This is a genomic window from Kitasatospora sp. NPDC057692, from assembly GCF_042799475.1.
GTDB lineage: Bacteria > Actinomycetota > Actinomycetes > Streptomycetales > Streptomycetaceae > Kitasatospora.
The window spans coordinates 53910-100449 of the sequence record NZ_JBHVIV010000024.1 but is presented as its reverse complement, the minus strand read 5'-3'; the positions used below and the strand labels follow the sequence as shown (position 1 = coordinate 100449).

Annotated in this window: 37 protein-coding genes; 21 read left to right on the top strand and 16 right to left on the bottom strand. The window is 75.0% G+C overall.

Going from position 1 to position 46540, the window contains the following annotated elements; all coding sequences use genetic code 11:
• Positions 1-503: 503 nt before the first annotated feature.
• The gene (locus ACFVFS_RS16240) at positions 504-953 is read left to right on the top strand and encodes a PTS glucose transporter subunit IIA (RefSeq protein WP_380624500.1); all 450 of its coding nucleotides are present in this window, start codon (positions 504-506) and stop codon (positions 951-953) included.
• Between the two features lie 101 nt (positions 954-1054).
• Complete coding sequence (gene ptsP, locus ACFVFS_RS16235; protein WP_380624498.1) at positions 1055-2725, top strand: phosphoenolpyruvate--protein phosphotransferase; 1671 nt, start codon at positions 1055-1057, stop codon at positions 2723-2725.
• Between the two features lie 114 nt (positions 2726-2839).
• On the opposite strand, the gene ACFVFS_RS16230 is transcribed toward ptsP, so the two are convergent.
• From ACFVFS_RS16230 to ACFVFS_RS16220, 3 genes are all read right to left on the bottom strand, one after another.
• Positions 2840-4864: an acetoacetate--CoA ligase gene (locus ACFVFS_RS16230; protein ID WP_380624496.1), complete on the bottom strand. Its 2025-nt coding sequence runs from the start codon at positions 4862-4864 to the stop codon at positions 2840-2842.
• 152 nt (positions 4865-5016) lie between these two features.
• On the bottom strand, positions 5017-5568 hold the full coding sequence (locus ACFVFS_RS16225) for an NUDIX domain-containing protein (protein ID WP_380624494.1): 552 nt from the start codon (positions 5566-5568) through the stop codon (positions 5017-5019).
• A gap of 60 nt (positions 5569-5628) precedes the next feature.
• Positions 5629-6555, bottom strand: a complete 927-nt coding sequence (locus ACFVFS_RS16220) for an NUDIX domain-containing protein (protein WP_380624492.1) — start codon at positions 6553-6555, stop codon at positions 5629-5631.
• Positions 6556-6713: 158 nt separating this feature from the next.
• Here ACFVFS_RS16220 and mmuM point away from each other — a divergent pair, with 158 nt between their 5' ends.
• From mmuM to ACFVFS_RS16185, 7 genes are all read left to right on the top strand, one after another.
• Positions 6714-7655 (top strand): homocysteine S-methyltransferase, encoded by a 942-nt coding sequence (gene mmuM / locus ACFVFS_RS16215; RefSeq protein WP_380624490.1) that lies wholly within the window; start codon positions 6714-6716, stop codon positions 7653-7655.
• A gap of 160 nt (positions 7656-7815) precedes the next feature.
• Positions 7816-8580 carry an IclR family transcriptional regulator gene (locus tag ACFVFS_RS16210; RefSeq protein ID WP_380624488.1) on the top strand — a complete coding sequence of 255 codons (765 nt, stop codon included), beginning with the start codon at positions 7816-7818 and terminating at the stop codon, positions 8578-8580.
• A 323-nt stretch (positions 8581-8903) separates the two neighbouring features.
• Complete coding sequence (locus ACFVFS_RS16205; protein WP_380624486.1) at positions 8904-9623, top strand: MIP/aquaporin family protein; 720 nt, start codon at positions 8904-8906, stop codon at positions 9621-9623.
• A 90-nt stretch (positions 9624-9713) separates the two neighbouring features.
• Positions 9714-11234 carry a glycerol kinase GlpK gene (gene glpK, locus ACFVFS_RS16200; RefSeq protein WP_380624484.1) on the top strand — a complete coding sequence of 507 codons (1521 nt, stop codon included), beginning with the start codon at positions 9714-9716 and terminating at the stop codon, positions 11232-11234.
• A gap of 145 nt (positions 11235-11379) precedes the next feature.
• A complete protein-coding gene (locus ACFVFS_RS16195) occupies positions 11380-12975 on the top strand; it encodes an FAD-dependent oxidoreductase (RefSeq protein WP_380624482.1) in 1596 nt (531 codons plus the stop codon).
• 292 nt (positions 12976-13267) lie between these two features.
• Positions 13268-17287 carry a DNRLRE domain-containing protein gene (locus ACFVFS_RS16190; RefSeq protein ID WP_380624480.1) on the top strand — a complete coding sequence of 1340 codons (4020 nt, stop codon included), beginning with the start codon at positions 13268-13270 and terminating at the stop codon, positions 17285-17287.
• The gene (locus ACFVFS_RS16185) at positions 17287-17763 is read left to right on the top strand and encodes a hypothetical protein (protein ID WP_380624478.1); all 477 of its coding nucleotides are present in this window, start codon (positions 17287-17289) and stop codon (positions 17761-17763) included. The genes ACFVFS_RS16190 and ACFVFS_RS16185 overlap by 1 nt, the downstream gene beginning before the upstream one ends.
• Before the next feature lie 75 nt (positions 17764-17838).
• Here the strand turns inward: ACFVFS_RS16185 and ACFVFS_RS16180 are convergent, their stop codons facing one another.
• Together ACFVFS_RS16180 and ACFVFS_RS16175 are read right to left on the bottom strand one after the other, a co-directional pair.
• Entirely contained in the window at positions 17839-19239 is a 1401-nt protein-coding gene (locus ACFVFS_RS16180) for a gluconate:H+ symporter (RefSeq protein WP_380624476.1), read from the bottom strand.
• A complete protein-coding gene (locus ACFVFS_RS16175) occupies positions 19236-19790 on the bottom strand; it encodes a gluconokinase (protein WP_380624474.1) in 555 nt (184 codons plus the stop codon). The genes ACFVFS_RS16180 and ACFVFS_RS16175 overlap by 4 nt, the downstream gene beginning before the upstream one ends.
• A 162-nt stretch (positions 19791-19952) precedes the next feature.
• Here ACFVFS_RS16175 and ACFVFS_RS16170 point away from each other — a divergent pair, with 162 nt between their 5' ends.
• Positions 19953-20648, top strand: coding sequence for a FadR/GntR family transcriptional regulator (locus ACFVFS_RS16170; RefSeq protein WP_380624472.1), 696 nt, complete (start codon positions 19953-19955; stop codon positions 20646-20648).
• Positions 20649-20828: 180 nt separating this feature from the next.
• Positions 20829-21290 (top strand): hypothetical protein, encoded by a 462-nt coding sequence (locus tag ACFVFS_RS16165; protein WP_380624470.1) that lies wholly within the window; start codon positions 20829-20831, stop codon positions 21288-21290.
• Here the strand turns inward: ACFVFS_RS16165 and ACFVFS_RS16160 are convergent.
• The 4 genes from ACFVFS_RS16160 to ACFVFS_RS16145 all read right to left on the bottom strand — a co-directional run bounded on the left by ACFVFS_RS16160 (position 21266) and on the right by ACFVFS_RS16145 (position 29240).
• Positions 21266-22030, bottom strand: a complete 765-nt coding sequence (locus ACFVFS_RS16160) for a metallophosphoesterase (RefSeq protein ID WP_380624512.1) — start codon at positions 22028-22030, stop codon at positions 21266-21268. The two genes, ACFVFS_RS16165 and ACFVFS_RS16160, sit on opposite strands and share 25 nt — an antisense overlap.
• 25 nt (positions 22031-22055) lie before the next feature.
• The gene (locus ACFVFS_RS16155) at positions 22056-26618 is read right to left on the bottom strand and encodes a hypothetical protein (protein WP_380624468.1); all 4563 of its coding nucleotides are present in this window, start codon (positions 26616-26618) and stop codon (positions 22056-22058) included.
• 121 nt (positions 26619-26739) lie between these two features.
• On the bottom strand, positions 26740-27615 hold the full coding sequence (locus ACFVFS_RS16150) for a hypothetical protein (protein ID WP_380624466.1): 876 nt from the start codon (positions 27613-27615) through the stop codon (positions 26740-26742).
• A gap of 89 nt (positions 27616-27704) precedes the next feature.
• On the bottom strand, positions 27705-29240 hold the full coding sequence (locus tag ACFVFS_RS16145; RefSeq protein WP_380624510.1) for a hypothetical protein: 1536 nt from the start codon (positions 29238-29240) through the stop codon (positions 27705-27707).
• 168 nt (positions 29241-29408) lie between these two features.
• On the opposite strand from ACFVFS_RS16145, the gene ACFVFS_RS16140 reads away from it, so the two are divergent.
• From ACFVFS_RS16140 to ACFVFS_RS16125, 4 genes are all read left to right on the top strand, one after another.
• Complete coding sequence (locus tag ACFVFS_RS16140) at positions 29409-29645, top strand: hypothetical protein (protein WP_380624464.1); 237 nt, start codon at positions 29409-29411, stop codon at positions 29643-29645.
• Between the two features lie 84 nt (positions 29646-29729).
• Positions 29730-30506, top strand: a complete 777-nt coding sequence (locus ACFVFS_RS16135) for a LamB/YcsF family protein (RefSeq protein ID WP_380624462.1) — start codon at positions 29730-29732, stop codon at positions 30504-30506.
• Positions 30503-31144, top strand: coding sequence for a 5-oxoprolinase subunit PxpB (pxpB, locus tag ACFVFS_RS16130; RefSeq protein ID WP_380624460.1), 642 nt, complete (start codon positions 30503-30505; stop codon positions 31142-31144). The genes ACFVFS_RS16135 and pxpB overlap by 4 nt, the downstream gene beginning before the upstream one ends.
• A gap of 744 nt (positions 31145-31888) precedes the next feature.
• Complete coding sequence (locus ACFVFS_RS16125) at positions 31889-32767, top strand: biotin-dependent carboxyltransferase family protein (RefSeq protein WP_380624458.1); 879 nt, start codon at positions 31889-31891, stop codon at positions 32765-32767.
• Between the two features lie 270 nt (positions 32768-33037).
• Here the strand turns inward: ACFVFS_RS16125 and ACFVFS_RS16120 are convergent, their stop codons facing one another.
• Positions 33038-33961 carry an aminoglycoside phosphotransferase family protein gene (locus tag ACFVFS_RS16120; protein WP_380624456.1) on the bottom strand — a complete coding sequence of 308 codons (924 nt, stop codon included), beginning with the start codon at positions 33959-33961 and terminating at the stop codon, positions 33038-33040.
• Positions 33962-34007: 46 nt separating this feature from the next.
• A complete protein-coding gene (locus ACFVFS_RS16115; protein ID WP_380624454.1) occupies positions 34008-34769 on the bottom strand; it encodes an alpha/beta fold hydrolase in 762 nt (253 codons plus the stop codon).
• A 129-nt stretch (positions 34770-34898) separates the two neighbouring features.
• Between ACFVFS_RS16115 and ACFVFS_RS16110 the strand changes: the two genes are divergently transcribed.
• Positions 34899-35432, top strand: a complete 534-nt coding sequence (locus tag ACFVFS_RS16110) for a PadR family transcriptional regulator (RefSeq protein ID WP_376094874.1) — start codon at positions 34899-34901, stop codon at positions 35430-35432.
• A 98-nt stretch (positions 35433-35530) separates the two neighbouring features.
• On the opposite strand, the gene ACFVFS_RS16105 is transcribed toward ACFVFS_RS16110, so the two are convergent.
• The gene (locus ACFVFS_RS16105; RefSeq protein WP_380624452.1) at positions 35531-35968 is read right to left on the bottom strand and encodes a DUF4396 domain-containing protein; all 438 of its coding nucleotides are present in this window, start codon (positions 35966-35968) and stop codon (positions 35531-35533) included.
• 21 nt (positions 35969-35989) lie between these two features.
• Between ACFVFS_RS16105 and ACFVFS_RS16100 the strand changes: the two genes are divergently transcribed.
• The 3 genes from ACFVFS_RS16100 to ACFVFS_RS16090 all read left to right on the top strand — a co-directional run bounded on the left by ACFVFS_RS16100 (position 35990) and on the right by ACFVFS_RS16090 (position 38102).
• Positions 35990-36301, top strand: coding sequence for a hypothetical protein (locus ACFVFS_RS16100; protein WP_380624450.1), 312 nt, complete (start codon positions 35990-35992; stop codon positions 36299-36301).
• A complete protein-coding gene (locus tag ACFVFS_RS16095) occupies positions 36294-37001 on the top strand; it encodes a class I SAM-dependent methyltransferase (protein ID WP_380624448.1) in 708 nt (235 codons plus the stop codon). Before ACFVFS_RS16100 ends, ACFVFS_RS16095 begins: the two co-directional genes overlap by 8 nt.
• A 255-nt stretch (positions 37002-37256) precedes the next feature.
• Positions 37257-38102 (top strand): undecaprenyl-diphosphate phosphatase, encoded by an 846-nt coding sequence (locus ACFVFS_RS16090; protein WP_380624508.1) that lies wholly within the window; start codon positions 37257-37259, stop codon positions 38100-38102.
• Between the two features lie 106 nt (positions 38103-38208).
• Here the strand turns inward: ACFVFS_RS16090 and ACFVFS_RS16085 are convergent, their stop codons facing one another.
• On the bottom strand, positions 38209-39729 hold the full coding sequence (locus ACFVFS_RS16085) for a HEAT repeat domain-containing protein (protein ID WP_380624446.1): 1521 nt from the start codon (positions 39727-39729) through the stop codon (positions 38209-38211).
• A gap of 287 nt (positions 39730-40016) precedes the next feature.
• On the opposite strand from ACFVFS_RS16085, the gene ACFVFS_RS16080 reads away from it, so the two are divergent.
• Positions 40017-40367: a PAS domain-containing protein gene (locus ACFVFS_RS16080; RefSeq protein WP_380624444.1), complete on the top strand. Its 351-nt coding sequence runs from the start codon at positions 40017-40019 to the stop codon at positions 40365-40367.
• 39 nt (positions 40368-40406) lie between these two features.
• Here ACFVFS_RS16080 and ACFVFS_RS16075 read toward each other — a convergent pair whose 3' ends face one another.
• On the bottom strand, positions 40407-41891 hold the full coding sequence (locus tag ACFVFS_RS16075) for a hypothetical protein (protein WP_380624442.1): 1485 nt from the start codon (positions 41889-41891) through the stop codon (positions 40407-40409).
• Between the two features lie 480 nt (positions 41892-42371).
• On the opposite strand from ACFVFS_RS16075, the gene ACFVFS_RS16070 reads away from it, so the two are divergent.
• Entirely contained in the window at positions 42372-43601 is a 1230-nt protein-coding gene (locus ACFVFS_RS16070; RefSeq protein ID WP_380624440.1) for a phosphotransferase, read from the top strand.
• A 24-nt stretch (positions 43602-43625) separates the two neighbouring features.
• On the opposite strand, the gene ACFVFS_RS16065 is transcribed toward ACFVFS_RS16070, so the two are convergent.
• The gene (locus tag ACFVFS_RS16065; protein ID WP_380624439.1) at positions 43626-44870 is read right to left on the bottom strand and encodes an acyl-CoA dehydrogenase family protein; all 1245 of its coding nucleotides are present in this window, start codon (positions 44868-44870) and stop codon (positions 43626-43628) included.
• Between the two features lie 411 nt (positions 44871-45281).
• Entirely contained in the window at positions 45282-45776 is a 495-nt protein-coding gene (locus tag ACFVFS_RS16060) for a hypothetical protein (RefSeq protein WP_344329109.1), read from the bottom strand.
• Between the last annotated feature and the right edge of the window lie 764 nt (positions 45777-46540).

Genomic DNA, 46540 nt, shown 5'->3' with positions numbered 1-46540 from the left:
CGTTGACTTTTGGCACGCTGTTGAGTTCTCAAGGAACGGACGCTTCCATCAGGCGGCTTTCACACCGGCCCTCCGGGCGCTTCGTTCTTTCGTGTTTCGAGCTTACCAGATCCGTTTCCCGGCGCTTAACCGGTGCTTTTCGCATCCGAAATCTGGTGTTAACCGCCGACTCGCGGCGACTCGACCAACCATAGCGGGTCCCCGGCCGGAGCGCGAATCGAGCCACGCCGGGGGTCACCCGCCCGGACGCGTGATTTGTTGCTCTCGCGAGCATATACAGCAATGGTCCCGATTCGCCAAGATGCCTGTAGAGTGCGGCGCATCGGCCAAGAGGACTAGACCACTAGCGGTCGGCGAGATGACCGGCCGGTGCGGGTGGGCGGCACGATCGACTACCCGGGAATGTCGACAGATGTCCGAAGTTGACATGATTTAGGCTTCAGTCGATCGTCCTGCCGCGTTCGCGGCCGCTCGTCTGTACTGCGCACTTGGGAGGCTCAACCATGACCACTGTGACGTCGCCGCTGACCGGCAAGGTCGTCGGGCTCGCCGGCGTGCCGGACCCCGTGTTCTCGGGTGCGATGGTCGGCCCCGGCACCGCGATCGACCCGGTGCGCGAGCAGACCGAGGCCGTTGCCCCGGTGGACGGCGTGGTCGTGTCCATGCACCCGCACGCGTTCGTCGTCGTCGACGCGGACGGCCACGGTGTCCTGACCCACCTGGGCATCGACACCGTCCAGCTGAACGGCGAGGGCTTCGAGCTGCTCGTCAGCAAGGGCGACACCGTGACCCGCGGCCAGGCCGTCATCAAGTGGGACCCGGCCGCCGTCGAGGCCGCCGGCAAGTCGCCGATCTCGCCGATCGTCGCGCTGGAGGCCTCGGCCGAGGCGCTGGCCGGGGTGCTGGAGAGCGGGGAGGTCGCCGTCGGCGACGCCCTGTTCAACTGGAGCTGACCTCTCCCCTACTTACCCGACACATCCGCCCCGCCGTTCCGGTCGGGGCGGCCCGGCAATCAGCGGTACCCGGCGGGGCCGCCTCTCTCACGGAGACAGACATGGAGAAGACGCTGCGCGGCGTGGGTGTCAGCCACGGGGTCGCGATCGGCCAGGTGCGGCACATGGGGACCGCGGTGCTGGAGCCCCCGGCCACCCAGATCCCGACCGAGGAGGCTCCGCGCGAGCAGGCCCGCGCCCAGGCGGCCGTCGAGGCGGTGGCCGCGGACCTGATCGCCCGCGGCAACCTGGCCGGCGGCGAGGCCCAGGCCGTGCTGGAGGCCCAGGCGCTGATGGCGCAGGACCCGGAGCTGATGGCCGACGTCACCCGCCGGATCGCGGTCGGCAGCAGCGCCGAGCGCGGCGTCTACGACGCCTTCGCCGCCTACCGGGCGCTGCTCGCCTCCGCCGGGGAGTACCTGGCGGGCCGGGTGGCCGACCTGGACGACGTGCGCAACCGCATCGTCGCCCGGCTGCTGGGCGTGCCGATGCCGGGTGTGCCCGACAGCGACGAGCCGTACGTGCTGTTCGCCCGGGACCTCGCGCCGGCCGACACCGCGCTGCTCGACCCGACACTGGTGCTCGGCTTCGTGACCGAGGAGGGCGGGCCGACCAGCCACAGCGCCATCCTGGCGCGGGCCATGGGCGTGCCGGCCGTGGTCGCCCTGCCGGGGGCGACCGATGTCGCCGAGGGCACGGTCGTCGCCGTGGACGGCAGCTCCGGTGATGTGCTGGTCGAGCCGAGCGAGGAGAAGAAGGAGGAGCTGCGCCGGATCGCCGCCGAGCGCAAGGCGGCGCTCGCCGCCTCCTCCGGCCCGGGTGCCACCTCGGACGGCCACAAGGTGCCGCTGCTCGCCAACGTCGGCGGTCCGGGTGACCTGCCGGCCGCGCTGGCGGCGGGCGCCGAGGGCGTCGGGCTGTTCCGCACCGAGTTCCTCTTCCTCGACGACTCGGCGAAGGCGCCCAGCGAGGAGAAGCAGGTCGAGGCGTACCGCAAGGTGCTGGAGGCCTTCCCGGAGAACCGGGTCGTCGTCCGGGTGCTCGACGCGGGCGCGGACAAGCCGCTGGACTTCCTGACCCCGGCCGACGAGCCGAACCCGGCGCTGGGTGTGCGCGGTCTGCGCACTCTGCTGGAGCACCCGGACGTGCTGCGGACCCAGCTGCGGGCGCTGGCGACCGCCGCCGATGGCCTGCCGGTGCACCTTGAGGTGATGGCCCCGATGGTGGCCGACCGCAAGGACGCCAAGGACTTCGCCGAGGCGTGTCGTGAGGCCGGTCTGAGCGCCAAGTTCGGTGCGATGGTGGAGATTCCGTCGGCCGCGCTGCGGGCGCGCTCGATCCTCCAGGAGGTCGAGTTCCTGTCGCTGGGCACCAACGACCTCGCGCAGTACACCTTCGCCGCCGACCGGCAGGTCGGTGCGCTGGCCCGGCTGCAGGACCCGTGGCAGCCGGCGCTGCTCGACCTGATCGCGTTCTCGGCCGAGGCCGCGCAGGCCGAGGGCAAGAGCTGCGGCGTCTGCGGTGAGGCCGCGGCGGACCCGCTGCTGGCCGTGGTGCTGACCGGTCTCGGTGTCACCAGCCTGTCGATGGGCGCGGCGTCGATCCCCTACGTGCGGTCCGCGCTGGCCAAGTACACGCTGGCGCAGTGCCGCCGGGCCGCCGAGGCCGCGCGGGCGGCGGACAGCGCCGAGGAGGCGCGGGCCGCGGCGCAGCAGGTGCTGTCGGGCGAGTAGCCGGGCCGGCCGCCGGGCAACCGTCGGAGAACACCAGGAGGGGCCCTTCCACTGTGGCTGTGGAAGGGCCCCTCCGGTGTGTCCGGGCGGAGGGCCGCGGTTACTTCGCGGCGGTTACTTCGCGGCGGCGCGGTCGCGGCGGAGCTGCTCGAACCAGCGGAGGTGGTCGAGGTTGTCGACGGAGCCGGGGTTGACGGCCTGGTCGAGCGGGGTGCCGGAGAGCAGGCGCTTCACCGGGACCTCGATGCGCTTGCCGGTCAGGGTGTGCGGCAGGCCGCGGACGGCGATGACCTCGTCGGGGACGTGGCGCGGGGAGAGCTCGGTGCGCAGCGAGCTGCGGATGCGGCCGATCAGGTCGGCGTCGAGCTCGGCGCCGGGGGCGAGGACGACGAAGAGCGGCATCCAGTAGCCGCCGTCGGGCTCCTCCAGGCCGATGACCAGGGATTCGGCGATCTCGGGGAGGCGTTCGACGACCTCGTAGATGTCCGAGGAGCCCATCCGGACGCCCTGGCGGTTGAGGGTGGAGTCGGAGCGGCCGTGGATGACCACGGTGCCGCGGGAGGTGACGGTGATCCAGTCGCCGTGGCGCCAGATGCCGGGGTAGGTGTCGAAGTAGCTGTCGTGGTAGCGCGTGCCCTCGGGGTCGTTCCAGAAGCCGGTGGGCATCGAGGGGATGGGCTTGGTGACGACGAGTTCGCCGACCTCGCCGGTGTGCGGCCGGCCGTTGACGTCCCAGGACTCGACGGCGGCGCCGAGGCAGGGGGCCTGGATCTCGCCGAGGTGGACGGGGAGGGTGGGGACGCCGCCGACGAAGCAGGAGCAGACGTCGGTGCCGCCGCTGACGGAGGCGAGCCAGACGTCCTCCTTGACCTCCTCGTAGATCCAGCGGAAGCCGTCGGGCGGCAATGGGGAGCCGGTGGTGCCGAGGCAGCGGATCGCGGAGAGGTCGAGGTCGTGGCCGGGGCGCAGGCCCGCCTTCCGGCTGGCGATGACGTAGGCGGCGGAGGTGCCGACGACGGTGGCACCGGTGCGGGCGGCGACGGACCAGAAGGCGCCGGTGTCGGGGTGGCCGGGGCTGCCGTCGTAGGTGACGATCGTGGACCCGACGAGGAGGCCGGAGAGGAGGAAGTTCCACATCATCCAGCCGGTGGAGGTGTACCAGAGGAAGCGGTCGTCGGGGCCGAGGTCGAGGTGGAGGCCGGCCTGCTTGAGGTGCTCGACGAGGATGCCGCCCTGGCTCTGCACGATGGCCTTGGGCAGGCCGGTGGTGCCGGAGGAGTAGAGGACCCAGAGCGGGTGGTCGAAGGGGACCGGTTCGAAGACCGGCGCGGTGTCGGCGGCGACCAGGTCGTCCCAGGCCAGTGCTCCCTCGGGGGCGGGGGCGCCGAGCAGGGGGACGTGCACGACGGTGTGCAGCGACGGGAGTTCGCGGCGGAGTTCGGCGACGACCTCCGTGCGGTCGTGGTCCTTGCCGCCGTAGTGGTAGCCGTCGACGGCGAAGAGGACGACGGGCTCGATCTGCTGGAGGCGGTCGAGGACGCTGCGGGCGCCGAAGTCGGGGGCGCAACTGGTCCAGACGGCGCCGACGGCGGCGGTGGCGAGGAGGGCGACGGCGGCCTGCGGGATGTTGGGCAGGTAGGCGCTGACCCGGTCGCCGGGGCGCACGCCCCGGGCCCTCAGGGCGGCGGCGAGGGAGCCGACCTGGCGGCGGAGCTCGGCCCAGGTGAGGACGACGGGCTCGTCGATGGTCTCGTCGAGGTGGAGGATCGCGGGGCGGTCGGCGTTGGCGGCGTCCTCGCCGGCGCGCAGGGCGTGCTCGGCGTAGTTGAGGCGGGCGCCGGGGAACCAGTGGGCGCCGGGCATCGCGGGGTCGGCGAGGACGGCGTCGGGTGCCTCGGTGAAGCGGACGTCGTACCACTGGGTGACGGCGGTCCAGAAGCGGTCGAGGTCCTCGACCGACCAGGCGTGCAGGGCGGCGTAGCGGGCGGCCGCCTGGTCGTCGTCGGCGGCGGGGGCGAGCGGGGCGGCCGGGGCGCCGTGGTGCTCGGCGGCCCAGGCCTGGAAGGCCACGATCCCGGTGCCGGCGGCACGAGCGGGGTTGGGGCGCCAGAGCGGCTGGTCCTGGGATGGGGTGCTCACGGTGGTGGTCTCCCGGCCGGTGGTTGAGGGCGGACGGGGATGCTGGTGGCAGGGCCCGCGTCCGGTTGGGGGCTGTCGGTGCAGACCCTGCCATGTGAGCGGCCGGTGCGCCAGGGTCTGCCCGGCCGACCGGGCGGCGGCCGGTTGCCTGGTCAGAGGCGGGTGAACTCGCCGTTGAACCAGGAACGGGAGACGCGGGTGTGGAAGGGGAAGGCGAGCGGGGTCTCGGGGGTGGCGAGCTGCCAGCCGTCGGTTTCGTCGGTGGGGACGGAGGGCGGGAGGTCGGCGAGCGGGCGCGCCGGGAGCAGGCCGAAGAGGCAGAGGAAGCCGCCGTGGGTGTCGGAGTCGGTGGCGACCAGGGTGATGTCCGCGGCCTCGGCGAGGATGCCGGTCTCCTCGCGCAGTTCGCGCACGCAGGCCTGCTGCCAGCTCTCGCCGTAGTCGACGTACCCGCCGGGCATGGCGAGTTCGCCGTAGCCGGGCTCGATGGTGCGGCGGATCACCACGAGGCCGGGGGCGGTGTCGGGGTCCGCGGTGATCGGGAGGAGGGTGACGACGACGGGCAGCGGGTTGCGGTAGCTGATCTCGGTGCAGCGGGGGCAGGTCCGGGGCCAGGCGGAGGTGCCGGGCGGGTAGGGGGTGCCGCAGAAGTGGCAGTGGGAGTTGGCTTGGTGGCGCACCGTGCCGGCCTCGTAAGTCGTCATGGGCGGATGGTAGTGCGGGCGGCCGGGGGTGGGGCGGGGGTCGCGGGATCCGGTCGGGGATCACTCCGGGTGGGGATCACTCCGGGTGGGGCGCAGCAGCGCGGGGTGGAGGAGGCGGGCGTCGCCGGTGTGGTAGGTGCGGGCACGGGGACCGCCGCGGGCGCCGCCGCGGTCGGTGGTGGTGCCGGTGCCCTCGACGAAGCCGGGGACGGAGAGCACCTTGCGGTGGAAGTTGCCGGGGTGGAGCTTCTCGTCCCAGACGGCCTCGTAGACGGCGCGCAGCTCGGGGATGGTGAAGTCGTGGTGGAGGAAGGCGGTGGCCAGCGGGCTGTACTCGATCTTGGCGCGGGCGCGGTCGAGGCCGTCGGCGAGTATCCGGGCGTGGTCGAAGGCGAGCTCGATGGGGGTGCGGTCGCCCGGCTCGGCGGGCGCCACGCACTCGGACGGCTCGGACGGCTCGGGCTGCCCGGCGGAGCCGGTGCGCCCGCCGACGCCACCCCCGTGGGTGTCGGCGGGCGCACCGGCGGTCTCGGACCGGCAGGCGGGCCGGAGGTCGAGGGCGGTGACGGGGTGCCAGGCGGCGTGGGCCGCGTCGGTGCCGGCCTGCGGGTCGGGCAGGTCCGGGGCGAAGGCGAGGTAGGCGACGGACACCACGTGCATCCGCGGGTCGCGGTCGGGTGTGCCGTAGCTGCCGAGCTGTTCGAGGTGGATGCGGCTGAGGGCGGCCTCGGCCCCGACGGTGCCGTGCAGTCCGGTCTCCTCGGCGAACTCGCGGGCGGCGGCCTCGTCGAGGCTCTCCTCGCCGGCCCGCAGGAAGCCGCCGGGCAGGGCCCAGCGGCCCTGGTAGGGCGGCAGGGCGCGCTCGACGAGCAGGACGTGCAGGCGGCCGTGCCGCAGGGTGAGGGCGACCACGTCGACCGTGACGGCGACCGGGGTGTAGGCGCGCGGGTCGTAGGCGGCGAGCCACTCCTGCTCGGTGGTGTCCACGGGTGCGCTCCTCCCTCTCCCGGTGCGGCCGGACCGGCGTCCTTCTCGGAATGAGCACAACGTAGCGAGCTCTTGACTCTGCGGCAAATCATTTTCCGCACCCTCCCCCGCGCCCCGCCCCTAGGCTGTGACCAGGACGTTCACCCGAGGAGGCCGCGATGGAGTCAGCCCGCGCGCCCGGCGCGCCGGACTTCGCCGCCGCGCTGGCGGCCGGGCCGCTGGTGCTGGACGGCGGGCTGTCCAACCAGCTGGCGGCGGCCGGCCACGACCTGTCGGACGGGCTGTGGTCGGCCCGGCTGCTGGCGGACGCGCCGGAGGCGGTGCTGGCGGCGCACCGGGCGTACTTCGCGGCGGGCGCGCAGGTCGCGATCACGGCGAGCTACCAGGCGGGCTTCGCCGGCTTCGCCCGGCGCGGGATCGGCCGGGAGGGGGCGGTCCGGCTGCTGGCCCGCAGCGTGGAGCTGGCCCGGGAGGCGGCGCGCGGGCTGCCGGGGCCGCGCCGTTGGGTGGCCGCGTCGGTCGGGCCGTACGGGGCGGTGCTGGCGGACGGCTCGGAGTACCGGGGCCGGTACGGGCTGACGGCGGCCGAGCTGGAGGCGTTCCACCGGCCGCGGCTGGAGGCCCTGGCGGCGGCGGGTCCGGACGTGCTGGCGCTGGAGACGGTGCCGGACGTCGAGGAGGCTCGGGTACTGCTGCGGGCGGTGCGCGGGCTGGGGGTGCCGGCCTGGCTGTCGTTCGGCGCGGCGGGCGGGCTGACCCGGGCCGGGCAGCCGCTGGCGGAGGCGTTCGCGCTGGCGGCGGAGGCGGACGAGGTGGTGGCGGTGGGGGTGAACTGCTGCGCGCCCGAGGAGGCTGACCGGGCGGTGCCGCTGGCGGCGCGGGTCTCCGGCAAGCCGGTGGTGGTGTACCCGAACAGCGGCGAGGGCTGGGACGCGGCGGCCGGGGCGTGGTGCGGCGCGCCGACCTTCGAGGCGGGCGGGGTGGCCGGCTGGCTGGCGGCCGGGGCGCGGCTGGTGGGCGGCTGCTGCCGGGTCGGGCCGGAGGCGATCCGGGCGGTGGCCGCGGAGGCGGCGGAGGCGGCCGCCGGACGGAGCGGCTGATCCCCGGCACCGGCCGCGCGGGCCGTCCGGGGACGCGCGGCCGGCGGACCGCGGCGGGGTTACCGAGGGGGAAGGTGCACGGAACGGCGGCGGCCTGGCAGACTCGTGCCGTCACCACTGCGGTCGACAATGTCGACCGCCTCTCAGCGCGGAGGTACCCATGCCCGGCCCGATCCAGTCGCTTTCCCGGGCCGCCGCGATCATGCGCCTGCTGGCCGGCGGCGAGCGCCGCCTGGGCCTGTCGGAGGTCGCGACGGCGCTGGACCTCGCCAAGGGCACCGCGCACGGCATCCTGCGCACCCTCCAGCAGGAGGGGTTCGTGGAGCAGGACCCGGAGAGCGGCAAGTACCAGCTGGGCGCCGAGCTGCTGCGGCTCGGCCAGAGCTACCTGGACGTCCACGAGCTGCGGGCGCGGGCCCTGGTGTGGGCCGACGACCTGGCCAGGGCGGCCGGCGAGACCGTCTACCTGGGGGTGCTGCACCAGCGCGGGGTGCTGATCGTGCACCACGTGTTCCGGCCGGACGACACCCGGCAGGTGCTGGAGGTCGGCTCGATGCAGCCGCTGCACTCGACCGCGCTGGGCAAGGTGCTGGTGGCCTACGACCCGGTGGCGCGCGGCGAGCTGGGCGACGGCCCGTTCGAGTCGTACACCGCGCGCACGCTGACCGAGTCGGCGGACGTGGACGCCGAGGCGGCGCTGACCCGCGAGCGCGGCTGGGCGGACTCGGTGGAGGAGACCTGGGAGGGCGTGGCCTCGATCGGCGCACTGATCCAGGACCGGCGCCGCAACCCGGTCGGCGCGGTCTGCATCAGCGGCGCGGTCGAGCGGGTCTGCGAGGACGGCTTCGTGAAGCCCTCGCTGGTCGCGTCGGTGCGCAGCGCGGCGCGCGCGATCTCCCGGGACCTGGGCGCCGGGCGGTTCTGAGCGGCGGACCGCAGCCTCCCGGGCATCCGGGGAATCGTTCACGCAGAGGCGCGGACGGGCGAAATGCCCGTCCGCGCCTTACCGTTTTGTCCAAAATTCCACTGATCCATCCGGTGACGTCGGGTAGCGCGGCGAGCAAAGGGTCACAGCTGCGTAACCCGGCCTTGACGCGAGGCCGACCCTGGGAGGAAGCTTCCGCATGACGGTCGACATTGTCGAACGATGGCCGTGCAGATCACTCCCACAAGGCGCTCACCCGCCCAGCGATCGCCCGGCCCCTGCCCCCACCCGCACCTCCGGGCCATATGGACAAGGGAGTCTTTGTGTCCGCGTTCTCCAACGGCGACATCTTCGTCGGCGAAACCCTCGGCACCGCCGCCCTGATACTCCTCGGCGGTGGCGTCTGCGCCGCCGTGACGCTCAAGAAGTCGAAGGCCCTGAACGCCGGCTGGCTGGCGATCACCTTCGGCTGGGGCTTCGCGGTGATGATCGCCGCCTACATGTCGGCTCCGAAGTCCGGTGCCCACCTGAACCCGGCCGTCACGCTGGCCATCGCCGTCGACACCGGCGACTGGGGCAAGGTCCCGATCTACCTCGTCTCCCAGCTGATCGGCGCCATGATCGGCGCCGTCCTCGTGTGGCTCACCTACCTCGGCCAGTTCCAGGCCAACCAGGAGCCCACCCTCGGCATCTTCTCGACCGGCCCCGAGATCCGGAACCCGGTCCAGAACCTGCTCACCGAGATCATCGGCACCTTCGTGCTCGCCCTGGCCATCCTCACCCAGGGCCTGACCAAGGGCCTCGGCCTCTCCGGCACCGGCATCCTGATCGTCGCCTTCACCGTCGTCGGCATCGGCCTGTCCCTCGGCGGCCCGACCGGGTACGCCATCAACCCGGTCCGCGACCTCGGCCCGCGCATCGTCCACTCGCTGCTGCCGATCCCGAACAAGGGCGGCTCCGACTGGTCGTACGCCTGGATCCCGGTGGCCGGCCCGGTCATCGGCGGCCTGCTGGCCGGCGGCCTGTACCACGTCGCGTTCTGACCCGCCGGGTTTCCACCCCGCCCGGATCCGGGGACTGACCCGAGCGTCAGGCCCACCCTCCCCCGCACACTTCCCGAGCCGAGGACCCTCATGACCTCCACTGGCAACTACATCGCCGCGATCGACCAGGGCACCACCTCCAGCCGCTGCATCATCTTCGGCGCCGACGGCCGCATCGTCTCCGTCGACCAGCAGGAGCACCGGCAGATCTTCCCCCAGCCCGGCTACGTCGAGCACGACGCCGCCGAGATCTGGACCCGGGTGCAGTCGGTCGTCCGCGGTGCGCTGGAGAAGGCCGGCCTGACCAAGGACGACATCCGCGCCATCGGCATCACCAACCAGCGCGAGACCACCGTCCTGTGGGACAGGAACACCGGCGAGCCGGTGCACAACGCGCTGGTGTGGCAGGACACCCGCACCGAGGCGCTCTGCCGCGAGCTGGGCCGCAACGTCGGCCAGGACCGCTTCCGCCGCGAGACCGGCCTCCCGCTGGCCAGCTACTTCGCCGGCCCGAAGATCCGCTGGCTGCTGGACAACGTCGAGGGCCTGCGCGAGCGCGCCGAGGCCGGCGACATCCTCTTCGGCACCATGGACACCTGGGTCATCTGGAACCTCACCGGCGGGGTGAACGGCGGCCGGCACGTCACGGACGTGACCAACGCCAGCCGCACCATGCTGATGAACCTGAAGACGCTGGCCTGGGACGAGGGCATCGCCGAGTCGATGGGCGTGCCGATGGCCGTCCTGCCGGAGATCCGCTCCTCCGCCGAGGTGTACGGCGAGGCCGTCGGCGACCTGGCGGGCGTGCCGGTCGCCTCCGCGCTCGGCGACCAGCAGGCCGCGCTGTTCGGCCAGACCTGCTTCGACGAGGGCGAGGCCAAGTCCACCTACGGCACCGGCACCTTCCTGCTGCTGAACACCGGCGAGAAGATCGTCAACTCGTACCACGGCCTGCTGACCACGGTCGGCTACCGGATCGGCGACCAGGCCCCGGTGTACGCCCTGGAAGGCTCGATCGCCGTCACCGGCTCGCTCGTCCAGTGGCTGCGCGACCAGCTCGGCATCATCTCCACCGCCGCCGAGATCGAGACCCTGGCCAACACGGTCGAGGACAACGGCGGCGCCTACTTCGTCCCGGCCTTCTCCGGCCTGTTCGCCCCGTACTGGCGCTCCGACGCCCGCGGTGTGATCGCCGGCCTCACCCGGTACGTCACCAAGGGCCACCTGGCCCGGGCCGTCCTGGAGGCCACCGCCTGGCAGACCCGCGAGGTCGTCGACGCCATGCAGAAGGACTCCGGGGTCGAGCTCACCGCCCTCAAGGTCGACGGCGGCATGACCAGCAACAACCTGCTCATGCAGAACATCGCCGACGTCCTGGACGCCCCGGTCGAGCGCCCGTATGTGGCCGAGACCACCGCCCTGGGCGCCGCCTACGCGGCCGGCCTGGCGGTCGGCTTCTGGAGCGACCTCGACACCCTGCGGGCCAACTGGCACCGCGCCGCCGAGTGGACCCCGCGGATGGACGAGGCCACCCGGGAGCGCGAGTACAAGAAGTGGCTCAAGGCCGTCGAGCGCACCATGGGCTGGGTGGAGGAGGAAGAGACCAACTGATCGCGACGCCGGTCGGGGCGCCTGCCCCGGCCGGCCCGCTCCCGTTCCACCGGCCCGCCGCACCGGGCCACCGGCCTCTCCCAGGGGCCGTACGCACACCGAGAGGAGTAACGGCGCCGCCCGACCCGCGCGCCGTACACACACCATGGCAACCATCCCGACCCTGGGCGCCGAGCTGACCGCCGGCCGCACCGCCTCCCGCGCCGAGACCCGCGAGCTGCTCGGCAAGGCCACCTACGACCTGCTGGTGATCGGGGGCGGCATCCTCGGCACCGCCGTCGCCTGGACCGCGTCCCAGGCCGGCCTGAAGGTCGCCATGGTCGACGCCGGCGACTTCGCCGGCGCCACCTCCAGCGCCTCGTCCAAGCTGGTCCACGGCGGTCTGCGCTACCTGCAGACCGGCGCGGTCAAGCTGGTCGCCGAGAACCACAAGGAGCGCCGCGCGCTCTCCACCGACGTCGCCCCGCACCTGGTCAACCCGCTGACCTTCTTCGTGCCGGTCTACAAGGGCGGCCCGCACAGCGCGCCCAAGCTCGGCGCCGGCGTGTTCCTGTACTCGGCGCTCTCCGCCTTCCGCGACGGCATGGGCCGGGTCTCCACCGCCGCGCACGCCGCCCAGCAGGTGCCCGCGCTGCGCACCGAGGGCCTGCGCTCGGTGGCCGTCTACGGCGACCACCAGATGAACGACTCGCGCGTCGCGGTGATGACCGTGCGCGCCGCCGTCGAGGCCGGCGCGGTCGTGCTCAACCACGCCGAGGTCACCGGCCTGCGCTTCACCGGGGGCCGGGTCACCGGCGCCGAGCTGAAGGACCGCATGGACGGCACCGAGTTCGGCGTCGACGCCCGCCTGGTGCTGAACGCCACCGGCCCGTGGGTGGACCACCTGCGCCGGATGGAGGACGCCGGCGCCGCGCCGTCGATCCGCCTGTCCAAGGGCGCCCACGTGGTGGTCAAGCGCCGCTCGCCGTGGCGCGCCGCGCTGACCATCCCGATCGACAAGTACCGCGTCTCCTTCGCCATCCCGTGGGAGGACCACGTCCTGCTCGGGACCACCGACGAGGAGTACACCGGCGACCCGAAGGACGTCCGGGCCACCGAGGCGGACGTCGACCAGATCCTCGGCGAGGCCGCGCACGCGATCCGCGACGAGCACCTCGACCGCGACCTGATCACCTACACCTTCGCCGGCCTGCGGGTGCTGCCGGGCGGCCCGGGCGAGACCGCCGCCGCCAAGCGCGAGACCGTCGTCACCGAGGGCAAGGGCGGCATGCTGTCGGTCGCCGGCGGCAAGTGGACCACCTACCGCCACATCGGGCGCACCGTGCTGGAGAAGCTGGCCCACGTGCCCGGCACCTCGCTCGGCGAGGACATCTCCCCGATCGCCCCGACCGTGCCGCTGCCGGGCGTCGGCGCGCCGAACGCCGTGGCGCACCGCCTGCTGATCGACCGTGAGCCCGGCTCGCGGATGGAGCCGCTGGTCGCCAAGCACCTGGCCGGCCACTACGGCACGCTGTCCTTCGACATCGCCCGGATGATCGACGAGAACCCGGAGCTCGGCCGGCCGATCCACGAGGACGGTCCGGACGTCTGGGCGCAGGTCGCCTACGCGGCCGACCACGAGTGGGCGTACACCGCGGACGACGTGCTGCGCCGCCGCACCACGATGACCGTCCGCGGCCTGGACACTCCGGAGGTCCGTGCCGAGGTCGAGGCCTTCCTCGCGAAGCGTGGAAACAAGTAGGCACAGCCTCGCGAAGCGCGGGACCGCGTAGGCGATCCCGCGCGCAGGCTCGACGGGCGGGCACCCCAGGGCTGGGGCGCCCGCCCGTCGGTGTGTCCGTTACACACCCGCTGACCTGCGGAAACGATCGCGCCGCTGTCGTTCGCACACAGCGCGTCACGATCGGATCACCATTCTCAGGGAATCTTCAGGCAATGGGTATTTTTGTCCGCTTTGCCAAGATCACCTTGTCAGGTGATCTTCATATGCTCCGCCCGACGCTGTTGATCAACAGCGGGTTCAAGGAGCACCCATGCACGTCTCAAGACGGACCCTGACCGGTCCGCTGGCCCTCACGCTGGCGCTGTCGCTGGCCGCCGGGTCACCGGTCGCCTTCGCGGCCAAGCCCCACCCCAGGCCCACCCCCGGCAAGGCCCCCACCGCCGCCGCGCTCGACCCCGGCAGCAGCCTGGCCGCCGCCCGGGCCGCCGCGCGGAAGAGCGGCCAGCGGGTCGAGGCGCTCTCCGAGCGGGACGAGACCTCCACCACCTGGGCCAACCCGGACGGGACCCTCACCACCGAACTGTCGGCCGGCCCGGTGCGCTTCCTGCGCGACGGCAGGTGGGCCGACGTCGACCTCACCCTCAAGGCCGCCGCCGACGGCTCGGTGGCCCCGGCCGCCCACCCCAACGGCCTCAAGCTCGCCGGGGCCGGCGGCAAGCGCCCCCGCTCGCTCGCCGAGTCCCGCGCGGTCCAGACGGCGCCGGCCGGCACGGAGGCGGCCCGCACCCTCGTCTCGCTCGGTTCCGGCGACGACCAGCTCGCCCTGGAGTGGCGCGGCGGCCTGCCCGCGCCCCAGCTGAACGGCACCCGCGCCACCTACCGGGACGCCATCGGCGACGGCGCCGGCGACCTCGTCGTCGAGGCCACCCGCACCGGCTTCGAGCAGTACGTCACGCTCAACCAGCGCCCGGCGGCCGACGGCTACGCGTACACCATGCCGCTGCGCGCCAAGGGCATCAAGGCCGAGGCGCAGCCCGACGGCTCCGTCCTGTTCACCGACCGGAAGAACGGCCAGAAGCGCGCCGTGCTGCCCGCGCCGGTGATGTGGGACGCCACCACGGCGCCCGGATCGAGCGAGCACCCCCGCCAGGCCCGGGTGGGCCTGGAGGTGGTCCAGCACGGCGACACCGTCGACCTGGTCTTCACCCCGGACGCGGCCTTCCTCGCCGACCCGGCCACCGCCTACCCGGTGACCGTCGACCCGGCCACCGCCGCGCTCGGCAACGCCTTCGACACCCGGGTCCAGCACGGTGAGACGGTCGACTGGTCGGCCGACACCGAGATCTACTGGGGCAACTCCGGCACCAAGAACGCCGACGGCAGCTCCCGCGAGGCCCGCGCCTTCATCAACTGGAACACCGCCGGCATCGCCGACGCCCTGGTCTCCAGCGCGACCCTCTCGCTCTACAACTTCCACTCCGGCAACAGCGACTGCCTGCCGTACACCTGGGAGGTCTGGGACACCGGCCTGGCCTCGACCGCCTCGCGGTGGACCGCCCAGCCGGCCTGGAAGGCCAAGAAGGCCACCTCCACCGAGACCAGGGGCCGCGACGCCTGCGGCGGCGACGGCTGGATCAACGCCAACGTCACCGACCTCGTCCAGACCTGGGCCTCGGCCAAGAGCGGCACCTCGGGCATGGGCCTGCGCGCCCCCGACGAGGTCTCGACCAAGTACTGGAAGGAGGTGAACTCCGCCAACGCCGCGAGCAACGTGCCGAAGCTGACGGTCACCTACAACTACCGCCCGCGCACCGGCACCAAGCAGCAGGCCGGCCCGCCGTTCCTGCAGGACGGCACCGGCACCTGGCGCGTCGACACCACCACCCCGGTGCTCCGGGACACCTTCGTCGACCCCGACGGCGACAAGGTGACCGGCACCTTCCAGCTGGTCGACGCCATCTCCGGCGCCCAGGTCGGCGCGGTCAACGTCTCCGGCTACGTGGCCAGCGGCACCCCCTCCGAGGTCACCGTCCCCGCCGGGCTGCTCCAGTACGGCCACACCTACCGGTTCCGCTCCTCGCCGTACGACGGCCTGCACTACAACCTGGGCTGGTCCCCCTGGGCCACCTTCAGCGTCAGCCCGCTGCCGGACGTCCCGACCGCGCTGCAGACCGGCGCCCAGCAGACCCTCACCCCGGTGCTCTCCGCCCTGGTCACCAACCCCAACCAGGGCCGGATCCGGACCGAGTTCGTGCTCCGCGGCCCGAACGGCCAGCCGCTGCCGACCGCCATCGCCCCCGCGTGGGCGGAGAGCGGCACCCGGGCCTCGGTCCAGGTGCCGGACGGCGCGCTGACCGACGGCGGCGACTACACCTGGGCCGCGCGCGCCTGCGCCGCCGTCGGCTGCTCCGACTGGAGCGCCGGCCAGCCGCTGGCCGTCCGCGTCCAGGCCCCGCCGGCGCCGCCCGCGCCGACCACCGCGGTGCTCACCGGCGCGGCCCTCGCGGACGCCTCGGCGGCCACCGCCGGCGGCGGCTGCGACACCGGCGCCTGCCCGGCCGCCGACCCGGCCGAGCTGCGGGTCGGCACCACCGCCGACGGCAGCAGCTGGGCCAGCTGGCTCAAGCCCGACCTGTCGGCCGTCCCGGCCGGCTCCCGGGTGGTCGCCGCCAAGCTCGCGCTGACCCGCTCGGACTGCCCGGCGGGCTGCGACGAGGCCGCCGTGGACGTCTTCCAGCTGGGCTCGGCCTGGGCCCCCGGCCAGGGCGGCGCCGCGCTGGCCGCGGCCGCCGGCGCCGAGAGCTACGCCTCCGCCGCCAAGCCGTCCGAGACCGACCTGGCCACGCTGGCCGGCTCCTGGTTCGAGAAGGGCGAGGCCCACGGCCTGGCCCTGCGTCCGCCGGCCGGCTGGACCGGCGCGGCCCGCTACTTCTCCGCCACCGCCGCCGATCCGGCGCAGCGCCCGAAGCTGACCCTCGACTACCTGGCGCCGACCGCGCCGGGCGCGGCCGAGCTGGTCACCGCCGTCGGCGGCGACGCCGGCCTGACCGTCACCTGGAACGCCCCGGCCGACCACGGCTCGGTCGGCGACGTCGGCTACACGGTGCGGGTCGAGACCTCGGCCGGCCTGCCGGTCCAGGAGATCACCACCGGTGACCTGCGGGCCGCGTTCACCGGCCTGGACAACACCCGCTCGTACCGCGCGGTGGTCACCGCCCGGAACAGCTACGGCACCGCCGCCCCGGTCGCCTCGGCCGTGGTCCAGGGCACGCCGACGGCCGGCGGCCCGGAGCAGTACCGCGGGTACGTGCAGGAGTACCTGGACGCCCGCAACAAGATCAAGATGAAGGCCGGGTTCACCGCGCCGGACGCCGCCGCCGAGGCCGCGCACGGCACCGTCTTCGTCGACCTGCTGGCCACCCAGGAGGCCTCGCTGGTCGCCAACCGCGAGGCGCTGGCGACGCAGAACCAGCTGTACACGGCCGCGGCGGTCTCGCTGACCGACGTGGTGGTCGACCAGCAGACGGCCGGCCGGGTCGTCGTGCGGGCCACCGTCAAGGACTCGGTGATGATCCGGTCCGGCGGCGTGGACTCGCCGAGCGAGAGCGCGGGCTCCAAGCGCTTCGAGTTCGCCGTCGGCACCGCCGCGGTGCTGGTCTCCGAGGCGGACGACCTCGCGGCCCAGCAGAAGCTGTCCTCCTCCGGGGTCGCCCAGGCCCAGGTCGACGTGGCGGACGCCGCCCAGCCCGACCCGGCGGACGCCCAGAAGGCCGTGCCGCTGGACGCCAACGGCTTCCCGGTCCAGCCGGCGCAGCCGGCCGCCGGGGCGGTCCAGGCCGGGTACAACTACAACGGCACGGCCGACTGGGCCCGCCGCAACGTCAACATCGGCTGGGACTACCCCCAGGACTGCACGAACTTCGTCTCGAAGGCCCTCTACTACGGTGGCGGCATGCGCACCCGGTACGGCTTCAAGACCCTCGACAGCGCCTGGTGGACCAACGACTACTGGATGTTCGGCTGGCACAAGAACCGCAGCTACACCTGGGCGGGCGCGGCCAACCTGCACCGGCACCTGCTGAACCACCGCTACTCCACCTGGCTGCGCTGGACCTCCGAGGCGCGCCCCGGCGACGTGGTGTTCTTCAAGTGGCGCAACGAGTCGCGGATCAACCACGCCGCGATCGTGGTCAGCTGGGGCACCCGGATGGAGCTGCGCCAGCACGGCCGGCAGGGTGTCACCACGCTGAACGAGGTGCTGTCGTACTACCGGCAGAAGGGTGACCCGATCGAGTGGTTCGTCGTCGTCCGCCCGCTCGGGACCAGCTGATGGCGGCGGGGCGGCTGATGACGGCGGGGCGGCCGGTGGCGGCCGTGCTGGCGACCGTGCTGTCGGCCGCCCTGCTGGCCGGTTGTTCGGGCGGCGGTGAGGACACCGCCCGGCTGGAGCACGCGGCCGACTACGCCGGCCATCCGCACCTGGAGGTCACCGGCTACCCGGTGCCCGAGACGCTGGGCCTGGTCCAGCAGGTGGTGTGGCGGCTGGCCGACGGCTCCGCGGAGCGGCTGCTGAAGCTGGCCGCCGCCGAGGGCCCGGCCGACGCGCGTCGGACGGTGGCCGAGGAGTGGGTCCGGACCTACGGGCCCGGCGCCGCCGGGAAGGTCACCGCCGACTTCGGCGACGACCCGGCCAACCGGCAGACCGTACGGCTGACCTTCCACGGGACCGGCCAGGTGAAGGAGCTGACGCTCCGCCCCGACGGTGCCGACGGCGGGGGCGGCTGGCGGGTCCTGCTGGCCGCCTGACCCCGCCCCGGTACGGCCGAACGGGCGGGCGCTCCCCGGGGAGCGCCCGCCCGTTCGGCGTTCTGTCCAGTCTCGCTAGACGATCAGGCTGAGCGGCATGATCAGGGCGATCGCGACCACCGAGATCACCGTCTCCATCGCCGACCAGGACTTCAGCGTCTGTCCGACGCTCATCCCGAAGTACTCCTTCACCAGCCAGAAGCCGGCGTCGTTGACGTGCGACAGGAACAGCGAGCCGGCGCCGATGGCCAGCACCAGCAGGGCCGCGTGGGTGGACGACATGTCGGCCGCCAGCGGGGCGACGATGCCGGCCGCGGTGATGGTGGCGACCGTGGCCGAGCCGGTGGCGAGGCGGATCAGCACCGCGATCAGCCAGCCGAGCAGCAGCGCCGAGATGTGCCACTTGGACGACCACTCGCTGACCGCGCTGCCGACGCCCACGTCGATCAGGGTCTGCTTGAAGCCGCCGCCCGCGCCGACGATGAAGACGATGCCGGCGATCGGGCCGAGCGACTTGCCGACGGTGTCGGAGATCCGGGCCTTGTCGAAGCCGGCCGCCTTGCCGAGGGTCACCATGCCGAGCAGGGTCGCGGCGAGCAGGGCGATCAGCGGGGATCCGATGAAGTCGAAGACCCGCTGCGGCAGCGCCTTGGGGTCGTCGATCACGACGTCCGCCAGCGCCTTGGCGAGCATCAGTGCGACCGGCAGCAGGATGGTCGCCAGCACGGCGCCGAAGGACGGGGTGTGCTCGCGCTTCGCGGTCTCCACCGGGGCGGCCGCCTCGGGGATCTCCAGCGGGCCGACCCAGCGCTCGGCGACGCGGGCGAACAGCGGCCCGGCGACGATCAGGGTCGGGACGGCGATCAGCAGGCCGAGCGCCAGGGTGATGCCGAGGTCGGCCTTGAGCGCGTCGACGGCGACCAGCGGACCGGGGTGCGGGGGCACCAGGCCGTGCAGCACGGACAGGCCGGCCAGCGCCGGGATGCCGATCCGCATCAGCGGGACGTTGCCGCGGCGGGCCACCAGCAGGACGATCGGGATCAGCAGCACCACGCCGACCTCGAAGAACAGCGGCAGGCCGAGCACGGCGGCGATCAGCGCCATCGCCCAGGGCAGCGCCCTGGGGCCGGAGCGGGACAGCACGGTGTCCGCGATGATGTTCGCGCCGCCGGAGTCGGCGAGCAGCTTGCCGAGCATCGCGCCCAGGCCGATCAGCAGGCCGACGCCCGCGACGGTGGAGCCGAAGCCGGTGGAGAAGCTGGTGAGCAGCTTGTCGAACGGCGCGCCGGCGACGGCGGCCAGCAGGCCCGAGCCGAGGGTCAGGGCCAGGAACGGGTGCAGCTTGAACTTGGTGATCAGCAGCACGATGGCGCCGATGCTGAGCAGCACCGCGACCAGCAGCTGGGTGTCGCTGCCGGTGTGCGGGAGGGCCGGTGGGGCGGCCGCGAGCACCGCGAGGGTGGGGGAGGGTGTCACGCGAGGTCTCCATTGACGGGCCGCAGCAGGGCGACGGCCTTCTCGACGAGTTCTTCGGGGGTCGGCCCGACGTCCAGGACGGCGCCGCGCTCGTCCGGACCGAGGGGTTCCAGGGCGGCGTACTGGGAGCCGAGCAGCGACGGCGGCATGAAGTGACCGGTGCGGTGGGCGAGCCGGTCCTCGACCAGCTCGGTCCGGCCGCTGAGGTGCAGGAACCAGGCGTCCGGGTCGGCCTCGCGCAGCAGGTCGCGATAGCCGTGCTTGAGCGCCGAGCAGGTGACCACGCCGCCGGTGCCGGCCTCGGTGCGCTCCCTGAGCCAGGCTCCGATGGCGCGCAGCCAGGGTTCGCGGTCCCGGTCGTCCAGCGGGACGCCGGCCGCCATCTTGGCGATGTTGGCCGGCGGGTGGAAGTCGTCCGCCTCGGCGAAGGGGAGGTCGAGCCGGTCGGCCAGCAGGCGGGCCAGGGTGGTCTTGCCGACACCGGAGACACCCATCACCACGACGGTGAGGGGTGCGTGGACGGTGTCGTGGTTCTCGACGCTGAGAGCCATGGGTGGTGCTCCTTCGTTGCCTGGCCGTCACTATCGCCTCAAAGGTATGACGTATTCAAGTAGCAGAAACCAAATCGTCATACTTTTATGCCCGGACCTGGGCACCGGTTCGACGCCGGGGGTGGCGGCGGCGGACGGACGGCGGAGGTCTAGGCTGGCGGGATGGAGATCCAGGGCCTGCCCGGCCGACTGCTCGCGGAACTGGGGCCGGCCATCGCGTCCGGGGAGCTCCCCGAGGGCACGGTGCTGCGCGCCGAGGAGCTGGAGGAGCGGTTCGGGGTCTCCCGGACGGTGGTCCGCGAGGCGGTCCGGATCCTGGAGGGGATGCACCTGGTGGCCTCCCGCCGCCGGGTCGGCATCACCGTGCAGCCCCGGTCCGACTGGGACGTCTTCGACCCGATGGTGATCCGCTGGCGGCTGGCCGGCGCCGACCGGCCCGCCCAGCTGCGCTCGCTCGGCTCGCTGCGGGTCGCCGTGGAGCCGGCCGCCGCCGCGCTCGCGGCCCGGCACGCCACCGACGACGAACGGCGCCGGCTCAGCGCGCTGGCGGTCGAGCTGACGATGACCGCGCGCGCCGCCGATCTGGAGACCTTCCTCCAGCACGACATCGAGTTCCACGCCACCGTGCTGCGGGCCTCGCGCAACGAGATGTTCGCCCACCTCCGGGAGACCGTCGGCGCGGTGCTGACCGGCCGGACCGAGTACCATCTGATGCCCCATCAGCCGGAGCCGTACGCGATCCGGCTGCACCGCGAGGTCGCCGAGGCGGTCTGCGCGGGGGACCCGGAGCGGGCCGAGCAGGCGATGCGGACCATCGTCGAGGGCGCGCTCGCCGAACTGAACGAGCAACTCGCCTGACGGTGCCCGGGATTCGGCGGGCCGTTCGGTAGGATCCGGGGCGGATCACACGATTTGGTGTCGGTTCGGGGGATTCGCGCGCATAGTCCGGGTACGACGGGGCAGAGTGGAGCGCAGGGGCGTAAACTCGGCGCCCGCCCCGTTCGTGTCCGCCACCCGTCCGCGCCTGGGGGTCGCCCGATGCCAACCGCCCGCCGTCGCCGCCGCCTTCCCGACGAGGTCCGCAGGGCCGTCGTCCGCGCGGTGCTCTGCCTGTCCTTCACCATGGTGGGCATCGTGGTGGCGACGCTGTCCTCGTACGCCGACAGCTGGCTGATGACGCCGGCGCTGATGGCGATGGGGGTGGGGGTGTTCGGCACGATGTGGTGCCTGCTGGAGATCCTGATCTCGCGCCAGGTCGCCGCCCAGCGGATGCGCGCGCCCAACTCGGCCTCGCCGATGGCCGGCAGCCGCGCCCCGGCGGGGTACCCCCAGCAGTCGCCGCCGCGCCCTCCGCAACCGCGGCCCCAGCAGCGGCCGTACCCGCCGTACCAGCAGCAGCCGCAGCGCCCCCGCCAGCAGCAGCCGCCGCACCAGCCCCCGGCCGGGCCGCCGTACCCGGGCGGCCCGGCGCCGCGTCAGGCGGGGCTGACCACCCGGTAGTGGGTGGTCGGCCGGCGGTCCCCGTCCAGGACGTGGAAGGCCAGCATCGGCGGGTGGTCGAAGGCGATGCCGGGTCCGCCCTCGCAGGGCAGCGTGACGGTGGAGACCACCCCGGGCGCGACCAGCAGCGGCAGACCGGCGAAGGTGGTCGCCGCGGCGGTGTGCGCGTGGCCGCAGAGCAGGGCGGCCACCCGGGGGTGCCGGCGCAGCACCCGCGCCAGCCGCACCGCGCCGAACTGGCGGATCGGGTCGACATACGGCAGGTGCAGCTCCTGCGGCGGGTGGTGGAAGGCCACCAGGGCGGGCAACCCGCTGCGCCCGGCGGTGAGTTCGGCGTCCAGCCAGTCGAGCGTGGCGTCGTCCAGCAGGCCGTCGTCCTGCCCGGGGATCGAGGAGTCGAGCATCAGCACATCGGCGCCGGGCAGCCGGTGCAGCCGGTTGACCGGGCCCTCCCCCGGCGCCTCGCCGAGCAGCACCTCGCGGTAGGGCGAGCGGCGGTCGTGGTTGCCCGGGCACAGCAGCACCGGGTGCCGGGAGGCCAGCACCTCGGCGACCTGCCGGTACTCCTCGGGCAGGCCGTGGTCGGCGAGGTCCCCGGTGACCAGCACCGCGTCCAGCGGGCCGGGCAGGGTGTCGAGGAACGCCATCACCTGCCCGGCCCGCCGCCGGGCGCGCTCGCCGCCGTCCCCGCCGTGGACCTGGCCGAGGTGGATGTCACTGAGGTGGGCGATCGTCAGCATGGGCATGGGGCCCACGCTACGGCGGTCACGACGAGGCGGGAACCTCCGCCGGGCGCTTGAACATCCGGGTGGCGGTGATCTCGCCGTGGACCGCCGGACCGTCCGGGTCCTGCGGGGCCGGAAGGCCCGGCCGCAGGTGCTCCTCCACCGAGATGTACTTCAGGCCGGCCCGCAGGTCGGCGTCGTTGCGCAGCCGGATGACCAGCGGGAACTCGGCGAGCGCGGTGGTGTCGAACAGGCCCGTGGTGTAGATCAGCTGGACGCCGAGGGCGTCGGCCACCGCGCGCTGGAGCTCCAGCAGGTAGGTGGCGTTGGCCCGGCCGATCGGGTTGTCGAGGAACAGCGTTCCCGCGTGCCGCAGCTGGGACTGGCCGCGGTCGTTGGCGCGCAGCGCGGCCATCGTGCAGTACAGCGCGATGGCGGCGGTGAGCAGCTGGCCGCCGGAGAACACGTCGGACATCTGGCCGACGCTCACCCGCTCGGCGCGCAGCACCGCGTCCGGCTTGAGGATCTCGACGGCCACGCCCTTGGGGCCGATCGCCGCGGCGACGCCGCGCAGCAGCAGCGACATGCCGTCGCGGCGCAGGTCGCTGTTCTTGCGGACGGCGGCGCGGGTGGCCTCGTCGATGACCTCGCCGAGACGCTCGACCAGGGTCGCGTGGTCCGGGTCCTCGAAGCGGATCCGCAGGAACTCCTGGCCGGACCACTCCCCCAGGCCCTCGGGCAGGCGGGAGAGCCGCTGGGCGGCCCGCAGGGTGGTCAGCGAGGACTCGACCAGGCCGCGCAGCCGGTCGACGATCGAGCCGCGGTTGCGCTCCAGCTGGGCGAGTTCGTCGGTGAGCACCCGCAGCCGGGGCGCGAAGGCGACGGCCCAGTTGGCGGCGTGGTCGGGCAGCGCGGAGGCGGGCAGCTCGCGGATCTGCTGGCGGGCCGGGGTGCGGACGGCCTCGTAGCGGGCCGCGTTGGCGTGCCGGACGAGGGCGTCCGAGGCGTCGCGGACGGCGAGTTCGGCGGAGGACAGCTCGCCGGCGGCGGTGCGCAGGGTGCGGCGGGCCTCGGCGGCGGCGGTGCGGGCGTCGGCGAGCGCGCCGAGGTAGGGCTCGACGGTCTGGGCCTCGTCGTCCTGCTGCTCGCGCAGGCCGTCGCGGAGCTGGCCGGCGTGCTCGTCGAAGTCGGCGGCGGCGGCCTGGGCGGCGTCGAAGGTGCGCTGGAGGTCGGTGTGCGCGGTGCGGGCGGTGTCGACGGCCTCGCGGCGCTCGGCGAGCCGGCTGGTGGCGCCGCGCAGCAGGCTCTGCGCGTGCTCGGGGTCGGTGGGGACGAGGTCCTCGGGCAGCTCGGTGTGCGCCTCGCCGTCGGCGGGGGCGGAGCGTTCGGCCTCGCCGCGCAGTCGCCCGAGCTGCTCGCTGGCGGCGGCGGCGCGGGCCTCGATGGTGGCGACGAGTTCCTCGGCGCGGGCGGCGGCGGCCTGACGGGCGGGGCCGTCGGCGCCGTCGGGGCTGTTGAGCAGTTCCTCGGCGCGGGTGCGGACCTTGTTGGTGAGGCGGTCGAGTTCGGCCGCGGCGGCGGCCTCGTCGCCCTCGGCGCGGGCCTGTTCGGCGCGCAGGTCGGCGCCGACGCCGACCTTCTCGTAGAGCTGGGCGGCCGAGCGGTAGGCCTCGCGCAGGGCGGGCAGCGCGGCCGGGGCGGTGTCGGCGGGCTCGTCGGACTGCTCGGCGGCGGAGATCTCGGCGCGCTCGGCGCGCAGGGTGCGGGCCGTACGGCGGGCGTCGTCGGCGGCGCGCTGGGCGGCGCGGCGGTCCTCGTCGCAGGTGCGGGCGCGTTCGGCGCAGACGGCCTGGCGGCGGTCGCACTCGGCGGCGTCCTCGGTGAGTTCGCGCTGGCGGCGGCTCCAGTTGGCGCGCTCGCGCAGCCGGAAGGCGAGGCCGGAGAGGGCGTCGGCGCGGCGGCGGGCGCGCTGGGCGGCCTCGCGGTGCTCCTCGTGGGCCGAGGCCGCGGCGGCGTGGTCGGTCTCGGCCTCGTCGTGGTCGGCGCGCAGGGTGGCCAGGGCGGCGGCGGACTGCTCGGCGTGCTCGCGGGCGGCCTCGGCGGCACCGGCGAGTTCGGCGAGGGTGCCGGGCGGGCAGCTGGCGTGCCAGGAGGCGAGGCGGGCGGCGAGCGCGCGGTCGCCGCCGAGGCGGGCGGCGAGTTCGCGGATGTGCTCCTCGCGGGCGGTGGCGCGGGCGCGCAGTTCGCGGCGCTCGTCGTCGGCGGCGGACTCGTCGTGCATGGCCGGGTTCGGCGGCACCAGGAAGAACGCGGGCTCGTCGGTGATCGGGGCGATCAGCGAGGCGGCGGCGCCGACGGCGACGGTGGAGCGGGGCAGCAGCGCGGCGGAGCGCAGCGCCTCGCGGGCCCGCTCCAGCGAGGCGGGGTCGGTGACGACGACGCCGTCGACGAGTTCGGGGCGGGCGGCGAGGATCGCCTCGTGGTCGGCCGGGTCGACGGACTGGGCGAGGTAGCGCCAGCCGGGCAGCGCCGGGATGCCGTGCTCGGCCAGGTACTCGACGGTGGCGAGGACGTCCGGGCCGGGCGGCAGCAGGCCGCCGTCGCCGAGCGCGGCCAGGATCCGGGAGTCGTCGGCGGCGGCGGTGCGCAGGTCGAACAGGGTGCGTTCGGCGGTGGCGATGGCCTCGTCGAGGAGTTCGCGCAGGTACTCGGCGTTGCGGTCGAGGACGGCGGGGGTGAGGAAGCCGGCGTCCTCCTCGGCGGACTCCTGGTAGGGGGTCAGCGAGAGCAGGTCGGCGAGCCGGGGCTCGGTGGCGAGCAGGGCGGCGGTGCGCTGCTCGGTGGCGAGCGCCTGGGCGGCGGCCTTGCGGGCGTCGGTGGCGCGGGCGGCGGCGAGTTCGGCGCGGCCGGTGGCGGCCGCGGCCTCGCGCAGCCGGGCCGCGGCGGACTCGGCGGCGGTGCGGGCCTGGCCGAGGGCGGCCGCGGCGGCCTTCTCCACGTCGGCGGCGTGCAGGGCGGCGCGGGCCGGGTCGACGTCGCCGTCGGTGTCGATGAAGCCGGCCTCGACGGCGGCGGCGGTCTCCTGCTCGACCTCGGCGAGGCGCTGGCGCAGGTGCTCGGCCTCGCTGCGGGCCTTCTGGGCGGCGGTGGCGGCCTCGGTGGCGTCGCCCTGGGCCTTGGAGCCGTCGGACTGGAGCTCGGCGGCGCGCTGCTCCTCGGTGTCGGCGCGCTCCTCGGCGGCCGCGGCGGCGCCCTCCAGGGCGCGGGCCAGGGCGGTGGCGGCGCGGGCCCGGGCGGCGAGCGCGGGGGCGGCGTCCAGCTCGGCCTCGCGGATCGCGGCGGCGACCCGGCCGACCCGGTCGGCGGCGGCGCGGTGGCGCAGCACGGCCTCGGCGGCCTGCCAGGCCGCGTGCAGGGTGCGGGCGTCGGTGAGTTCGCGGCGCAGGGCGGCGGCCTCGGAGGTGGCCGCGGCCAGCGCCAGCGAGGCGTGCCGGTGGGTGAGTTCGGCGGCGATCAGGGTGTGCCGGGTGCGGTCGCCCTCGGCGGCGGTGACGGCGCTCGCGGCGGCGGCGACCTCGACGGCGAGGTCCTGCGCGCGGTCGCGTTCGGCGGCGGCCCGGGAGGCCAGGGCGTGGGCGAGCCGGCGGGTGCGGCGTTCGGCGGTGCGGTGGGCCTCGCGGACGGTCTCGCGGGCGGTGGTGGCCTCGGCGATCCGCTCCAGCAGCTCCAGGGAGCCGGCGGTGAAGTCGCGTTCGGCGGTGAGCTCGGAGCGCAGGCCGAGCTTGGCGGCGAAGCCGTGGACGAGGTCGGCGAGGCCGTCGGTGTCCCGGGTGTCGGTGACGGCGCGCAGCAGCAGGTCGGTGAAGTCCTTGTCCTGCTTGACCGCGAAGAGGCCGGCCGCCTCGCCCTCGTCGGCGTTCATCTCGCGCTGGTAGCGGAACAGCTCGGGGTCGAGGCCGAGCTCGCCGAGGTGCTCGGTCCAGCGGTCGTGGCCGTCCTCGAAGACCAGGTCGAGGTGGGGGTGGGCCTTGCCGGCCTCGGTGAGGGCGTCGCGGAAGCCCTTCATGGTGCGGCGGCGGCCGCGGGCCTTCTGGTCGCCGGCCAGGCTGACCCGCTCGGCGACCGGGAGGGAGTCGAGGGTGAGGCCGGGGCCGGGGCGGAAGGAGTACCAGGTCTCGGCGAACTTGCGCGGGTCGGAGGAGACCTGGCGGCCGCGCCACTCGCTGACCTTGCCGACCACGATCAGCTCGCCGGTGACGGTGTGCTGCCATTCCAGGGCGACGTGGCCGCAGTCGTCGGCGAGCAGGAACTTGCGGAGCACGCCGGAGCTGGCCCCGCCGAGGGTGTTGCGGTGGCCGGGGAGCATGACCGAGAAGATCAGCTTGAGCAGGACGGACTTGCCGCCGCCGTTCTCCAGGAAGAGCACCCCGGCCGGGGCGGGGCGGCGCACCGGGCCGTCGGTGTCCTCGCCGAACAGGCCGATCTGCTGGGGCGCCGGGTCGGCGACGGGCTCGCCGACGCCGCGCAGGTCGAGCACCGTGTCGGCGTAGCGGGCGCCGGCCGGTCCGATCGAGTAGAGGCGGACCCGGTTGAGCTCGTACATGTGCGGCGGTTCTCCAGGAGGCGGGTGGGTCGGAGGGTGGCGGGGTGCCGGCGGGGGGCGCGGGGGTGCCGGCGGGGCTGTCGAGGGCTCCCGTGCGGCGGGGGCCCTCGGGCGGCCGGGGCTACAGCGCGTTGAACGGCAGGCCGGCGTCGGCGACGAGGTCGTCCCCGGTGTCCGGGGGCAGCAGCGAGGCGGTGCCGTCGGAGACCGGGACCACGCCGAGGTCGAGCAGCTCGGCCATGGCGGCGGTGCCGGCCAGGTCGCGGACCTGGAGCTGGTAGCGGGCGGTGGTGCGGTAGGTGCCGCCGGCGTCGTCCGAGACCTTCTGCAGGAAGCCGGAGTCGACCAGGAACAGCACGGCCTTGGCGACGATGCCGATGGTGGAGCCGGAGAGCCGGCGGGCGTCCTTGGTGGCACCGGTGGCGGTGCGCCGGGCCCAGACGCGCCAGGCGGCCTCCAGGCCGGGGGCGTCGCTCTGCGGGTCGGTGTTGTCGCCGTCGGCCTCGGCCTGCTCCTCCAGGCGGCGGCAGGCCTGGCGGACGAAGGCGTCGATGCCGTTGACGGTGATCCGGCCGAGGTAGCCGTCGTCGGCGAGGTCCTCGGGGCGGGGGAAGGCCATCGCGGCGACGGCCAGGTGGGCCAGGCCGTGCAGGAAGCGGTCGGTGGACTCGGAGGCGGCGCGGCGCGAGTAGTCGCCCATCCGGACGGCGAAGACGGAGTCCTCGGCGGCGGCGACGGCCATGCCGGCGCGTGGGGAGACCTCCAGGACGACCAGGCCCATGCCGGTGGCGACGGCGTCGGCGAGGCGGGCGAAGGGCGGGTCCTCGCGGTGGCGGCGGACCAGTTCGGCGTACTCGGCGTCGCGGGCGGGGAGCAGCTTGGCCTGGAGGCCGAAGGAGACCAGGCGGGCGGCGTCGGCGACGTCGGCCGGGGTGATCGGCGCGGGGGCGGCCGGTTCGGTCTCTGGCGCCCAGGACGTGTCGTGGTGGGTCGTCACGGGCGGTGCTCCTCGGGGGCGTTGCGGGGGGTGTGCGGGTGGTGTGGTGGCCGGGCGGCGGCCGGGGTGGTCGGCCGTCCTGGCCGGGGTCAGCCGGCGTCCTTGCGGTCGGCGGCCATGCCGGCGGCGTCGAGCAGGGCACTGCCGACGATGAGGTCGGCGCCGCCGAACTCCCGGTCGTGCAGCGGGGTGCCGTCGTCGACCGCGAAGAGCAGCCGCTCCTCGCCCTGCCGGTAGGCGGTGCCGACCGGCGGGCTGGCCGCGTGCACGGCCAGCAGGGCGACCAGGTAGGGGAGTTCCGGGTCCTGCGCGCGGGCCTCGGCGAGCAGGCCGGAGAGCCGGCGGGGCGCGTCGGCGGGCAGGTCCAGCAGGTCGAGGGCCGCTTCCAGCTGGGCCTCGGAGAACCGGCTGTCGTCGGGGGTGGCGACGAGGTCCGGGTCGGGCAGTTCGGCGCCGAGGTGCTCGCGCTCGACCGGCGGGGTGAGCAGCAGGTCGACCAGGTCGCTGACGCGGACCGAGACGGGGGTGCGCAGGCCGGTGCCGCGGGCGAAGAACGCGCCGGTGGGGCGGACGGCCTGCGCTATCGGCAGCCGGAGCACCGGGGCGAGCAGCTGGCCGTAGAGGTCGATGCCGCTGCGGGCGCCGGGGGTGGCGAAGGCCTGCCGGTCCTGCTCGGCGCGGAACAGCGGGCCGGCCTCCAGCAGCCGGGTCTGCAGCTGGGTGTGCCGGCGGATGCAGTCCTTGACGATGTCGACCAGCTCGGCGGCGCGGCGCTTGTGCTCCGGCTCCTCGGCCTCGTCGCGGGCCTTGCGGATGTTGGTGAGGATCGCGTTCTCGTGCCGGTAGCGGTCGGCGATGTGGTCGAGCGCCTCGTCGATGAGGTCCGGGATCGCCCGCATCCAGTCGACGGCGCGGACGTTGCGGCGGGTGGCCTCCAGGGCGCGGCGCAGCGTCTCGGCGTACTGGACGGTGCGGTAGCGGGCCTGCTCGGCGGCGAGCTGGGCGTCGGCCAGCCGGCCGCGCCTGATCAGCACCTCCAGCTTGACCTCGGCGGCGATCTGCGCGGAGGTGACGTCGGTGTCCAGGGCGCCGACCAGGACGTTGACCGCCTCGTCGGTGGTCCGCAGGTAGACGCCGCCGTCGGGGCCCGGGACCTCCTCGATCAGCTTGAAGTCGTAGTCGCGGCGGACGTACGCGCCGTCGGCGTTGAAGGTGCCGTAGACGGCGCGGAAGCCCCGGTCGACGCTGCCGACGTTGATCAGCGACTCCAGCACCCACCGGCCGACCCGCTGGTGCTCGGCGGCGGAGCGGCCGGGCGCCTGGGCGGCGACCCTGGGCAGCAGCCGGGCGAGCACGAGCTCGCGGTCGGCGCCGGTGTCGAAGTCCATGTTGAGGGTGACCAGGTCGATGGCGGCGAGCCCGACCTCGGCCATCGCGTAGCCGCCGTACTCGCCGGCCAGCATCACCTTGCGGCTGTCCAGGTCGTGCAGCGGGGCGGTGCAGGCCAGCGCCTTGAGCCGGCGGGCCAGGCCCTCGTCGGCGGCGGGTCCCGGCGCGGGCCGCGCGGCGGCGACGGCGGACCCGGCGGGCGGCCGGGGGCCGTGCTCGGTGGGCTGGTCGGCGATGACGGTCACGGGGGACAAGACTAGAGGCAGGGGCCGACATCGGCCGAAACGGACCTTCCGGACAGCCGGGCGGGCGGCGCCGGGGGTGGCTCCGGCACGGGTGCCCGGCGGCTCCCTCCGGTGATCCGGTGAGCCCGGGCGCGATGGTGAACGCCGATCGAGGGCCCGGTGCGCGACGTCCGGGTGGTCCGCCGGGCGGCGCTCGCCTGCGCCGGGATCATTCCGCTCGCCCTGATCCGCGGACCGCTGCGGGGCATCCCGCCCCACTGGCGGTTTGTCGACATGTCGTTCGGGATCGCGGGCGCCGTCCCGCTGCTCGCGGTGCTGCGCGCGCTGCGGCCGCTGGTCGAGCGGGCCGAGCGGTCGGGGGCCACCGGGCGGCCCCCGACCGCGGTGGCCGGCTGACCGCCGCCCGACGGACGAGCGGGGCGGCACGCCCCGCCGCAGGCCCTACCATCTGGCTCAACAGCTGCTGGAAGGCGGACCGGCGTGGCCGATGCGGTGATCGATCTCAATGCGGACCTCGGGGAGGGGTTCGGACGCTGGACGCTGACCGACGACGAGGCCCTGCTCTCCGTCGTCACCAGCGCCAACGTCGCCTGCGGCTTCCACGCCGGAGACCCCTCCACCATGCGCCGGGTCTGCGCGCTGGCCGCCGAACGCGGCGTCCGGATCGGCGCCCAGGTCTCCTACCGGGACCTCGCGGGCTTCGGCCGCCGGGCGATGGACGTGCCGCCCGACGAGCTGGCCGACGAGATCGCCTACCAGATCGGCGCCCTGCAGGTCTTCGCCCGCGCCGCCGGCTCGCGGGTCTCCTACGTCAAGCCGCACGGCGCCCTGTACAACCGGGTGGTCGCCGACACCGAGCAGGCGGAGGCGGTCGTCGCCGGGATCCTGCGGTCCGGGGCGGCCGCCGACGGCCCGCTGCCGGTGCTCGGTCTGCCGGGCTCCCGGCTGCTGGCCTCCGCCGAGGCCGCCGGACTGCCGGTGGTCACCGAGGCCTTCGCCGACCGCGCCTACACCTGGGCCGGCACCCTCGTCCCGCGCCGCGAGCCCGACGCCGTGGTCCACGACCCCGAGAAGGTCATCACCCGGGCCGTCGGCATCGCCCGCGACGGCTCCGTGGAGGCCGTCGGCGGCGAGCCGATCACCGTCGAGGCGCGCTCGCTCTGCGTCCACGGCGACACCCCCGGCGCGGCCCAGCTCGCCTGGCGCATCCGCGGCGCGCTCGCCTCGGCGGGCGTCCGGGTGGAGGCGTTCGCGTGACCGGTCCGGGGCCGGTCGTCCGGCCGGTGGGCGAGCACGCGCTGCTGGTGGAGCTCACGGGCACGGCCGAGGTCACCGCGCTCTACGGCTGGCTGCGCCGACGGCAGGCGGCCGGCGAGCTGCCGCCGGTCGAGGAGATCGTGCCCGCGGCCCGCACCGTCCTGCTGGACGGCGTGGCGGACCCCGGCGCGCTGACCCGGGTGCTGCGCACGGCCCGCCCGGACCCGGTGTCCGCCGCGGCCGGCCCGCTGGTCGAGGTGCCGACCGTCTACGACGGCGCGGACCTCGCCGAGGTCGCCCGCCTCTGGGGCGTCTCCCCCGAGGCGGCCGTCCGGATCCACACCGAGCCCGAGTACGTCGTGGCGTTCTGCGGCTTCGCCCCCGGCTTCGGCTACGTCACCGGCCTGCCCGCGCGGTACGGGGTGCCGCGCCGGGCCACCCCGCGCAGCAGCGTCCCGGCGGGCTCGGTCGCCCTGGCCGGCCCGTACACCGGCGTCTACCCGCACCCCTCCCCCGGCGGCTGGCAACTCCTCGGCCGCACCGCCCTCCCCCTCTGGGACACCGCCCGCACCCCGCCCGCCCTGCTCACCCCGGGCACCCGCCTCCGCTTCACCCCGCTCCGCGGGAACACGGCATGACGACGGCACCGGCGGCGGTCCCCGCGCAGCCGACCACTCAGGAGCGCACGGACACCGGGCGGCACGCGGTACCGGCCGACCCGACCACGGACCGTCCGCCCCGTGCCCTCGCGCGCGCCGAGGACCCGGCCCCGACCGCCCGGCGAAGCCCGCGAGCAGAGCCGGACGGTCGGCGACCCCGGCGGAACGCCACGCACGCCGCGGCCGGTCCCTCCCGACGCCCGAATCACCGGCATCGCCCGCCGGGCCCGGCCGGACGGCGGGGTCGGACCCGAGGAACGGGGCGGCCGGGCGGCCGGGCGACCGTACGGCCGGCGGGTCGCGGCCTGGCGCAGCGCCGGAGGGCGACCGGACCGGTTCACCAGGCGGGCCACGAGCCAGCACCCCCGGTGGGGTCGCGGCCATGCCCGAGGCGCGGGCACTCCCGAGAGGGGCCGCGTGACGGACGTCATGGCCACGCGCCGCATCGGCAGGGCGGCGGCGCCCGACGCACCGCGAGAACTCCCGGGAGGGGCGACGTGACGGACACGGCAGCCGCGCGCCGCATCGGCGCGCCGACGGCGACCTCGGCTGCGTGCTCCCGAGAGGCGCCGCATGACGGGCGCGACCATCCCGCCCCGACCCGACGGAGTCGCGGCGACCTCCCGCAGGGCGGCACCACATGACGACGAGCGCGACAACCCCGCGCCGCCCCGCCAGGCCGGTGGAGAGCGACGCACGGCGAGAACTCCCGGGAGGAGCGGCATGACGGACGCGGTGGTCGTGGTGCGGCCGGGGCCGTTGAGCACCGTGCAGGATCTGGGGCGGCGCGGAGTGGCGCATCTCGGGGTGCCGCGGGCGGGGGCGTTGGACGGGCCGGCGTTGCGGGCGGCCAACCGGCTGGTGGGCAATGAGCCCGGGGCGGCCGCCGTGGAGACCACGGTGGGCGGGATCGCGGTGCGGGCGCTGCGGCCGCTGGTGGTCGCGGTGACCGGGGCGCCGTCGCCCGTGCGGGTGGACGGCCGGCCCGCCGCCTGGGGTGCGCCGGTGGCGGTGGCGGCCGGGTCGGTGGTGGACGTCGGCGCCGCGACCGCCGGAGTACGGGCGTACCTGGCGGTGGCGGGCGGGTTCGCCGTCGAGCCGGTGCTGGGCAGCCGCTCGGCCGACCTGCTGTCCGGGCTCGGCCCGGCCCCGTTGGCCGCCGGCGACCGCCTGCCGGTCGGCCCGCGCCCGCCGTACCGGCCGGCGCCGGAGCTGGTACCGCTGCCCGCTCCCCCGGCCGAGCTGGTCCTGCGGCTGCGGCCCGGCCCGCGCGCCGACTGGTTCGCCCCGGACACCGCGGCCCGGCTCGCCCGCACGCCCTACCGGGTCGCCCCGGCCAGCAACCGGATCGCGCTGCGCACCGAGGGGCCGCCGCTCACCCGCACCCGGGAGGGCGAACTCCCCAGCGAGGGCATGGTCCTGGGCGCCGTGCAGGTCCCGCCGGACGGTCTGCCCGTGGTCTTCCTCGCCGACCATCCGACCACCGGCGGCTACCCGGTCGTCGGCGTCGTGCCGCCCGCCGACCTGGCCGCCGCGGCGCAGGCCCGCCCGGGCACTCCGGTGCGCTTCGCCGTCCTCCCGAGCCGCCCCGCCGCAGGGTGACCCGGCGGCCTCAACCGCCCTGACAGGGTGGGGCTCGGCCGAGGCCGGTCGGGGTCGGCGACCGCGTCGGGTTCGCGTTCCGGGACGGCGAACTCCCGGGCGCCCGAAGCGACAAGGCGAGGAACCGGCTCGCGCGGGAGTCGTCCCCCTCGGCCACCCCTGGGCCCGCCGGCCGGTCCGGCGGGCCCATGGGGGCGGGTGGGGGCGGCCTGGCCTTGAGGCCGACCGCGCGGTGCCGGCGGCTCGGACCCGCGCCGACCCGAGGACGGCTCAGCGTCCCAACAGGGCCAGGGCAATCACCCGTTGGCTTTCGTCGATGGCCACCGCGCCGTCCGCCACGCCCCACAGGACGTTCTGCAGGACGCGGCCGAGGGTCCAGCGGACGGCGCGGTCGCGGTCCAGGGCGAGGCGGTCGGTCATCAGGTCGAAGCGGCGGCGCAGGGCGCGCGGGAGGTCGCCGGTGGCGGCGAGGTCGGACCAGCGGTTCTGCAGGGCGGGGAGGAGTTCGAACCCCGGGTCGCCGGCCAGGGGTTTGGGGTCGATGGCGAGCCAGGGGGCGCGGGCGCCGGGGGCGGCCGGGGCGAGCACGTTGCCGAAGTGCAGGTCCCCGTGGAGCAGCCGGTCGCCCGGTTCGGGACGGACCTCGCGCACGGCGGCCGCGAGATCGGCGAGCAGCCGGCGGTCCGCCTCCCCGGTCACCGCGCCGCGTGCCTGCGGCACCTCCGCGAGCATGGCGTCCGCGATGTCCGCCAAGGTCCGCAACCCGGACGGTGCCTGATGCTGCGTCAACTCTCCCAGCAGGTCGGCGAGGACGGCGGTGGCGGCCAGATCGTCGGGGAGGGCGAGCAGGGAGCGCGCGGGATCGAGGCGCTCCAGCAGCATCGCGCCGGTGGCCGGGTCGTGGTCGAGCAGCCGGGCGGCGCCCCGGCCGTCCCAGGCCCGCAGGGCGAGCGGTTCGCCGGCCGTCTCCTCGTCCACGGGCTGGAGCTTGAGCACGGCACCCGTGCCGTCGGCCCGCCGGACGGGCAGGACCAGGCCGACCACACCGTGCGCGGGCGCCCCGTCGATCCGCAGCTCCCAACGATCCGCCACCTCCGAAGCGAGCGCGGGCAGCCGGTCGGCCCAGGCCCGCCCCCGCGCCCCGAAGAAGTCGACGAGGGAAGTGGCCAGCGCCTCGGGCACCTGGATCGGCATGGCGGACGCACTCCTCGCAGCGGGACGGCGGATCGACGCGACGACGCTACGCCAGGGCGGCGGCGACGGCCTTCGCGAAGCCGTCCGGATTGTCGATCATGATGTTGTGCCCGCAGTCGGGCACGGCCTCCAGCGCCACGCCCGCCGCCCGGAGCCGGTCCGCGCCGGGCAGCTCGCCGTCGGCCTCGGGATGGAGGAAGGTCCGCGGCAGCTCCAGGCCGTGCAGTTGCTCGCGCAGGCTCGGCACGGTCGCCCGGCAGCGGTGGACGGCGCTGCGGTGGAGCGCCTCGGGGCCGGCGAGCCGCATGGTGGCCCACCAGAACGGGCCCGCCCACCGCTCCACCTGCTCCAGGCCGCCGGCCAGGAACTCCTCCTCGGTGAAGGAGGCGATGCCGCCGCTGCCCGGCCCCGGGCTCGGGGCGACCGGGTCGATGACGGCGTCCACCAGCACCAGCCCGGCGACCAGCCCGGGGTGCCGGTGGGCGAGCTGGATCGCGACCGCACCGCCGAGGCTGTGGCCGATCACCTCCACCCGCTCCGCCCCCGCCGCACGGACGGCGGCGGCGACGGCGTCGGCGTGCGCCTCCAGCGTGTAGGGGAAGTCGGCGGGCCGGTCGCTGATGCCGAAGCCGAGCAGGTCGAGCAGCAGCGAGCGGTGGCCGGTGAGCAGCGGGTGGGCGGCGGCCGCGGCGTAGTAGACGGGCGAGCTGGCGCCGAGTCCGTGCAGGTAGAGGCGGACGGGCTCGCGGCCGGGGATCTCCACCCAGCGGATCCGGTCGCCGTTCGGGGTGACGGTGGCGTCGCGCACGGTCGCGCTCCTCCTGTGGTCGTCGGGGACGGCGCCCCGGCCTCGTCCCGGGCGCCGGGAGAGACCATACATCGATCCCGAGGTATAGCGACACCGAGATATCGGCAGCGGATCTGAGAGAGTGGCCCCATGCTGAAGCTCGCGATCCTCGGGTTCCTCCACGACCGGCCCCTGCACGGCTACGAACTGCGGCGCCACCTCGCCGCGCTCACCGGCCACGTGCGGCCGATCAGCGACGGCACGCTCTACCCGGCGATCAAGCGGCTGGAGGCCGACGGCCTGCTGGTGCGCTCCACCGAACCCGGCGCGGCGGCCGCGCCCCGGCACACCCTGCGGCTCACCGACGCCGGCCGGGCCGCCCTGCTGGACCGGCTGCGCACCCCGGACGACCTGGACGTCAGCGACGAGAACCGCTGGTTCACCGTGCTCGCCTTCCTGCGCCACCTCGACGGCGAACCGGCCGCGCAGGCCGCCGTGCTCCGGCGCCGCCTGGCCTTCCTGAGCGAGCCGGCCAGCTTCTTCTACGACGGCGACCGGCCGGTGGGCGCCGAGGAGGTGGCCGATCCGTTCCGCCGCGGGATGCTGCTGATCGCCCGCGCGACCACCACCGCCGAGCTGGACTGGCTGCGCGCCACCCTCGGGGAGCTCGACCGCGCGGCCTGAGCCCCCGGGGAGCACGGGAAACGCCGCGGCCCGCACCGCCCCCATGGAGGGGGTGGTGCGGGCCGCGGCGTTCGGTGCGGGCAGCGCGGGCGGGGCGGTCAGTGCTGGTGGTAGGCGTGGACCACGGCGTGCCCGCGCCCCTTGCCGATCATCCACTTGTTGACCGGGACAGTCAGGACGAAGGCCAGGGCCAGCGCACCGGCCAGCGCCACCCAGAAGAGGATGTCGGCGAGGCCCGCGTCCATGGCGCCGGGCGCGGTCATCATCACGGTGTTGTCGATGATCTCCATGACGACGATCGAGACGGTGTCGGCGGCCAGCGCGACCTTGACGGCGGTACGGACGTCCAGGCCCGCCTTGAGCACGCCGCGCATGGTCAGCGCGTAGCCGAAGACGAAGGCCAGCAGGATCGAGAGCACCACGGTGGCGCCGTTGTGCAGCCCGAGGGCGGTGCCGAGCACCATGCCGAGGATCTCGCCGATGGCGCAGCCGGTGAGGCAGTGCAGGGTCGCCTGCGCCGCGGCGGCCCAGGTCACGCCCCCACCACCGTGGCCGCCGTGCCCGTGGTGGGCGTGTTCTCCGTGGTGCCCGGCGCGGCCCGCACGGCCTTCGTGACCTTCATGACCCGCGTGCCCGGCGTGGTCCCGGTGCCCCTCGTGGTGGCCGTGGCCGTGGTGCTCGTGGCCCGCGTGCTGCTGGTGGTCGTGCTGGGCGGGGTGCGCCATGTCGTCCTCCACGTGTTCGCCGCCTTCTCCGTGCTGCCCTGTTCGTCGATGACTATATACCCCCCTGGGGTATCTGCCAAGCATCGTTCCGCACGCCCTCTTCCCACCCCGGCCGCCCCGTGCTCGGATGGTTCGCATGGCTGACGAACGACGGAACGAACAACGCGACGGGTACCGCGGCACCGGCCCGGGCGCGATCACCCCGGACGGCTGCGCGGTCGAGATGTACGCGCGGCTGCCGGTCAACGACGAGCCCGAGGTGATCGCGGCCGCCGTCCCGCCCGGCGCGAGCCTGCTCGAACTCGGCTGCGGCGTGGGCCGGATGACCCATCCGCTGCTGGAGCGGGGCTTCCGGGTGACGGCGGTGGACGAGTCCGCCGAGATGCTGGCGCGGGTCCGCGGGGCCCGCACCGTGCGCAGCCCGATCGAGCGGCTCGACCTCGGCGAGCGCTTCGACGTCGTGCTGCTCGCCTCCTTCCTGGTCCACGCCGGCAGCCTGGACGTCCGGCGGGGCCTGCTGGACACCTGCCGCCGGCACGTCACCCCGGACGGCTGCGTGCTGCTCCAGCGCGAGGGCGAGGACTGGCAGACGAACGTGCCGCGCGAGCGCCCGCTCGGGACGGACGGGCTGGTCCGGGTGGCCTCGGCCACCCCGGTGGCCGAGGGCGTCAACCAGGTGCACGTCGAGTACGAGTTCCCGGACGCGACGTGGACCCAGACCTTCCTGTCCCGCCCGATGGACCGGGCGGAGTTCGAACAGGCGCTCGCCGAGGCCGGGCTGGCCGTCGACTCCTACCTGACCGAGGACCGGATCTGGGTGCGGGCCCGGCCGGTGGAGGTCTGACCGGCACGGGGCACCGGCCGCGGGAACGGCCCCCGAGGGTGGGGGCGGGCGACAGGCCGTCACCTGAACGGCGTAGCATCAGGCGGACGCCGGGCCCGCGCGCGGCCCGCGCGCCGGGCGGGACCGGTGTGTTCGCCTGCCATCGAGCCGCGCCGCTGGACCGCGCCGGCCGGTGCGCAGGGCCGTTCCCGCACCGACCAACAAGGAACGCTTCATGCGCATCGAGCGACGGATACCCCGGGAGGGTGTCCGGTGATCGAGTGGTTCCACGGGGCCGTCCTCGGCCTGATCCAGGGACTCACCGAGTTCCTGCCGATCTCCTCCAGCGCCCACCTCCGAGTCTTCCCCGCCCTGCTGGGCTGGAAGGACCCGGGTGCGGCCTTCACCGCCGTGACGCAGCTCGGCACCGAGACCGCGGTGCTGATCTACTTCCGCCGCGACATCGCGTCGATCGTGAAGACCTGGACGCTCTCGCTGTTCCGGCCCGCGCTCCGCTCGCACCAGGACGCCCGGATGGGCTGGTTCGTGATCATGGGCACCCTGCCGATCGGCATCCTGGGCAAGCTGTTCCAGGACACCATCGAGCACGACCTGCGCGACCTGCGGATCATCGGCACCACGCTGATCCTGTTCGGCGTGATCCTGGCGGTCGCCGACCGCACCCGGGCGATCCGGCACGCCAAGCCGATCACCGAGCTGACCCTGCCGCACGCGGCCGGCTACGGCATGGCCCAGGCGCTGGCGCTCATCCCGGGCGTGTCGCGCTCCGGCGGCACCATCAGCGCGGGCCTGCTGCTCGGCTACAGCCGCGAGGCGGCGGCCCGGTACTCGTTCCTGCTGGCGATCCCGGCCGTGCTCGCCTCCGGCGTCCTGGAGCTGTTCAAGATCGGCGAGGGACCCGCTCCGGCCTGGGGCCCGACCATCCTGGCCACCGTGATCGCCTTCGTGGTCGGCTACGCGGCGATCTCCTGGTTCCTGAAGTACATCTCGAACAACAGCTTCATGCCGTTCGTGATCTACCGCATCGCGCTCGGCATTCTGATCATCGTCCTGGTCTCCGTGGGCACCCTGGCCCCGGACGCCGGCGTGGTCGCCAAGTAGCGGCGAACGAGAACCGCGTTCCACCCGGGAACGAGAGGAGCGGGCCAGTCCACCGTCGAGGTGGACCGGCCCGCTCCGTCGTTCTCGCGCGGGGCGGCGCGGCGCGCTAGCGGCGGCGCTCGCGGGCGGCGGTCAGCCGGCCCCGGACGGCGGCATGGACCTCGGCCTCCTCGGCCGGGTCGGCGGCGAGGCGCCGCAGGCGCTCCAGCACGCGGGCGTCACCGGTGGTGGCGACGTGCCTCGCGGCGAGCTCCCGGGTGGACTCCTCGCAGTCCCAGAGGCACTCCACGGCGGGGCCCTCGGGGAAGTGCACGTCGGTCGCGGCGAGCGCCCGGGCGGCGCGGCCGCGCAGTTCCGAGGAGACGGCCTCCCCGTAGATGTGGCGCAGGACCGGGACGGCCCCGGCGGCGGCCAGCCGCCCCGCGCCGTCGACCAGCGTCCCGAGCCCGGCGTCGGCCCCGGACACCCCGTGGAGCGAGACCCAGCGGCGCAGGCCGGTCACCACCAGCGGGCCGTCGGCGGGCTCGCCCGCGTCGGCCAGCAGCCGGACGGCGGCCTCGCCGAGGGCGCTGTCGGCGCCGCCGGTGGCCGGGTCGGCCCAGCGGCGGGCCTGGGCCAGCGCCTCCGGGCCGCGCATCCGGCCGAGCAGTTCCAGGGCGAACCGGACCATCCGGTCGTCCACGTCGGCGGCGGCCGCCTCGATCAGGCCGGCCGCGGCCGGATCACGCTGGTCCACGAGGTAGCGCAGGGCGGCCCGGCGGGCGCCGGGCAGGCCCTCGCGGGCCGCCTCCAGGACGTCGGAGCGGTCCTCGGGGCGCACCACGGCGGCGAGGCAGCGGGCGGCCGCGGCGGCGCGGCGGTCCACCGCGTCCGGGCGGGCCGGGGAGTCGGCGTCGCGGGCGGCGGACGCCTCTGGGCGGACCGGGCCGCCGGCGAAGGCGCCGGCGCCGAGACCGCCGAGCTCGCCCTGGTCGGCCCAGGCCAGCACATCGGCGGTGGACCAGCCGGGGGTGACGCCGCTGCGGTTCAGCTGGCGCTGCCACAGGTCGAAGGGCGACTGCTCACCGGCCGCCGCGACTCTCGGGTGGTACGCCGCCCAGAGCCGCCACGGCCGGGGCTCGTAGGCGCCCCGGATGGTCTCGCGCAGCTCGGCGTCGCCCTCGGGGCCCGGCGGGAAGCGGTCCAGCACGGCGGTCCCGAGCAGCAGCAGGCCTCGGTCGTCGTCGCGCAGCGCGAGCTCGTCCAGGGCCCAGGCCCAGTTGGTGCCGGTGGCGGCGTACTCGCGGAGCATGAGGAGCGCGTCCCGGCGGCCGTACGCGGCGAGGTGGCCCAGGACGGAGAGCGCGAGCCCGGTGCGGGCGTCGTCCTCGTCGAGGAGGTCCTCCGGTGAGTGGAGGTGGTCCTCGATGCCGTCGAGGGGCGCCTCCAGCTCCATGTAGAGGCGCGCGTAGTAGAGGGAGCGGTTCTCGACCTGCCAGTCGGCTCGCGGATCCCTGGTGACGCACTCCTCCAACGCGGTGATGGCCTCGGTGCGGTCGGCGGCCAGCGCATGGAGCTGCCCGTCACCGCGACCTCGCTGCAGGAGGCCGAGGAGGCTGGCACTGGGTGCTATCACTGGCTCGAACATGAGGTCAGCATCCGTTGCGGCGGTCGTAGTGGCAACGGGATTTCCGTCGCCGGGGTCTCTGGTCGGTACTGCGGTGGGCGCCCGGGCGCCGGAATCACCGAAGGTTACCGCCTCGGACGACCCGCCGCACACAGGGCGACCGACCCTTTGTGCGCACTGGCATATGCCGGGGGAACTTTGTCGGCGTTCTGTCCAAATCGCCCACGGGTGTCGGACCGCTGTGCGACAGTCGTTCCCACCACCCGCCGGCCGACCGCCGCGAACGGACGACTGGACACTCCATGCCCATGACACCGACGTCCGGCCGCGACACGGTCGCCGCGGCCGAATGGGATCTGCGCACCGACGACGTGCGCTGGTCCGCCGAGGCCTACCGGCTGCTCGGCTGCGACCCCGGCCACGGCCCGCTCAGCCTCGACCGGCTGCCCGACCGGCTGAGCGAGGCGGACCGGCCGCAGCTGCGCCGGATGATGACCGACGCGCTGGTGCACGGCCGGTACGCCGTCGGCACCCTCCGGGTCCGCCACCCCGGCGGCGGGCACGGCCTGGTGGAGTGCGCCGGAGAACCCGTCCTGGGTGCCGACGGCACCGTCACCGCCCTGCGCATGCTGCTGCGCCCGGCGCACCCCTGCCCGTGACCGCCGCGGGGGCCGCCCCCGGGTGATCCGGACCGGGCCCTACGCGAACAGCGGCCGGTTCTTCACCCCGGCCGACCGCAGCTCCCGTCCCAGCTCGTCCCGCAGCTCGTCGACCACCGCCACCCCCTGGTAGCGCGCGGTCAGCCGGTACATCTCCCGCAGCCGGTCCCACGTCCGGTGCGAGGAGTTCTGGCCGATCAGGTCCAGCACCCGCTTGACCTCGGCGTCCGCCGCGTCCGGCTCCCCGGTCAGCCAGTGCACCGAGGCCAGCGTGATCCGGTCGAACAGCGCCGACCGCAGCCGGCCGGTCCCCTCGCGCAACCGGATCACCCGCTCGGCGTGCCGGCGGGCCTCGGCGGCGGCCGAGAGGTCGTGCTCGGCGAGCGTGCGCAGCACCAGCGCCTGCATCCCGTGCAGCTCCGCCTCGTCGAAGACCTGCATCCAGGACGGCGGCGGGCCGTCCGGCTCGGCCGCGAAGAGGTCCTCCGCCTCGCCCAGCAGCCGCCAGGTCGCCTGCGACTGACCGAGCGACGCGTACGCCCAGGCCTCGACGGTGTTCAGCATCGCCCGCGCCCTCGGCAGCATCCGGCCGCCGCCCGCCCGCGCCGCCTCCATCAGGTCGATCGCGTCGTCGGCCCGCCCGAGGTGCACCATCTGGCGCGCCGCCCGGGAGACCGCCTCCCCCGCGCGCGGCAGGTCGCCGGCCTCCTTCGCCGACTCGGCGGCCAGCATGAAGTACCTCTGCGCGGTCGGCTCCAGCCCCACGTCGTGCGACATCCAGCCGGCCAGCACCGCGAGGTTCGCCGCGACCAGCCACAGCCTCCGCTCCGCCTCCGCGCCGTGGCGGTGCGTCAGCAGGCCGCCCACCTCGTTGAGTTGACCGACCACCGCCTTGCGCTGCAGGCCGCCGCCGCGGGCCGCGTCCCAGGCCCGGAACACCTGCACCGAGTGCTCCAGCGCGGCCACCTCGTCGGACCCGACCGGGCCCGCGTCGTACAGGTCCACCACCGGCCGGGCACCGCCCTGGGTGACCACCGGGCGCGGTCCGGGCGCCGAGGCCGCGTACGCGACCGCGTCCCCGCCCAGCCAGCCCTTCAGGGAGTCGGCGATGACCGCCCCGGCCGTGAGCGCGGCTCCCGCACCCACCAATCCACGTCGGTTCAGCATGAGGTCCATTCCCGTGAACTCGGTGAGGACCGCGGCCGTCCGATCCGGCTCCCACGGCGACGAGGTGGCGGACTGCGCCGCTCCGGTCCTGGTGGGCCGGTGTCGTTCCAGACCGAGGTCCTCAGTGGTGACGACACGGCCGAGCCGCTCCGTGAACACGGCTGCCAGGACCCTCGGCACCGGATCGCGCGGGATCTCCCCCTGCTCGATCCACCGCCGCACCCGCGAGGTGTCGGTGGACAGCTGCTGCTGCCCCATCGCGGCACCGCGCCTGTTGACCAGCCGCGCCAGCTCGCCCTTCGACCATCCGGTCAGGACGAACAGATCGGCGAGTCGGGTGTTGGGTCCCCTGCTCACGTGAAGCCCCCAGGTTCCTCGGCTGATCCGAGGCTAGAGGTTCCGTCATGTGCCGGGCGAGCATTCGCCAGGCTTCGCCAGGGTCCGCCACATTACCAACCACCGTCGTCCGGGTGTGATGTAGACGTGTGCCACCTCGCCCCCGGGTCGGGCGGCGCTCCAGGCCGGTGCGGGGCTTCCCCCGCACGGGTCGCGGGGCGTCCCCGGTTCCTCGCCCGAGGGGGTGGCGCGGCCGGGTGGCGCGGGGGCGCCGGGCACGGCCACGGCAGAACCGGCCGACCGCATTCCCCAGGGTGCGGACGGCCGGTCCACCGCCGCAGCACGGGGCTCCGGCCCCGGCGTCCGTGCCCGGCGCCCGCGTACCACCCGCCGGACCGAACAGGGCCCGCCGCCGGACCAGGAGACACCGGCGGCACCGGCCCTCCCCCGCCCCCGCGGGGGTGCATCCGAGACGGACCAGGAAGGGACCTCCCTCACCCCATGTACTCCTCAGCGACCTCCCCGACGCCGACCGCGACCCGGACCGCGCTGCGCCCACCCACCGCAGCGGCCGGCCGTCCCGGCCCGAAGCAGGTCCCGCCGCCGTCCCGGCCGGTCGCCCCGCGCGCCGCCGACGGCCGGCCCGCGGACCCCCGGGGCCAGGCCGCCCGGGCCGCGCTGGGGCTCCGCCCGCCCGAGTCCGCCGCTCCGGCCGGGCCCCGCGCCCCCGGGGTCCGGATCCCCGCCGCGCGCCCCGGCGACGGCCGGCTGCTGCGCCCGCCGACCCGGCCGGGCCAGCCCGCGGCGCAGGAGCGGATCGACCCCTCGGCACTGCAGACGCCGTCCGTCCGGGCCGCGCTCGCCGGCGTCTCGCGGATATGTCCCGCGTTCACCCCGCGCCAGGTGCTGCGCGAGGGAAGCCGCCACATCCTGGTGGCGGGCACCATCGGCCGGGCACCCGTGGTGGCCAAGTGCCTCGCCCCGCAGGCGGTTCGCAGCGAGTACTTCGAGCAGTTGGTGGCCGATTTCCACCACGAGGTCGCGGTCTACCGGGCGTTCGTCCGGCACCGCCCGCCGGTGCGGCTGCCCCGGCTGGTGGCGGCCGACCACGACCGCTGCGTGCTCGTCATGGAGCGCGTTCCCGGCCGCCCGGCCGCCCGGGAGCGCCACCCGGCCAACGCGCCCACGCCGGGCGAGGTCCGGGCGCTGCTCACCGCCGTCCGGACGCTCAACCTGTGGCGCCCGCCGACCGACGTGTTCCAGCCGCGGCTGGACTACCAGTTGGAGATCGCCCGCTACCACTCGGTGGGCCAGCTCACCGACCGGGACGCGGGAGACCTGCGCGGCCTGCTGCACGGCCTCGGGCACGGCCCGCTCCAGCTCTGCCACGGCGACGCGCTGCTCAGCAACATGCTGCTGGCGCCGTCCGGTCCGGTCCTGGTCGACTGGGAGCAGGCCGGCTGGTACCTGCCCGGCTACGACCTGGCGGTGCTCTGGAGCGTGCTGTCCGGGGACACCGCGGCCCGCCGGCAGATCAGCCAACTCGCCCAGAGCGGCGGCACCATGGCCCGGGACGCGTTCCTGGTGAACCTGGTGCTGGTGCTGATGCGCGAGATCCGGCTGTACGACGTGCCGGGCGCCGGCGAGGAGCAGCGGATCATGATCCGCCGGCTGTACGACGACGCCGCGCTGGCCCGCCGCGCGGTCCGGGCCGCCGTCGGGACCCGGTGAGGCCGCCCGGCCGCCGGCGCCCGGTCAGTGCCGGGCGCCGCGCTCCAGGGCGGCCCGGCCCGCGGCCTCCAGGACGGCCTCGTCGGGGGCCAGGTGGACCCGGCTGCTGAGCACGTCCCGCAGGTAGCGCTCCAGCGGGTGACGGCGGCTCAGTCCCGGATTGCCGGTGAGCGAGACGGCCTGCTGGACCGCGGATATCGCCGCCCGGGTGGCCAGCAGGTGGGCCGGGCCGGTCCGGGCGACCGCGTCCGGCTCGGCCCGGTCGACCCGGGGGGCCAGTCCGTGGACCAGTTCCTCGGCGCCGATCAGCTGGGCCTCGATCTCGCCCAGCGCGCTGCGGTAGCGGGGCAGGCTGCCGAGCGGCTCGGTGAGATTGGCCGGAGTTCGCTGGTGCAGGAACCGGACCAGCCAGTCCTGGGCCGAACGGGCGACCCCGACGGCCACCGCGGAGAGCGCCAGATCGTGCCAGGCCCGGCCCAGTTCGGCCGCCGGGACCACCCCTTCGGAGGCGCCCGAGGCGGAACCGGGGCGCGCGGCGGAGCCGGTCGCGCCCCTTCCGGCGGCGGCCTTCGGCAGGTTCAGGCCGAGCGCGAGCTCGGCGGGCACCCGCACCGCGTCCAGCACCACGTCGTGGCTGGCGCTGGCCCGCAGGCCGAGCTGGTCCCAGGTCGGGTCGACCTCCAAGCCCTCGCTCTCGCCGCGCACCAGGAAGGTGCCGGTCCGGGGCTCCGGTTCGTCGGTCCGGGCGGTCACCGCCAGCCAGGCGAGTGCCTCGGCGCCGGTGCAGTAGGTCTTCCGGCCGGTCAGCCGCCAGCCCTCGCCGTCCCACCGGGCCACCGTGGCCGGCGGCTCGCCGCTGCGGCCGCCGGGCTCCACCCGCAGGGTGTTGACCAGGGCCGGCCCGCGCCGGGACTCGGTGAGCAGCCGCCGGTAGCCGGCCGTCGGCCAGTTCGCCGTCCGCGCCTGCTCGGCGTGCTGGAGCAGGGTGAACGCGGTGACCACGGCCACCGAGGCGTCCCCGCGCCCGAGTTGGGACAGCACCTGGACGGTGTCGGCGAGCGTCCCGCCGGGCCCGCCGTATCTCCGGTCGACGGTCAGGGTGAGCAGTCCGGCCTCGTGGACGGCCTCGATGCCCTGGTAGGGGAAGGTCGCGTCGCGGTCGTGCTCCTCGGCCCGGGCGGCCAGCAGGTCGACGACCCGGGGCAGTCCGGCGAGGGCGGTCTCGACGGGGGACGCGGCGGACGGCTGGTCGGCAGCGATGATGCTCATGGGGCTGGTGCCTCCGGGCGGCAGCGTGGGCTCTGACTCCTCGACACGCCGGGACGGGCGCGCGGTACCGGTAGGCGGCCCCGGAGCCGGCGGAACGCCGGCCCCCGGAACCCGGGCTCAGCGGAGCATCCGCCCCCGGACCGGCGTCGGCCGCTCGGCCGTCCGCCCGCCGCCTCGGGGACGAATCCCCCTCAGTGACCCGGACACGCCGCGCTGGCGGTGCGTCGCAGGTCGAGGTAGCTGCGACGGGTCAGCAGCAGGGGACGGCACGACATGTCCGCGACTTTACGAAGCCGTGATCGAGGCCGTCAAGCAGCGTCCGGGGCCCGGAACGAGCGGGGTGGCGGAAGGGCACAGAGTACCGGAACGGGAAACGGAACCCTGCCCTCCGGGGCAGTGTTCCGACGCCCGTCAGCCCTGCTGGAACATGTCCGCGGGCAGCGGCTTGAGCAACTGGTAGAGGTCGTCCGAAATCGGTCGGTCCCAGGAGGCGATGGTGACCTGCACACCGTCACTCCGGCCGAACTGGGCACAGAAGACCCGGCCCTCGCTGACCTTGACCTTCTTCACGATCAGCAGGTCGTCCCCGAGCATGACCGGGAAGTCCTCCGCCGAGACGAACTCGACCGGTTCCTCGTCCCCCAGGGCCGCGAGCAGCTGGCGCACCTCGAAGGGCACGCTGTCGCCGGTGTCCCGGGCCGGCGAACCCTCGGGGAGGTTGCCGATGAACATCGCCGGGCCTCTGCCGCCGAACAGGTCGTAGCGCAGGAAAATCCCCTGGCAGGAGCCGTCCGGGCCGGTCATCATGGCCGCACCGAAGTCGCCGGGCCAGTCGCCCGGGTCCATGGCGAGCACGTCGAAGTCCGGGCCGGTGGGCTGACCGGAGCGACGGCGGAGAAAAGACATGGGAACATCGTACGTGTCCGGCACACCACGCTCGCGGGGTGGGTGGGGCGCCGGACGGAGATCCACGCTCAGAGACCAATGTTGACTCTGAGCAACCGTCCGGGCTACGTTCGGTTCAGCACGACAGCCGTTCTGGGTTTCACCCTTCGGGGGGACGGCATGTCGCAACGCGGCCCTACACGCGTTTCCCTCACTGTGCACACCGTCGTGCCGATCCGCCGAGCACCCAGCTTCGACGTCGCACACCGCACAGCACACAAGCCAACAGTTCCATGCATCACAAGCAAGGTCCGCGGGGCCCCGGCCCGTCGCTCCCGCGGATCTGCTCGGGACGCCGCCGCGTGGGGGCGTGCGGGTCCCGGGCAACGGCACCGCATCCGAGTCGCTCTCGGGTTCGGCGCCATCCTCCCGGCGACTGCCGGCCCCTTGTGGGCCGGGACCGGCCGACGCACCCCCGGTGCGCAGGGGATGACTGGGAGGAGACCCGGCAGCGCTGCCGGGTCGCACAGCAGGCGCCGTGTCTGGCCGCGTGGGGGCGGTGGGCACGGCGTCTGCCTGTGCTCATACTCTGAGCTGCGTTTGTCCAGCAGTCAACAGAAATTATGACAGGGCACGTTCAAATGTGATCGGAACGATGGCCCACGGAGACCTTCGGACCCGGCCGGGGGGGGCCCCCCGGGGCCCCCCCCCGCGACCCGCGCCGGGAGGGGGGACAACCCCCCACCCCCCCCCCGCAACCAAGCCCCCCCCACACCCCGCCGGGG

Coding starts and splice junctions, on each gene's coding strand:
- ACFVFS_RS16240 (WP_380624500.1), top strand. CDS start 504: ATGACCACTGTGACGTCGCCGCTGACCGGCAAGGTCGTCGGGCTCGCC.
- ptsP (WP_380624498.1), top strand. CDS start 1,055: ATGGAGAAGACGCTGCGCGGCGTGGGTGTCAGCCACGGGGTCGCGATC.
- ACFVFS_RS16225 (WP_380624494.1), bottom strand. CDS start 5,568: ATGACGACTTACGAGGCCGGCACGGTGCGCCACCAAGCCAACTCCCAC.
- mmuM (WP_380624490.1), top strand. CDS start 6,714: ATGGAGTCAGCCCGCGCGCCCGGCGCGCCGGACTTCGCCGCCGCGCTG.
- ACFVFS_RS16210 (WP_380624488.1), top strand. CDS start 7,816: ATGCCCGGCCCGATCCAGTCGCTTTCCCGGGCCGCCGCGATCATGCGC.
- glpK (WP_380624484.1), top strand. CDS start 9,714: ATGACCTCCACTGGCAACTACATCGCCGCGATCGACCAGGGCACCACC.
- ACFVFS_RS16195 (WP_380624482.1), top strand. CDS start 11,380: ATGGCAACCATCCCGACCCTGGGCGCCGAGCTGACCGCCGGCCGCACC.
- ACFVFS_RS16190 (WP_380624480.1), top strand. CDS start 13,268: ATGCACGTCTCAAGACGGACCCTGACCGGTCCGCTGGCCCTCACGCTG.
- ACFVFS_RS16185 (WP_380624478.1), top strand. CDS start 17,287: ATGGCGGCGGGGCGGCTGATGACGGCGGGGCGGCCGGTGGCGGCCGTG.
- ACFVFS_RS16175 (WP_380624474.1), bottom strand. CDS start 19,790: ATGGCTCTCAGCGTCGAGAACCACGACACCGTCCACGCACCCCTCACC.
- ACFVFS_RS16170 (WP_380624472.1), top strand. CDS start 19,953: ATGGAGATCCAGGGCCTGCCCGGCCGACTGCTCGCGGAACTGGGGCCG.
- ACFVFS_RS16165 (WP_380624470.1), top strand. CDS start 20,829: ATGCCAACCGCCCGCCGTCGCCGCCGCCTTCCCGACGAGGTCCGCAGG.
- ACFVFS_RS16160 (WP_380624512.1), bottom strand. CDS start 22,030: ATGCTGACGATCGCCCACCTCAGTGACATCCACCTCGGCCAGGTCCAC.
- ACFVFS_RS16155 (WP_380624468.1), bottom strand. CDS start 26,618: ATGTACGAGCTCAACCGGGTCCGCCTCTACTCGATCGGACCGGCCGGC.
- ACFVFS_RS16125 (WP_380624458.1), top strand. CDS start 31,889: ATGACGGACGCGGTGGTCGTGGTGCGGCCGGGGCCGTTGAGCACCGTG.
- ACFVFS_RS16120 (WP_380624456.1), bottom strand. CDS start 33,961: ATGCCGATCCAGGTGCCCGAGGCGCTGGCCACTTCCCTCGTCGACTTC.
- ACFVFS_RS16110 (WP_376094874.1), top strand. CDS start 34,899: ATGCTGAAGCTCGCGATCCTCGGGTTCCTCCACGACCGGCCCCTGCAC.
- ACFVFS_RS16095 (WP_380624448.1), top strand. CDS start 36,294: ATGGCTGACGAACGACGGAACGAACAACGCGACGGGTACCGCGGCACC.
- ACFVFS_RS16085 (WP_380624446.1), bottom strand. CDS start 39,729: ATGTTCGAGCCAGTGATAGCACCCAGTGCCAGCCTCCTCGGCCTCCTG.
- ACFVFS_RS16080 (WP_380624444.1), top strand. CDS start 40,017: ATGACACCGACGTCCGGCCGCGACACGGTCGCCGCGGCCGAATGGGAT.
- ACFVFS_RS16070 (WP_380624440.1), top strand. CDS start 42,372: ATGTACTCCTCAGCGACCTCCCCGACGCCGACCGCGACCCGGACCGCG.
- ACFVFS_RS16065 (WP_380624439.1), bottom strand. CDS start 44,870: ATGAGCATCATCGCTGCCGACCAGCCGTCCGCCGCGTCCCCCGTCGAG.
- ACFVFS_RS16060 (WP_344329109.1), bottom strand. CDS start 45,776: ATGTCTTTTCTCCGCCGTCGCTCCGGTCAGCCCACCGGCCCGGACTTC.